The following is a 42237-nucleotide window of genomic DNA, read 5'->3' as shown; positions in this document are numbered from 1 at the left end:
CCAACCTGACACAGACTGCATCAGGCCGGGGTATCAACATATCTGGCGTTGACTTTTGGCACGCTGTTGAGTTCTCAAGGAACGGACGCTTCCTTCAGGCCCTTTTCACAGGCCCTCCGGGCGCTTCCCTTCGGTGTATCCATATTCTATCAGGCTTTTCGCTCTTCCCAACCACCGTCTCCGCAAACACACGGAAGAAGAATCAGGGATAGCAAAGGTTTTGATAGTCGCCGCCGACCCCCGACTCAGAGTCGCGTTGGGGTCAGGCAGGGGTACGACAGTACAGGCCGCCTAGAGCCGAGGCAAATCGATTCCGGCGCGCGTCCGGGTGCATCGGCGGGCAGACGGCTCACGGAACTGACACTTCTTATGACCTACCCTTCTGAGCAGCGCGTTGTCCCGGACAGACGGTGTCGACGCCGTACGAATCTCCGGCCTTGGGAGGCCCCATGACCACAGTGACGTCCCCTCTTGCCGGACGTGCCATCGCACTCGCGGAGGTGCCGGACCCGGTGTTCTCCGGCGCGATGGTCGGCCCCGGTACCGCTATTGATCCCGTGCGTGAGCCGTCGGAGGCCGTCTCCCCCGTTGACGGCATCGTGGTCTCCCTGCATCCGCACGCCTTTGTCGTCGTCGACGACGAGGGTCACGGCGTGCTGACCCACCTCGGTATCGACACCGTGCAGCTCAATGGCGAGGGCTTCGAGCTGCTCGTCAACAAGGGCGACACTGTTCAGCGCGGGCAGGCTGTGGTGCGCTGGGACCCGTCGGCCGTCGAGGCCGCCGGTAAGTCCGCCATCTGTCCGATCGTGGCACTCGAGGCCACGGCCGACTCCCTCTCCGCTCTCCGCGAGAACGGCGATGTGAAGGCCGGGGACACCCTCTTCAGCTGGCAGTGACACCGGCGCCGCGGAGACGGCGAGTTGCACATCCATCGCGGCGGCCGTGGCCGCCGCACAATCGGAGACGGTCAAATGGAGACACTGCGAGGCGTCGGCGTGAGCCACGGTGTGGCAATCGGCGAGGTTCGGCACATGGGCACGGCGGTCCTGGAGCCGCCGGCCAAGCAGATTCCGGCGGAGGACGCGGGGCGTGAACAGGGGCGCGCTCACAAAGCCGTCGAAGCTGTGGCCGCCGACCTGATCGCTCGGGGCAACCTGGCGGGTGGCGAGGCACAGGGCGTGCTTGAGGCACAGGCCATGATGGCTCAGGACCCGGAGCTCATGGCCGACGTGGAGCGGCGCATCGCCGTCGGCAGCACCGCCGAGCGTGCGGTGTACGACGCGTTCGCCGCGTACCGGGCGCTGCTGGCGAACGCCGGCGAGTACCTGGCCGGACGGGTCGCCGACCTCGACGATGTGCGGAACCGGATCGTGGCGCGCCTGCTCGGTGTGCCGATGCCCGGTGTGCCGGACAGCGACGAGCCGTATGTACTGATCGCGCGGGACCTCGCGCCGGCGGATACAGCGCTGCTCGACCCGACGCTGGTGCTCGGGTTCGTCACCGAGGAGGGCGGGCCCACAAGTCACAGCGCGATTCTGGCGCGGGCGCTCGGCGTTCCCGCGGTGGTGGCGACGCCGGGCGCCAGTGAGCTGGCCGAGGGCACGCTGATCGCCGTCGACGGCAGCACGGGCGAGATCTTCGTGGAGCCGAGCGCCGAGAAGCGCAGTCAGCTGGAGTCGGCCGCGGCGCAGCGCAAGGAGGCGCTGACCGCTTCCAGCGGGCCGGGTGCGACGTCGGACGGGCACAAGGTGCCGCTGCTCGCCAATGTCGGCGGTCCCGCCGATGTGCTGGCCGCGGTGGCTGCCGGCGCCGAGGGCGTGGGGCTGTTCCGTACGGAGTTCCTGTTCCTGGACGACAGCAAGCAGGCGCCTTCCGAGGAGAAGCAGGTCGAGGCCTATCGCAAGGTGCTCGAGGCGTTCCCCGAGGGCCGAGTGGTCGTGCGGGTGCTGGACGCCGGTGCCGACAAGCCGCTCGACTTCCTGACTCCTGCCGATGAGCCGAACCCGGCGCTCGGTGTGCGTGGGCTGCGCAGCCTGCTGGACCACCCGGACGTGCTGCGCACGCAGCTGACCGCGCTGGCCAAGGCTGCCGAGGGTATGCCGGTGTACCTGGAGGTCATGGCGCCGATGGTGGCCGACCGCACCGACGCCAGGGCGTTCGCGGACGCCTGCCGCGCGGCCGGGTTGCAGGCGAAGTTCGGGGCGATGGTGGAGATTCCCTCCGCCGCGCTGCGGGCGCGTTCGATCCTGCAGGAGGTCGAGTTCCTTTCGTTGGGGACCAATGATCTCGCGCAGTACACGTTCGCCGCCGACCGTCAGGTGGGTGCGGTGTCGCGGCTCCAGGATCCATGGCAGCCGGCGCTGCTGGATCTGGTGGCGATGTCGGCCGAGGCCGCTCGGGCCGAGGGCAAGAGCTGTGGGGTGTGTGGTGAGGCTGCCTCCGATCCGCTGCTCGCGTGTGTGCTCACCGGTCTTGGTGTGACCTCGCTGTCGATGGGTGCGGCGTCGATTCCGTATGTGCGGGCGATGCTGGCGAAGTACACGTTCGCGCAGTGCGAGCGGGCTGCCGCTGCCGCGCGGGCCTCGGACACTGCGGAAGAGGCGCGGGTGGCTGCGCAGACGGTGCTGTCTGGGGAGTAGGCGCGTGTAGCGCGTGTAGATGGGACGAGGGGGCTTCCTGCCGGGGCGGTAGGGAGCCCCCTCGTCGTGCGTGCGTGGTGACGGTTGCGTTTACGTTCCGTGGTGGAGGCCCGGGTCTTCGGGAGTGGCGATGTTGAAACCCGCGCAGTACTCCACGCCGGGCTCCGGCGAGAGTGGTTCGCCGGTGTCCGCGTCCGTGCAGTAGGCGCTGAAGACCTCGCCCGCGGTCAGCGGGAGCAGGCCGCCCTGGTGGAGCCGCCAGCCGCGTAGGTGGTCCGGGGTGCCGGGAGCGCTCGTACGCAGCACCACTCCCCCGGCGCCTTCGAGGGCGATGCCCGCCGCGAGGACGGTGACGAACTCCGCGCCCTCGGACGCGTCCAGCTGGGCGGGTACAGCCGTGACTCCCTCGGCGTGGAGGACGGCGAGGAGCTGTTCATCGGGGGCCGGGACGCTGCACACGAGGTGGTGTTCGCCCGGTCCTGCCCCTTCGAGCAGCCGCATCAGGATGCTGGAGGCCTGGTCGAAGGCTGCCCGGCCGATGTCCTGACCGCAGTCGGCGCACTCTCCGAGGCCGGCGAGCAGCATCGTCGCGTACTCCCAGGTGGCCTGGCGGACCGCCTTGCTGATGAGCTGGGGCAGCAGCCGGTCGATCGGCTGTCCGGTGTAGCGGACGCCGGTGCCGCGGGCGGCAATTTCAGCGGTGTAGCGGCTGCGGCTGGTGGGGTCGTCGGGGGCGAGGCCCTCTTCCGCGCAGAAGTCCGTGAAGTCCTCCGGGTCGAAGAGGGCGACGGTGGTGTGCAGCTGCTGGGAAGCGAGGGTTTTGAGGAGGGATTCGACCTGCCGTAGGTAACTGGCGTGGTCGTCGAAGGGGAAGGTGCGGTAGCCGCGCATCGCGGTGAAGTCGTGCTCGTCGGCGATGAGGGCGACAGTGCTGGGGGCTTCGCGGCGGAGGGTTCGGCGGAGGGTGGTGTTGCGGGTGGGTGGGTTGGGTCGCTTGGGGTGGTTGGGTCGCTTTTGCGGCCTTTGCTTTTTGGTGTAGGCCATTTCTCCCCCTGGGTGCGGTTGATTGCCGGCGTGATTACTGGTGACTTACCGTAATCGACGGCACTGACAGTGGGAGTGCGGGTGGGTGGGGTGGGCGGGTGGGTGGCGGGGGGGGGGGGCGGCGCCTGCGGCGGGCTTGTTCCCCTACCCGCCCCTTCCCTTAACTGGGGCTCCGCCCCAGACCCCGCGCCTCAAACGCCGGAGGGGCTGGGGGTGCCGGAGGGGCTGGGGGTGTGCCTCAATCGCCGGAGGGGCGGGGCAGGGACTCGTAGAAGCGCAGCAGGTCCAGGTTGTCGACCGAGCCCGGGTTGATCGCCTTTGTGAGGGGTGTGCCCTGTAGCAGGCGTTTGACCGGGACTTCAATGCGTTTGCCCGTCAGCGTGTGGGGGACGCCCGGGACCTCGATGATGTCGTCCGGGACATGGCGCGGGGAGAGCTGCTCGCGGATCGTTTGCCTGATGCGGGCGCGCAGTGCGTCGTCGAGAGTCGCGCCGGGGGCGAGGTGGACGAAGAGCGGCATCCAGTAGCCGCCGTCCGGCTCCTCCAGGCCGATGACCAAGGACTCGTGGATCTCGGGAAGGCGTTCGACCGCTTCGTAGATGTCCGCCGAGCCCATCCGGACGCCCTGGCGGTTCAGGGTGGAGTCGGAGCGGCCGTGGATGACGACCGAGCCTCGGTCGGTGATGGTGATCCAGTCGCCGTGCCGCCAGACCCCGGGGAACATCTCGAAGTAGCTCTCGCGGTAGCGGCTGCCGTCGGGGTCGTTCCAGAAGCGGATCGGCATGGACGGCATGGGGTTGGTGACGATCAGTTCGCCGACCTCGCCGATGACCGGCTTGCCCTGCGGGTCCCAGGCCTGGAGGTCCGTGCCGAGGCAGGCGGCCTGGAGTTCGCCGATGTGTACGGGCAGTGTGGGGACCCCGCCCGCGAAGCAGCTGCATACGTCGGTGCCGCCGCTGACCGAGGCGATCCACAGGTCCTGCGCCACTTCGTCGTGCAGCCAGCGGAAGCCGTCGGGCGGGAGCGGGGAGCCGGTGGTGGCGACGCATTTGATACGGGACAGGTCGTGGTCGCGCGCGGGATGGACGTCCGCCTTGCCGCAGGCCATGACGTACGCGGCAGAGGTACCGAAGAGGGTGGCTCCCGTTCGCTCGGCGATGCCCCACTGGGCGCCGGTGTCGGGGTACCCGGGGCTGCCGTCGTACAGGACGACGGTGGTGCCGGTGAGCAGGCCGGAGACGAGGAGGTTCCACATCATCCAGCCGGTCGAGGTGAACCAGAAGAACCGGTCCCCAGGGCCCAGGTCGCAGTGCAGTCCGAGCTGTTTGAAGTGTTCCAGCAGGATGCCGCCCTGCGACTGGACGATGGCCTTCGGGAGGCCCGTCGTGCCGGAGGAGTACAGCACCCACAGCGGGTGGTCGAAGGGGACCTGTTCGAAGACCGGTTCTGGGGCGTCGGCCCATGTGTCGCCCGCGGTGACTGTTGACCAGTCGAGCGCGCCTTCGGGGGGCTCGGTACCCAGCAGCGGGATGTGGATGACCGCGCGCAGGGTGGGGAGTTCGCGGCGCAGTTCGGCGACCGTCTCGGTGCGGTCGTGTTCCTTGCCGCCGTAGCGGTAGCCGTCGACGGTGAACAGGACGACCGGCTCGACCTGCTGGAAGCGGTCGAGGACGCTGCGCGCGCCGAAGTCGGGGGCGCAGGAGGTCCATACCGCGCCGACAGCGGCGGTGGCGAGCAGCGCGGTGACGGCCTGCGGGATGTTGGGGAGGTAGCCGCTGACGCGGTCTCCGGGGCGTACGCCGAGGATGCGCAGTTCGGTGGCGAGCACCGCCACCTGGCGGCGGAGTTCGGACCAGCTGACCGCGGTCGGCTCATGTGTCTCGTCCACATACAGCAGGGCCGCGTCATGGGCGCGGGCTGGGTCCTCGGCGGTGCGCAGCGCGTGTTCCGCGTAGTTGAGCGTCGCTCCGGGGAACCACTGGGCGCCGGGCATCGCGGCATCGGCGAGGACCCGTTCGTACGGTGTGGAGAAGCGCACATCGAACCAGTCGGCGACGGCCTTCCAGAAGGTCTCCAGGTCGTCGACGGACCAGCGGTGCAGGGCCGCGTAGCCGCCCTCGGCCGGGGCTCCGTGGCGCTCGGCGGCCCACGCCTGGAATCGGGTGATCCGGGCGGCGGCGATCCGGGCGGGGTCCGGCTGCCACAGGGGGGCGGTGTTCGCTCCTGCGGGGTTCGCTGCTGAGGTCATGGGGCGGCTCCCGGTGGATCTCCGTGGCTGTGCGTGGTGGCTGTGCGTGGTAGCTCTGCGTGGTGTTCGCCCGTACGGGCGGGTGCGCGCGTCACACAGCTGAGACGGACGATGCCATGTGATCGTCCTCCGCACCAGGGCCCATCACCCATGGTCAGGCAACGGAACATGTGCTCCCACCACGGGTGAACGGGAGCTGAACAGACCCCTTGCGCGCCCGGCCTGGTGGCAGGGTGAGCCGTATGGATGGTCGTGAGCTGGTGCGCTCGGTGAGGACGTTCGGCACGGCGCAAGGACTACGGGCGGCGCGCTCGGCATGGCGGCAGCGGCGGACCGACGCTCAGGGGCTGCCTCCCCGGGGCGCGGAACGGGCCAGGGTGCCGGGGCAGGTGACCGGCGCCGAGCCGCTGCCAGGGGGCGGGATCGTCCGGTTCGCCCGTTCCGAGCTGCGGATCCGGGTCGCGGTGGGGGGCGCGGTCTTCTGGGGGTGGGACGGGGCGGAGCCGGAGCCGTCGTACGCGCTCGACGGCACGCCTCCCGAGCCGGATCCGCGGGCCGGGCTGGAGCCCGACAAGGACGGCGGCTGGCGTGTGGTGTCGGAGCGGGTGACGGTCGAGGTCTCCCGGTACGGGGCCGTCGAGATCCGTACGCCCGGCGGTGTCGTACTGCGCCGGGAGCTGCCGCCGCGCTGGTGGGAGCCGGTCGGAGGGGATGGGCCCGCGCGCTGGGCGCAGTGGACCGAAGTGCCCGCTGACGCGCGTTTCTTCGGGCTCGGCGGCCGGGCCTCGGGACCGCGGCTGCGCGACGGCGCGTACCGGCTGTGGAACACCGACCCCAAGGGCGGCTTCGTTCCCGGCGACGACCCGCTCTACATCACCATGCCGGTGCAGCTCGTGGTCTCCGACGCGGGCACCCATCTCGCCTTCTACGACAACTCCTGGGAGGGAGTCGTCACGCTGCGCGAGGGTGAGGAAGGCGCGGGCTCCGGGCATGACCGGCCCGGCGCCAGTGAGGTGCGTATCGACGGCGGGCCGCTGCGCTGCTGGGTGGTGGTGGGCACGCCCGCGCGCGTACTGGCGGGCTGGACTCAGCTGACGGGCGCGCCCGCGCTGCCACCGTCGTGGGCGCTGGGCCCCCAGCACGCGCGGTGGGGCTTCGGCAGCGAGCAGGAGGTGCGCCGGATCGTCGCGGGCTACCGGGAACGGGAGCTGCCGCTGTCCGCCGTACATCTCGACATCGACCACTACGACGCGCATCAGGTCTTCACCGTCGATCTGGAGCATTTCCCCGATCTGCCGGGGATGGCCAAGGATCTGCGCGAGGACGGGGTGCGGCTGGTCTCCATCGTGGATCCGGCGGTGAAGGCGGAGCCGGGGGCGGCGGTGTACGAGAGTGGGGCGGCGGCCGGGGCGTTCGTACGGGACGCGCGCGGCAAGGAGGTGCGGGGCGTCGTCTGGCCGGGCGACTGCGTCTACCCGGACTTCACCGATCCGGGCGCGCGAGTGTGGTGGGGGGAGCTGTACGAGGAGCGGCTGGCACAGGGCTTCGCCGGGGTGTGGCACGACATGAACGAGCCGGTGTCCTTCGCTCCCTTCGGCGACATGACGCTGCCGCGCTCCGCCCGGCACGCGCTGGAGGGCCGCGGCGGCGACCACCGCGAGGCCCACAATCTGTACGGGCTCGCCATGGCGCGCGCCGGGTACGAGGCGCTGCGGCGACTGCGCCCGGAGGAGCGGCCGTTCCTCTTCTCTCGTTCCGGGTGGGCGGGGATGCAGCGGTACGGAGGCACCTGGTCCGGCGATGTGTCCACCGGCTGGCCCGGGCTGCGCGCCTCGCTCTCCCTGGTGCTGGGGCTCGGGTTGTGCGGAGTGCCGTACTCCGGTCCCGATGTGGGCGGCTTCGACGGCAGTCCGTCGCCCGAGCTGTATCTGCGCTGGTTCCAGCTGGGGGCGTATCTGCCGCTGTTCCGTACGCATGCGGCGATCGACGCGGGGCGCAGGGAGCCGTGGGAGTTCGGGCCCGAGGTGCTTGGGCACGCGCGGGCCGTCCTGCGCGAACGGGAGCGGCTGCGCCCGTACTTCGTCACGCTCGCGCATCTGGCGGGGCTGACCGGGGCGCCGTACGCCCGGCCTGTGTGGTGGGGGTCTCCGGCGGACCGGGCGCTGCGCGACTGTGAGGACGCCTATCTGCTGGGTGACGCGTTACTGGTCGCGCCGGTGCTGGAGCGCGGGGCGGTGCGGCGGGCGGTGCGGCTGCCGCGGGGCCGGTGGTACGACACGGCGACGGAGCAGGCGTACGACGGGCCCGGTCAGGTGGTGGTGGACGCGTCCCTGTCCCGTATCCCGGTACTGGCGCGGGGCGGTGCGGTGATCCCGGTACGGGGCGCGGACGGCGGTATGGAGCTGGAGGTGTGGGCGCCGGCGGCGGGGCGTACGGGTGGCGGTCTGGTGGTCCCGGATGTGGGCGACGGCTGGGAGCGGGGCGAGGTGGAGCGGTACGGGACTCGGGTGGTGGACGGGCGGGTGGTGGTGAAGCAGATGGGGGGCGGCGGCGGCTCGGGGGCGCCGAGGTGGGCGGTGCGGGTACGGGGGCTGGGGCGGGGACGGGGACGGGATGGCGGCGGGGGTTGATGGCCTGGGCCGTGACCCGGGACTGACCCGGGACTGACGGCCTTGGCCCTGAGTCGGGCCCGGGCCGGACCGGGCCTTGCTCCGGGCCTCCCGGATACCCTCACGTGTAGTGGCCCGCGAACCAGTTCCGTACGGCGATGGTGTGCAGCGGGAACGCCAGCTCCTCGGGGGCGCGCAGCAGGTGCCAGCCCACCGTCTCGTCCGTGGGTGCCGACGCCGGCAGTTGTGAGACCGCGCGTTCCGGCAGCAGGCCGAACAGCAGCAGATAGCCGTCCGGTGAGCTCAGCGCGTCCGCCAGGCGGACGTCCTCCCGTGCCGCCTCGATGCCGGTTTCCTCGGCCAGCTCCCGTACGACCGCGTGCTGCCACTCCTCGGTGTGGTCGATGTAGCCGCCGGGCAGGGCGACGCCGCCGCGCTGCGGTTCGATGGTGCGGGTGATGACGACGAGTCCGGTGCCGTACGCGTCGCGCGCGGGCAGCAGCGCGACGGCGACGGGCAGCGGGTTGCGGTACATGGGAGACACGCGCCGACTGTATTCGATCACCCTTTCGCGCAGGGGTGGGACCTGGTAAATGATGTGCCCATGACACGATTCTTTCGCATGCGCTTCCACTCCCGCTTCCGCGCTCTGGTCGCGACGGCCGCCGCGCTCTGCGCCGTCACCGTGGCCGCCACCCCGCCCGCACAGGCCGATCCCGAGCCGAAGGCCCCCAAGGAGTTCGTGGCGCTCGCCTCCGTGGATCCGACGATCATCCAGGAGATGCGGTACACGACCCCGCACAACTTCGTGGGTAAGCCGGTGGACGGCTACCTCCAGCCGCTCTGCATCCTGACGCGGCCCGCCGCGCAGGCGCTGCATCAGGCGCAGCTGAAGCTGCTGCGGCAGGGTTACTCGCTGAAGGTGTACGACTGCTACCGGCCACAGCGTGCCGTCGATCACTTCGTGCGGTGGGCGCAGGATCTGCAGGACGAGACCATGAAGAAGGAGTTCTATCCCCAAGTCGACAAGTCGCGACTGTTCGCGGACGGTTACATCGCGGAGAAGTCCGGGCACAGCCGGGGCAGCACGGTCGATCTGACCGTCGTGAAACTGCCGGCCCTGCCGACCAGGCCGTACTTCCCGGGTGAGCCCCTCGTACCGTGCTACGCGCCCCAGTCCGAGCGGTTCCCGGACAATTCCGTGGACATGGGTGCCGGTTTTGACTGCTTTGACACAATCTCACATACGGATGACCCGAGGATTCAGGGCGCGCAGCGGGCCAACCGGCAGCTACTGAAGGGCACCCTGGGCGCGCTCGGCTTCGTCAATCTTCCCGAGGAGTGGTGGCACTTCACGTACAAGCCGGAGCCGTTCCCGGACACCTTCTTCGACTTCCCGGTCGCCCGGCGCTCGGTGGCCGGTCACTGAAGGCGGGCGGCCCCGGAACGGGTGGCCGGGACCACCCCCGTGGGTTCCGGCCACCCGTTCACTGCTATCGGACGCGCGCCGGGCGCATCCGGTTCTCCTTACGGGGGGTCGAATGACGAATCCCTGAGCCGTGGCACACTCCTCCTTTCTGACGTACTGTCAGATAAGAAGATTCGGGGGGCCGGGGAGGGATCTTGACGCGCACACCCGTAGTGGCCGGTTGGTTCACACACGACAGTGGTGAGGAGGACTTCCGCCTCCTGGCCACCCGTTGTACGGCCTGCTCAGCGGTCTTCTTCCCGCGCGAGGACTCGTACTGCCGCAATCCTGGCTGCTCGGGAGGGGACCTGGCCGAGGTGCCGCTCTCCAAGCGCGGGCGGGTGTGGTCCTACACGGACGGGCGCTACCGCCCCCCTGCGCCGTACGTCTCCGATCCGGACGCGGAGTGGGAGCCGTACACGCTGCTCGCGGTCGAGCTCGAAGCCGAGCGCATGGTGATCCTGGGGCAGGGAGCGCCCGGAGTTGCTCTCGCCGATCTGGCCGTGGGCATGGAGGTCGAGGTCGTGCCGGGAGTGCTCAACGAAGACGCGCACACTCGCACCGTGTGGACGACCTGGCACTGGCGGCCCGTACACACAGCCGGGTCCGGGGCCGGGGCCGGGTTCGGGGCCGGGGCCGGGGAGAGCGGGTCATGACCGGCGACGTCGCGGTCCTCGGGGCCGGAATGCACCCCTGGGGCAAATGGGGCCGCAGCTTCGTCCTGTACGGGACGGCAGCCGCCAGGGCCGCGCTCGCCGATGCCGGGATCGAGTGGCGTCAGGTGCGGTCGGTGGTCGGCGCGGACACCGTGCGCTGCGGCTATCCCGGTTACGTGGCGGGGGCGACGTTCGCGCAGGCGCTGGGCTGGCAGGGCGCGCGCGTCACCAGTGTCTACGCGGCGTGCGCTTCGGGCGCTCAGGCCATCAACACCGCCCGCTCCCAGATCCTGGCGGGCATGGCGGACGTGGTGCTCGTGGTGGGCGCGGACTCGGCGCCGAAGGGTTTCTTCGCGCCCGCCGGGGGCGATCGGCCCGACGATCCGGACTGGCTGCGCTTCAGGGTGCTGGGGGCGACCAATCCCACCTACTTCGGGCTCTACGCCCGCCGCCGCATGGCCCTGTACGGCGACACTCCCGAGGACTTCGCCCTGGTCAAGGTGAAGAACGCGGCGGCGGGGGCGCTCAACCCGAACGCCCGTTACCGTAAGCCCGTCTCGGCCGAGGAGGTCGCCGCGTCCGCCGTGGTCGCCGATCCGCTGCGGCTCCTCGACATCTGCGCGACCTCCGACGGCGCGGCCTCGCTGGTGCTGTGCAGCATGGAATTCGCGCGTCGGCACGGGACCGCCGATCCGGTCCGTATCCGCGCGGTCTCCACCGTCACACCGACCTACCCGAAGACCGTGCTCGACCTCCCCGACTTCGCGACCGAATCGGCCGTGGCGGTGGAGGCATCCCCGTACTCCTTCCGCGCCTCGATCGCCCGCGCGGCGTACGAGGAGGCGGGCATCGGCCCCGAGGATCTCTCGCTGGCCGAGGTGTACGACCTGTCCACCGCGCTGGAGCTGCAGTGGTACGAGGACCTCGGGCTGTGCGGCGCGGGGGAGGGGGCCAAGCTGGTGCGCGAAGGGGTGACGGCGCTCGGCGGGCGTATTCCGGTGAACGTCAGCGGCGGACTCGCGTCGTTCGGGGAGGCCGTGCCCGCTCAGGCCATCGCGCAGGCCTGCGAGCTGACCTGGCAGCTGCGCGGCGCGGCCGGGGAGCGGCAGGTGGCCGGAGCCCGCGTCGGGATCACCGCGAATCAGGGGCTGTTCGGCCATGGCTCAGCGGTCGTCGCCGTGCGCTGAGTCCGGCCTCTCGCACCGTACGTTCGCCGCGGACGTGTCAATGGATCGGCACGGACCCGGCACTGACCGAAACGGACGGAGGGCCCGAATCGGCCGTGAACAGCGCTTGCTGTCAACGACCTTGACCCTCCATCACGGCCGGTGAACACTGCCTCTTCGTCGGCATCGCCGCACGTCGGCACGTACTGAAAGATGTCGCGAAGGCCGCAGGCCGCCTGGGTCCCGGTGGCCGGACCCGTCATCAGCGGGCTGCTGTCCGGCCTCATCTTCAACGCAGCCTTCTAGCGACAAGGGGACGTCATGACGGACAAATTCGTCGCCGCAATCGACCAGGGCACCACCTCCAGCCGCTGCATCATCTTCAACCAGGACGGCGCGATCGTCGCCGTCGACCAGCGCGAGCACCGTCAGATCTTCCCCAAGCCGGGGTGGGTGGAGCACGACGCGACCGAGATCTGGTCCAAGGTCCAGGCAGTGGTGGCGGGGGCTATCGCCAAAGCCGGGCTGCGCGCCAATCAGCTCAGCGCGCTCGGCATCACCAATCAGCGGGAGACGACGGTCCTGTGGGACCGGGCGACCGGCAAGCCGGTGCACAACGCGATCGTCTGGCAGGACACCCGTACGGCCGCGCTCTGCCACGAGCTGGGCGCCGCGGACGGGCAGGACCGCTTCCGGGACGCGACCGGGCTGCCGCTCGCCAGCTACTTCTCCGGTCCGAAGGCGGCCTGGCTGCTGGACAATGTGCCCGGACTGCGCGCCCGCGCCGAGCGCGGTGACATCGCTTTCGGCACCATCGACTCCTGGCTGATCTGGAACCTCACGGGCGGTACGGAGGGCGGGGTCCATGTCACCGATGTGACCAACGCTTCGCGCACCATGCTGATGAACATCCAGACGCTCCAGTGGGATCCGTCGATCCTCTCCGCGATGAATGTGCCGCAGACGATGCTGCCGGAGATCAGATCATCGGCGGAAGTGTATGGGACGGCGGTCGGCCAGCTTGCCGGGGTGCCGGTGGCCTCGGCCCTCGGTGACCAGCAGGCCGCGATCTTCGGGCAGGCCTGTTACGACACGGGCACGGCGAAGAACACGTACGGCACGGGCAGCTTCCTGCTGCTCAACACCGGCAGCAGGCCCGTGCCGTCCAAGAGCGGGCTGATCACCACGATGGGCTACAAGATCGGCGACGAGGCGCCGGTGTACTGCCTGGAGGGGTCGATCGCGATCACCGGGGCGCTGGTGCAGTGGTTCCGGGACCAGCTCGGCATCATCCGCAGCGCGGACGAGATCGAGACGCTGGCGGCGAGCGTGGAGGACAACGGCGGGGCGTATGTCGTGCCCGCCTTCTCCGGGCTCTACGCCCCGTACTGGCGCTCCGACGCGCGCGGCGTGATCACCGGCCTGACCAGGTATGTCACCAAGGCGCATCTGGCGCGGGCGGTGCTGGAGGCGACGAGCTGGCAGACGCGTGAGGTCGTCGACGCGATGTACCAGGACTCCGGGGTGCGGATCAGCACGCTGAAGGTGGACGGCGGCATGACCGCCAACAATCTGCTGATGCAGCACCAGGCGGATGTGCTCGGGGTGCCGGTCATCCGGCCGAAGGTCTCCGAGACGACGTGTCTGGGGGCGGCGTACGCGGCGGGGCTCGCGACCGGGGTGTGGTCGGGCCTGGACGAGCTGAAGGCGCACTGGCAGCGTGATGTGGAGTGGTCGCCGCGGATGGAGGCGGAGATCCGCGAGCGCGAGTACCACAACTGGCGCAAGGCGGTGGAGCGCAGCTTCGGCTGGGAGGAGAGCGGCGGCGCTTGAACCGTCGGCGTGCAGGACTCACGGCCCGTACCCCGGTCGGTGGGGGTACGGGCCGTGGCCATGGGTTATATGAGTTATATAGGTTATGTGGGTTATGTGGCAGGGCTGATTACGTGGTGGCGTGAGCGCGTTGCCGGTCGGCGCGGGCCAGGGCGTGTTCCACCACCGCCACCAGTACTTCCTTCGCGGACTCCCGCAGGCGCGCGTCGCACATCAGCACCGGCACCTCGATGTCGAGGTCGAGCGCCGCCCGTACGGTCTCGCCCGGGAACCGGCCCGCGCCCTCGAAGCAGTTGACGGCGACGGCGAACGGGATGTCGCGCCGCTCGAAGTAGTCGATCGCGGCGAACGAGTCCTCCAGGCGGCGGGTGTCGGCGAGGACCACCGCGCCCAGGGCACCCTGTGCCAGCTCGTCCCACAGGAACCAGAAGCGGTCCTGACCGGGGGTGCCGAAGAGGTAGAGCACCAGGTCCTCGCGGAGCGTGATGCGGCCGAAGTCCATGGCGACGGTGGTGGTCGTCTTGGCCTCGACGCCTTCGATGTCGTCGACGGGGCGGCCCGCCTCGCTCAGCGTCTCCTCGGTGCGCAGCGGCCTGATCTCGCTGACGGCCCCCACCAGGGTTGTCTTGCCTACGCCGAAACCACCCGCCACCAGGATCTTCAGAGCCACCGGTTCGACGAAAGGCTGATGTCGGTTAGAGCGCCCGAAGACCATTGATCACCTCTTGGAGAATGCTCGCGTCCGGCAGTTCGGCCGGCGGAACGGGACGGGTTACGTGCACCAGGGCGTCCTCGAGAAGATCTCCGACCAGGACCCGGACCACTCCAACGGGGAGGTCCAGGGTGGCCGCGAGTTCGGCAATCGATTGGGGGATGTCGCCGCAGCGCTCGACAATTTCGACGTGTTCAGGTGAGAGCGACTGGTCGCGTCCGGGGTCGTCGGCCGCGGCCTCCGGGACGACCAGCGCGATCAGATCAAGGTGCTGGCGGGTCCCGCTCGTGGTACGGCCGCGCGTCATGGCATAGGGGCGGACCACCGGACCGGCTTCGGCATCGAACCAGTGGTGCGGCGGCTGCTGGGCGTAGTGAGCTGAATCACTCATGCCGTCCACTCACCCTCCGGCAGCCAGACCGGTCCGGGGCGCGGTGGCGAGGTGGACACCGACCCGCTTGACCATGAGCGTCATCTCGTACGCGACTTGGCCGACGTCGGAATCGGAGTCGGCGAGCACGGCCAGGCAGCTGCCGTCACCCGCCGCCGTGACAAAGAGGAAGGCATCTTCCATTTCCACCACGGTCTGGCGGACGCGGCCCGCCTCGAAGTGACGGCCGACGCCCTTGGCGAGGCTGTGGAATCCGGCGGCGACGGCGGCCAGATGCTCGCTGTCCTCACGGGTCAGGTCCCGGGAAGCGCCGGTGGCCAGTCCGTCGCCGGAGAGCACCAGTGCCTTGTGGATGCTGGCGACGCGGTCGACCAGTTCGTCAAGGAGCCAGTTGAGCTCGCCGGCCCCCTTGCCGACGTGGGAGCCCTGGGTGCTGGGTGCTGCGGCGTACGGTGCGGTCATCGACCGTCCCCCTCCAATGTGGTTCTTGGTGCGGTCTCGCCGGCGCCGACGCCATTGACGCGGTCGATGACGTGGTCGGTGACGTGGTCGGTGTCAGTGGCTTCGGCGCCCTCGGCGTTCTTCCTGCGGCCTCGCTGCCAGCCTCGCTGCATGGAGGCCATGCGGTTGCGCACTCGCGCCGCGTCACGCTCGATCTCCTGCTCGGTGGCGGGAGCGGACGCGGGCTCGGGCTCGGCTGCCGGGGCGCTGGCCGCGTCCCTGAGCTGGGGGGCGAGGCTGGCCTGGCGAACGCGCCGCGGCAGGCCGTCGAGCAGGGGGGGCGCGGCGGAGCCGGGCTCGGAGCCACGGGGGCCCTGGGCTGCGGCAGGAGCCGATGCCGCTGTCGATGTCGGATCCGGCATGGGTACGGGTCTGGGGATCGACCACTTCACGGGGCGCGGACCGGAGGCGGTGCGGGGGTCATTGGCGGGCAGGGGGTTCGCGGCGCGTCCGGGCTCGGAGGGCTGGGCGGGGTGGCTGCGTCCGCGCTCGTCCACTCGGCGGCCTCCGTCCGTGACGAGAGTCGGGGGGTTACGGCGGGGCAGCGGCATCGGGCCGCCGGTCTCCTCGGGCGTCTGGTCGCGCGCCTGCTGGTGCTGCTCGTCCGCGCTTTCGCGGCGGCGGCTGTTGCTGCCGCTACTACCACTGCTACTGCGGGCACGGGAGTTGAAGATCCCGCCGCGTTCGCTCCCCGAGCCGTCGACGTCATCGACATCGGTGAGGTCGGTGAGGTGGTCGTTGAGGTCGGCGGTACCGTCCATGGCGCCTCGGCGGGCGGGCCGCCGGTCGTCGTAGCCCAGGCTGCCGACGGGCGGTTCCAGTTCGACAGGCCCGTCGAGCAGCGTGGAGCCGTTGCCGTTGAATCCCGCGGGTACCTGGGACAGCGCGAGCCTGCCGTCGCCGCCGCCGCCACCGCCACCGCCGCGGCGTCCCGCCGCGCTCTCGCTCTTGCGGTCGAGGCGGAAGCCGGTGCCCTGGGTGTCCGGGGCCTCGGTGAGCAGGGCCGCCGGGATGAAGACGACCGCGGTGGTCCCCCCGTACGGGGAAGGCTGCAGCGAGACTCGGACATGCTGGCGCTGGGCGAGTCGGCTGACAACGAACAGGCCGAGCCGGTCGGTGTCGGAGAGCTCGAATTCAGGGGTCTCGGCGAGCCGCAGATTCGCGTCGAGCAGCCCGTCGGGGGCCATACCGAGGCCGCGGTCGTGGATTTCGAGCGTGAAGCCGTTGGCGACTCGCTCGCCGTGCACCTGGACGGCGGTGTGCGGAGGCGAGAACACCGTGGCGTTCTCGAGCAGCTCGGCGATGAGGTGGGTGAGGTCGGCGACCGCCGGGCCGCCGACGCCGATGCGCGGCAGCCTGCGTACCTCGATGCGCTCGTAGTCCTCGACCTCGGCGACCGCTGCCCGTACGACGTCCATCAGCTGGACGGGCTTGCGCCACTGGCGGGAGGGGGCGGCGCCGGAGAGAATCACCAGGCCCTCGGCGTGCCGCCGCATACGGGTGGTGAGGTGGTCGAGGCGGAACAGGTCCGCGAGCTCCTCGGTGTCCTCGGTACGGCGCTCCATGGCGTCGAGGAGCGTGAGCTGACGGTGGAGCAGGACCTGGTTGCGGCGGGCGAGGTTCACGAAGACGTCGGAGACTCCGCGGCGCATGTCGGCCTGGCGGACGGCGGCCTCGACAGCGGCCCGCTGAAGGGTGTTGAGCGCCTGCCCCGCCTGGCCGATCTCGTCCTTGTCGTAGTCGAGGCGCGGGGCCTCGGTCTCGACGTCGACGTGCTCACCGGCGGCGAGCCGGCGCATCACGCTGGGCAGGCGGACACCGGAGACCTCGTGGGCCTCCTTGCGCAGCCGGGAGAGGTCGCGGATGAGGTCGCGGCCGATGCGTACGGAGACGATCACCGAGACGAGGAGGGCGAGGAAGCCCAGTACGCCCGCGATGCCCGCCCTGACGAAGACGCTGTACGCGGCGGGCTCGACGCGGTCCTGGTAGCGGTCGTTCGCTTCCACGGCCTCGCGGGCGAGGTCGTCGAGTACGGGGGTGGCCACGGCCGCCCAGCGTCCGGCCTCGGCCGCGCCGATCTTTCTGGCCGGACCGGCGTTGATGAAGCGTTCCTCGGCGTCGCGCAGGGGCGCGGTCTTGGGGCCGCGCCAGTACTCCGCGTAGATCGCACGTTCCTTGGCGGGCATGATTTCGAGATTGGTCTCGTGGTAGAGCTTGCGCTGCGCGACGTAGTCGGTGAGAGCACGGATCTCGTCGCTCGTGATCTTGTCGGTGACCAGCGCGGACGCGATCAACGCGTCCTCACGGGCGAGCATTTCGCGGGCCCGGACGATGCCGACGAGCGCGCGGCCCTGGCGCTCCATGTCGACGTCGTTGAGGGCGTGCAGCGAAAGGAGGAAGGAGTAGCAGGGGTCTACAAGGTGGTTGTAGAACTCCAGGGCCTGGCTGCGGGAGACGGTGCCGCTCTCCACGGAGCGGCGCAGGGCGTCGAGGCCGTCCAGAGCGTCGATGAGCGAGGTCAGCCGCTGTACGGTCTCGGGCTCCATGTCGGCGCGGACCCCGGACTTCGCCGCGTTGCCCTTGATCTTGGCGATGGCTTGGTCGGTGGCCGAGCGCTCCTTGCGCAGGGTGGGCAGGGCATCGGAACTCCGGCGGTCCGCGAGGTAGACGAGCGTCTGCCTGCGTTCCTTCTGGATGACATGGACGGCATCCTCGATGGGATGACCGACCTGCTCCTCAACGGAACTGGCGTCGAGTAGCTGATCCGCTTCCTGACCGGTGAGCACGGTGGCGAAGCCCCAGAGCGCGGTGAGGGAAATGAGCGGCACCAACAACAACGCCACGATCTTCCGGCGGATGGACTTCCCGCGAAAGCGCATGGCCTCCCCCTGCTCAACCCCGCTTGATGCGGCTGGTATTTCGTCAACAAACGGCGTGAGCCTACTACTGTCACACAGACAACTCGAAGGCACGTCCGGATGTTTTTCGGCCGCGAGCGGCCGTCTTGATCATGAGTTGTCCTGGTATTCGGGGAGTTGCCTTCCCCGTGATCGCGGCCCACACCGCTCTACACGTCATCTTTCGGACCGGCACAGATGGCTGGAATTCTCTGCCGCGCGGGAATCATCCGAGGTGGTCAAACGTCTTTCTGTACGGGGGCAGTTACGAGGAGTGGAATCCGGGCAGTCACCCTGAAGACGGACACAGGTGGGAGTGACAGGGGCCATGGACACGGACGAGCGTCGCAGTGCGGCGCGGGCGTCGAACTATGTATGTCAGTTGAGTTATGCCGGTCAACTTGCAGGTCAGCATGCAAGTCAGTCGAGTCGTGCCGCGAGTCACGCTTCGGATCAGGCGGGGGTGCCGCGGCAGGGGCTCTGGGTGGAGGAGCCCGCGGTCAGGTGGCGGCTGGCCGATCCGGTCCGTACGGCAGCGGTCCGCGCGGTGATCATCGTCGCGCTGACCATGATTCAGGCGATGGTCGCCTTCCTCAGCACGCTCACCGGGTCCTGGCTGGCGTTTCCAATGGTGCTCAGCAGCGTGGCCAGCACGGTGGTGGCGACGTGGGCGGCGCTGGACGTCTGGGTGACCCGCCAGGTGTGGAAGCAGCGCAATGGCGTGGTGTCCCTGCCGAGCAGCAGCGCGCGGCAGTTGCGGCGTGAGCGCCGCCGGGCGCGGCGCACGGCGCGGACGGCCGTGCGCCGCGCCGAGCAGATACGGCGGCGGGGCTCGGGGCAGCTCTCCGAGGCCTGAGACCCCGCCCCACGCCCCGAGGCTGTAGCTGTATTACTGGGCGGCGCGGGGCGGAGGCTCTGGTCAGCGACGCTGGTCGGTGGTGCGGGGCGGAGGCTCTGGTCAGCGACGCTGGTCGGTGGTGCGGGGCGGAGGCTCTGGTCAGCGGCTCCGGTCGCTGACGCTGGTTCAGTGACGCTGTTCAGGCACGCTGGTCGGTGGCGGTTTCCGCCGGGACCGGGGTCCGCTTGAACATCCGGGTCGCGGTGATCTCGCCGTGCACGGTCTCGGCCGCCGGGTCCTGCTGCGGCAGTCCGGGGCGCAAATGCTCCTCCACGCTGATGTACTTGAGTCCCGCACGCAGATCGGCGTCGTTGCGCAACCGGATGACCAGCGGGAATTCGGCGAGGGCGGTCGTGTCGAAGAGCCCTGTCGTATAGAGCAGCTGGACGCCCAGCGCATCGGAGACGGCGCGCTGGAGCTCCAGCAGATACGTCGCGTTCGCCCGGCCGATCGGGTTGTCGAGGAAGAGCGTGCCGGAGTGGCGGTGCTTGTCCCTGCCGCGGTCGTTGCTGCGCAGTGCGGCCATCGTGCAGTACAGGGCGATGGCGGCGGTGAGCAGCTGGCCGCCGGAGAAGACGTCGCCCATCTGCCCGACCGGGACCCGCTCAGCACGCAGTACGGCATCGGGCTTGAGGATCTCCACCGCGATGCCCCTGGGCTGCAGCGCGGCCTGAACTCCGCGCAGCAGCAGGGACAGGCCGTCCCGGCGGCCCTCCCCATAGGTAGCCGTGGAGTTCTTCTTCACGGCGGCGCGGGTCGCCTCGTCGATGACCTCGCCGAGCCGTTCGGCGAGGGTCGCCTGGTCCGGCTCTTCGAAGCGGATCCGCAGGAACTCCTGTCCGGACCATTCGCCGAGCCCTTCGGGCAGCCGGGAGAGCCGCTGCGCGGAACGCAGCGTCGTCAGCGCGGACTCCACCAGTCCGCGCAGCCGGTCCACGATGGTGTCGCGGTTGCGCTCCAGCTGCTCCAGCTCGTCGGTCAGTACGCGCAGCCGGGGCGCGAAGGCCTCCGCCCAGCGCGCGGCGTGCTCGGGCAGTGCGGCTGCGGGCAGCTCGCGGATCTGCTGGCGTGCGGGCGTACGGACCTGTTCGTACCGGGTGGAGTTGGCGTGCCGTACGAGGATGTCGCTCGCTTCTCGTACGGCCGCTTCGGCGGTGGAGAGGTCGGTGGAGCAGCCGCGCAGTGAGCGCCGGGCCTCGGCGGCGGAGTGCCTGGCCTCCTCCAGGCTGCCGGGGTAGGGGTCGGGGGACTGTGCCGTCTCGTCGTCCTGGCTGTGGTCGCGGAGCAGGTCGCGCAGGAGCGCGGCCGTCTCGTCGAAGCCGCCCGCCGCGTCCTCGGCGGCGCGGTGGGCCTGGAGCAGGCCGGTGTGGGCGGCGCGGGCGGTCTCCAGCGCGTCGGTGCGGGATGCCAGCTCGGCGGTGGCGGTACGCAGCAGGGCCTGGGCCTGCTCGGCGTCGGCGGGGACCAGCTCCTCGGGGAGGTCGGTGTGCGCCGCTCCGTCGGCGGGGGCCAGGCGCTCTGCTTCGCCGCGCAATCGGCCCAGCTTCTCGCTGGCCTCCGAGGCACGCGACTCCAGCGTCTGGACGAGCGACTCGGCGCGGGCGGCGGAGGCCTGGCGGGAAGGGCCGTCCGCGCCCTCGGTGCTCTCCAGGAGCTGGGCGGCGCGGGTGCGGACCTTGTTGGTGAGCCGGTCGAGTTCGGTCAGGGCGGCGCTCTCGTCGCTCTCGGCGCGGGCCTGCTCGGCACGCAGGTCGGCGCCGACGCCGACCTTCTCGTACAGCTGGGAGGCGGCGCGGTAGGCCTCGCGCAGGGTGGGCAACACGGTGCGGGGCGCCGCCCGGTCCGGGTCGGCCTCCGGCAGGTTTTCGGGGGCGCCGGCGATCTCGGCGCGCTCGGCGCGGAGCGCACGCGCGGTGCGGTGGGCGTCGTCAGCGGCGCGCTGGGCGGCACGGCGGTCCTCGTCGGCGGCCTTCGCCCGCTCCAGGCAGGCAGCGGCCCTGGCCTCGGACTCGGCGGCTTCGTCCGCCAGTTCACGCAGTTTCAGCTGCCAGCCCGCGCGTTCGCGCAGCCGGTAGGCGAGGCCCGCGAGGGCGTCGGCGCCACGGCGGGCGCGCTGGGCCGCGTCCTGGCGCTCTTCGCGGACCCGGGCGGCGTCTGCCGCGGCCTCGTCAGCCTCGACGCGTACCGTACGGGCCTCGGCGAGCGTCGCCTGAGTCTCCTCGGCCGCCTCGCGGGCGCTCTGCGCGGCCTGCGCGAGCTCGGCGAGCACGCCCGCCGGGCAGTCGGCCCGCCAGGAGCCGAGCCTGGCCGCGATCGAACGGTCCGCGGTGAGCCTGGCCGCGAGGGCTCGGATCTCCTCGTCCCGCGCGGCGGCCCGGGCCCGGAGCGCCTGGCGCTCCTCGTCGGCGGCGTGCTCGTCGTGCATGGCGGGGTTCGGCGGTACGAGAAAGACGCCCGTGTCGTCGTCGCCCGCGCTGCCTGTGCCGGGGGCCGGTACGGGGGCGAGCAGCGCGGCGGCGGTGCCGACGGCCACGGCGGAGCGCGGCAGCAGCGCGGCGCCGGCGAGGACCTGTCGAGCGCGGGCGTGCGACGCCGGGTCGGTGATCACCACACCGTCGACCAGCTCGGGCCGGGCGGCCAGCACGGCCGCGTGGTCGGCCGGGTCGACGGCCTGCGCGAGGTAGCGCCAGCCGGGGAGGGCGGGAATGCCGTGCTCGCCCAGGTACTCGACGGTGGCGAGGACATCGGGCCCTGGGGGCAGCAGCCCGCCGTCGCCGAGCGCGCCGAGGATACGGGCGTCGTCGGCGGCGGCGGTCTGCAGATCGAACAGCTGCCGCTCGGCGGAGCCGACGGACCGGTCGAGCAGCTCGCGGAGCTCGTCGGCGTACCGGTCGAGCTCCTCGGCGGTGAGGGCGCGCTCGGGCCCGTGGTGGGGACCGTCGGATGCCGGCGCCGAGCCCTCGCGGCCGTCGGGGGCCGCGCCCCTTGAGTCCGTATCACCGACACCACCGACCCGGCTGCGGCCGGAGCCCGCGGGGTCAGTGGAGGTCTGCTGCGGCAGGCTCAGCAGTTCCGCCAGGCGCTCCTCCCCCGCGATCGAGTGCGCCGCGCGGTACTCCGCCTCGTACGCGCTCTCCGCCGCTCGCGCCGCGTCCACCGCGCGGGCCGCCGCCAGTTCCGCGCGCGCCTCCGCCGCGACCGCTTCCTTCGCCCGGTCCGCCGTCGTACGCCCGGCCTCGCGGGCGGCGTCCCAGGCAGCGACCGCCGTCTTCTCCGCGTCGCTCGCCGCGAGCGCGGCCCGCGCCGGGTCGGCGTCGGGTGCGGTGTCGTCGAGCCAGCCCGCCCGTACCGCCTCGGCCGTCTCCCCTTCGACCTCGCTCAGGCGCTGGCGCAGGTGCCCGATCTCGCTGCGGGCGCGCTGTGCTTCCGTAGCGGCGACCGTCGCGTCCCGGTGAGCGGCCTCGCCCGCCTCCTGGAGCGTCGCGGAGCGCTCCTCCTCCTCGTTGGCCAGGCGTTCGCCGTCCTCCGCCGCGGAGTGCAGCGCGCGGACGAGGTCGGCGGCGGCCTTCGCGCGCGCGGCGAGCGCCGGGGCCGCGTCCCGCTCGGCCTCGCGGATCGCGGCGGCCACGCGCGCGGAGCGGTCGGCGGCCGCGCGGTGGCGCAGTACGGCCTCGGCGGCCTGCCAGGCCGCGTGCAGCGTACGCGCGTCATTGATCTCGCGGCGCTGCGCCGCGGCGGTCTTCTCCGCGACGGTCAGCGCCAGCGAGGCGTGCCGGTAGGCCAGTTCCGCCGCGATGAGGGAACTGCGGCTGCGCGCCCCCTCCGCCTCGGACACGGTGTGGGCGGCGGAGGTCACCCGCTGGGCGAGCTCGCCCGTACGCCCGCGTTCGTCCCCCGCGCGCGCGGTGAGCCGGCGGGCGAGCGTACGAGTGCGGCGCTCGGCGCCCGTGTGGATCTCGCGCGCCCGGGAGCGGGCTTCGGCGGCCGTCACGATCCGGCCGAGCAGCTCCGCGGAGCCCGCGGTGAAGTCGCGCTCCGCGGTGAGCTCCGCGCGGCGGCCCAGTTTGTTGCCGAAGCTGCTGACGAGGTCGGCGAGGCCGTCCGTATCGCGGGTGTCGGTGACGGCGCGCAGCAGCAGGTCGGTGAAGTCGGAGTCCTTCTTGACGGCGAAGAGGCCGGCGGCCTCGCCCTCGTCGGCGTTCATCTCGCGCTGGTAGCGGAACAGCTCGGGGTCGAGGCCCACGTCGCCGAGGTGTTCGTTCCAGCGGTCGTGGGTCTCCTCCCAGTACACGTCGAGGTGCGGATACACCTTGCCCGCCTCGGTGAGGGCGTCTCGGAAGCCCTTCATGGTGCGGCGGCGGCCCCGCGCGCCCGAGACGCCCTCGACGGGCGGGCGGACGGCGGTGGCCTCGGCCACCGGAAGCGAGTCGAGGCTGAGACCGGGCCCCGGCCGGAAGGAGTACCAGGCCTCCGCGAACTTCCGCGGGTCGCCCGAGACCTGACGGCCCCGCCACTCGCTGACCTTGCCGACCACCACCAGCTCGCCGGTGAGGGTGTGCTGCCACTCCAGGGCGACATGCCCGCAGTCGTCGGCGAGCAGGAACTTGCGCAGTACGCCGGAGCTGGCGCCGCCGAGGGTATTGCGGTGGCCGGGCAGCATCACCGAGAAGATCAGCTTCAGCAGTACGGACTTGCCGCCGCCGTTCTCCAGGAAGAGCACGCCGGCGGGGGCGGGGCGGCGCGGCGGGCCGACCGGCTCCTGTTCGAAGAACTCCGCCTGGGTCGGGGCGGGGTGGGGCACGGGCTCGCCGACTCCGCGCAGGTCGAGCACGGTGTCGGCGTAGCGCGCACCGGCCGGTCCGATGGAGTAGAGACGGACCCGGGACAACTCGTACATGGCGGCGGACTCTCGTAGGGGGCGGTACGGGATCAGGAGGATCAGGGGAGTGGAACAGGATCAGGAGTGGAAAGGGAGGCCCGCGTCGGCGGGCCGTGCCAGGTCGTCGTCCGCGTCGGGCGGCGGTACGAGCGTGGCGGTGCCGTCGCTGACCGGCACGACGCCCAGTTCGAGCAGCTCGGTCATGGCCGCGCTGCCCGCCATGTCGCGCACCTGCAGCTGGTAGCGGGCGGTGGTGCGGTACGCGCCTCCGGCGTCGTCGCCGGTCCGCTGGAGGAAGCCGGAGTCGGTGAGGAAGGCGACGGCCTTGCCGACGATGCCGGTGGTGGATCCGGCGAGGCGGCGCGCGTCCTTGGTGGCGCCGGTCGCGCTGCGCCGGGCGTAGATCCGCCAGGCCGCCTCCAGGCCGGGGGCCTCGGTGGCGGGGTCGGTGTTCTCGCCCTGCTCCTCGGCGCGCTCTTCGAGGCGGCGGCAGGCCTGGCGTACGAAGGCGTCGACGCCGTTGACGGTGATACGGCCGATGTAGCCGTCGTCGGCGAGGTCCTCGGGGCGGGGGAATGCCATGGCGGCGACGGCCAGATGGGCCAGGCCGTGCAGGAAGCGGTCCGCGGATTCGGCGGAGGCGCGGCGGGCGTAGTCGCCCATGCGGACGGCGAAGACCGAGTCCTCGCCCGCCGCGACGGCCATGCCCGCGCGCGGCGAGACCTCGAGGACGATGAGGCCGAGGCCGGTCGCTACGGCGTCGGCGAGCCGCGCGAAGGGGGCGTCTTCGCGGTAGCGACGGAGCAGTTCGGCGTATTCGGCGTCGCGGGCGGGGAGCAGCTTGGGCTGGAGCCCGAAGGAGACGAGACGGGCGGCGTCGGCGGCGTCGGGGGGTGTGAGGGCGGGGCGGGGGGTGGTGGGTGGGGCGGGTGTGTGGGCGGCGGCGTCGGGCTCGTGGTCGCTCCACGCGGTGGGGGTGGCGTGGTGGTCGCTCACTGCGGGGCTCCTTGGGGGTGTGTGGGGTGGGTGCGGGCGCTGTGCGGTGCGGGGTGCGGTGGTGCGGGTGCGCCTGCGGCGGGCCTGTTCCCCACCCCGCCCCTTCCCGTAACTGGGGGCTCCGCCCCCAGACCCCCGGTCCTCAAACGCCGGACGGGCTGGAATTGCCGGACGGGCTTGAATTGAGGCGGGCCATGCCCACGATCAGGTCCGCGCCGCCGAATTCCGGGTCGTCCAGGTCCGTGCCGTCGTCGACGGCGAACAGCAGGCGTTCCTCGCCCTGGCGGTATGCCGTGCCGACCGGGGGGCTCGCCGCGTGGATGGCCAGGAGGGCCACCAGGTACGGCAGTTCGGGATCGTGGCGGCGGGCCTCGGCGAGGAGGCCCGAGAGGCGGCGTGGCGCATCGGGTTCCAGGTCGAGCAGGGTCATCGCGTTCGCCAGCTGCTCCTCGCTGAACCGGCTGTCGTCAGGGGTCGCGATCAGATCGGGTTCGGGCATTTCCGCGCCCAGGTGGTCCCGCTCCACCGGTGGGGTGAGCAGCATGTCGACCAGGTCCCCGAGCCGTACGGACGAGGGGGTCCGCAACCCTGTGCCCCGGGCGAAGAACGCGTCCGTGACACGGATCGCCGACGCCAGGGGCAGCGGCAGCAGTGGCGCGACCAGTTGTCCGTACAGGTCGAGTCCGGCCCGGGCGCTGGGGCGGGCGAAGGCCTGCCGGTCCTGTTCGGCGCGGAACAGCGGGCCCGCCTCAAGGAGGCGGGACTGGAGCTGGGTGTGGCGGCGGATGCAGTCCTTGACGATGTCGACCAGTTCGGCGGCGCGCCGCTTGTGTTCGCTCGTCTTCGGGTCGAGGCCGGTTTCCGCCTCGTCGCGTGCCTTGCGGATGTTGGTGAGGATGGCGTTCTCATGGCGGTAGCGATCGGCGACATGGTCGAGTGCCTCGGCGATCAGGTCGGGGACGGCATGGAGCCAGTCGACGGCCCGCACATCGCGCCGGGTCGCCTCCAGGGTTCTGCGCAGCGTCTCGGCGTACTGCACGGTGCGGTATCTGGCCTGCTCCGCGGCGAGCTGGGCGTCGGCGAGGCGGCCCCGGTTGATCAGGACCTCCAGCTTCACCTCGGCCGCGATCTGCGCGCTGGTGACGTCCGTGTCGAGCGCGCCGACCAGGACGTTGACCGCTTCGTCGGTCGTACGGAGATAGACAGTCCCGCCGTAGCCCGGGACTTCCTCGATGAGCTTGAAGTCGTAGTCACGGCGGGTGTAGACGCCGTCGGCACCGAAGGTGCCGTACACGGCGCGGAATCCGCGGTCCACGCTGCCCACGTTGATCAGGTTCTCCAGCACCCAGCGGGCGACCCGCTCGTGCTCGGAGGCCGGTCGGCGCGGGGCCTGGGCCGCTACGCGCGGCAGGAGTCTGGCCACTATCTGGTCGTGGTCGGCGCCGGTGTCGAAGTCCATGTTCAGGGTGACCAGGTCGATGGCCGCGAGGGCGACCTCCGCCATCGCGTACACCGAGTACTCACCCGCGAGGTTCGCCTTGCGCACGTCGAGGTCGTGCAGCGGCGCGGTGCATGCGAGCGCGCGCAGCCGCCGCGCGAGCCCTTCGTCGGCGGCCGGGCCCTGTGCGGGCCGCGGCCCCGCGCTGAGCTGGGGCGGAACAGAGTCCCTCGAAGTGGTCGGGGCTGGCGAAGTCACGCTGCACAGATTAGGTCCTCGCACTGACAACGGCCGAAACAGCGTCGGCCCGTGAAACGATCCGAGACCGCGCATGACGACGGAGGCGGAGAAAACACCATGACCATGGCGTCCATCGATCTCAACGCCGACCTCGGCGAAGGCTTCGGCCGCTGGCGGCTGACCGACGACGAACAGCTGCTCTCCGTCGTCACCAGCGCCAATGTCGCCTGCGGCTTCCACGCCGGCGACGCGCCCACCATGCGCCGGGTCTGCCAACTCGCCGCCGAGCGCTCGGTGCGGATCGGCGCCCAGGTCTCGTACCGCGATCTGGCCGGCTTCGGACGGCGCTCCATGGATGTGCCGCCGGACGAACTGGCCGCCGAGATCGCCTACCAGATCGGCGCGCTGGAGATCTTCGCCCGGGCTGCCGGGTCCCGTGTCTCGTACGTCAAACCGCACGGCGCTCTCTACAACCGCGTGGTGTACGACGAGGAGCAGGCGGCTGCCGTCGTGGAGGGCGTCCTGCTCTCGGGCGAGCGGCTGCCGCTGCTGGGGCTGCCCGGCTCGATGCTGCACACCATGGCGGAGAAGGCGGGGCTCCCCGCCGTCACCGAGGCGTTCGCGGACCGTGCGTACACCGCGAAGGGAACGCTCGTGCCGCGCGGCGAGGACGGCGCGGTGCTCAGCGATCCGGCCGTGGTGGTCGAACGGTCCGTCGGCGTGGCCCGCTTCGGGGTGATCACCTCGCAGTGCGGACAGTCGGTCGGAGTGCGCGCCCGCTCGCTCTGTCTGCACGGCGACACCCCAGGGGCCGTGTCGCTCGCCCGCCGGGTGCGGCGGCGGCTGGAGAGCGTGGGCGTCCGCGTGGAGGCCTTCGTATGAGAATGCTTCCGGTCGGCGACCGGGCCCTCCTGGTCGAATTGTCCGGCGAGGAGGAGGCCGGGGCGCTCCATGCCGAACTGCTGCGCCGCCGCGGAGCCGGCACCCTCCCCGCCGTCCGGGAGATCGTGCCCGCCGCCCGTACGGTGCTCCTGGACGGCCTGGACGAGCCCGCCCGCTTCGCGCGGGAGCTGGCCGGCTGGGAGATTCCGCCCCTCCACGCGCGCGTGCGGGACGCGATCGAGATACCGGTTCGCTACGACGGGCCCGATCTGGCGGCCGTCGCCACGCTGTGGCGGGTGACGGAGGACGAGGTCGCACGGATCCACTCGGCGGCCGAGTTCCGGGTCGCCTTCTGCGGTTTCGCGCCCGGCTTCGGCTATCTGACCGGCCTCCCGCAGCGGTACGCGGTGGAGCGCAGGGCGACGCCGCGCACCGCCGTACCGGCCGGTTCGCTCGCCCTGGCCGGCCCGTACACGGGGGTATATCCGCGGTCCTCCCCCGGCGGCTGGCAGCTGATCGGGACGACGGACACCGTGCTGTGGGACCCGGCGCAGGAGCCCGCCGCGCTGCTCTCGCCGGGGACGCGGGTGCGGTTCCTGCCGCAGCGCGTCGAGGGCCGCGGATGACCGACCGGGCGTTCGCGGTCGTACGGGCCGGGGCGCTGACCACCGTGCAGGACCTCGGGCGGTCCGGGTACGCCCATCTCGGGGTGGGGCGGTCCGGCGCGCTCGACGCGTACGCCGGACGCCTCGTCAACCAGCTCGTCGGCAACCGCGACAGCGCGGCCGTCCTGGAGACCACGCTCAACGGCTGTGCGGTACGGCCCCGTTGCGCGGTGACCGTGGCGGTGGGCGGCGCTCCGTGCCGGGTCACGGTCGACGGGCGGCCCGCGCCGTGGGGCTCGCCCGTACGGATCGGTGCGGGGTCGCTCCTGGAGGTGGGGCCCGCGGTGCGCGGGGTCCGCGCCTACGTGGGGTTCGCCGGCGGGATCGCGGTGGAGCCGGTGCTGGGCAGCCGCTCCACCGATCTGCTCTCCGGGCTCGGCCCCGCCCCGCTCACGGACGGCGCTGTGCTGCCGCTGGGCAGACCTGCCGGGCCGCCCGCGCGGGTCGACGGCGGCGTGCCCTGGCCCGCGCCCCCGACGGATCTGGTGCTGCGGGTGCGGCTCGGGCCGCGCGACGACTGGTTCACCGGTGCGGCGCTCGCCACGCTCGCCTCCGGCGCGTACCGCGTCGCCTCCGCGAGCAACCGCATCGGGCTGCGTACCGAAGGGCCGTCCCTGGAGCGCGCGGTGAGCGGTGAGCTGCCCAGCGAGGGCTTGGTGCTGGGCGCGGTGCAGGTGCCGCCGGACGGGCGCCCGGTGGTCTTCCTCGCCGACCACCCCACCACCGGCGGCTATCCGGTGGTGGCGGTCGCCGACGAGCGGGATCTCGCGGCGGCGGCACAGGCGGTCCCGGGCACGCCCGTGCGGTTCGTCCCGGTTCGGTCGGTTCGGTCGGCTCGGTCGGCGATGCGGATCACAGGGGCTCACAGCGGCGGGGTGCCGTAGCCCCCACCCCCGGGCGTCCGGATGACCAGTACGTCCCCGGGGCCCACCTCCGCCGCGTCGACGCCGCTCAGTCGCGTCACGCTGCCGTCCGCCCGCTCCACCAGGTTCTCGCCGAGCGCGCCCGCCTCGCCGCCCGCCATGCCGTACGGAGCCACGCGCCGGTGCCCGGTGAGCAGCGCCACCGTCATCGGTTCCAGAAAGCGGATTCTGCGGACGGCCCCGTGGCCGCCCCGCCAGCGGCCCCGGCCGCCGCTGTGCTCCCGTACGGCGAAGGCGTCCAAGCGCACCGGACAGCGCCACTCCAGGACTTCGGGATCGGTGAGGCGGGAGTTGGTCATATGGGTCTGTACGGCATCGGCTCCGTCGAAGCCGTCCCCCGCGCCGGAGCCGCTCGCGACCGTCTCGTAGTACTGCACGCGGTCATTGCCGAAGGTGACGTTGTTCATCGTGCCCGACCCCTCCGCCTGGACGCCGAGCGCGGCGTACAGCGCGCCCGTGACCGCCTGCGAGGTCTCCACATTGCCCGCCACGGTCGCCGCGGGGTAGGTGGGCGCGAGCATCGACCCCTCCGGCACCCGCACGTCCAGCGGCTCCAGGCAGCCGCTGTTGAGCGGGATGTCCTCGGTGACCAGCGTCCGGAAGACGTACAGCACCGCCGCCATCACCACCGATGTGGGGGCGTTGAAGTTCCCCGGCTGCTGGGGTGAGGTGCCGGTGAAGTCGAGGACCGCTTCGCGCCGTTCTCGGTCCACCCGCAGGGCCACCTGGATGATCGCGCCGCCGTCGGTCTCGTACCGGTACGCGCCGTCGCACAGGGTGGCGAGGATTCGGCGTACGGACTCCTCGGCGTTGTCCCGTACGTGCCGCATATAGGCCTGGACGACGTCGAGCCCGAACTGATCGACCATGCGGCGCAGTTCCGCGATGCCCTTCTCGTTGGCGGCGATCTGGGCGCGCAGGTCGGCGAGGTTGACGTCGGGCGCGCGGGAGGGATGGCGGGCGGTGGTGAGCAGCTCCCGCGTCTCGGCCTCGCGCAGCCGCCCGTCGCGTACGAGGAGCCAGTTGTCGAAGAGCACGCCCTCCTCGTCCACGGTGCGGCTGAAGGCGGGCATGGAGCCGGGGGTGATGCCGCCGATCTCGGCGTGGTGGCCGCGCGAGGCGACCAGGAACCGCAGCGCATCCCCTTCGGGGCTGCTGTCGAACACGGGCGTCACGACCGTCACATCGGGCAGGTGGGTGCCGCCGTGGTACGGGTCGTTGATCGCGTACACATCACCCGGCCGCAGCGTGCCCTCGTTGCGGCGGAGCACCTCCTTGATCGACTCGCCCATCGAACCGAGATGTACGGGGATATGGGGCGCGTTCGCGATCAGATTGCCGTCCGCGTCGAAGAGCGCGCAGGAGAAGTCGAGCCGCTCCTTGATGTTGACGGAGTGCGCGGTGTTCTCCAGGCGTACGCCCATCTGCTCGGCGATGGCCATGAAGAGGTTGTTGAAGACCTCCAGGAGCACCGGGTCGACATCCGTGCCGACGGCGACCCGGCCGGGGCGGGGCCGTACCCGCGTCAGCAGCAGCTGCCCGCCGTCGCCCGCGGCGGCCTGCCAGCCGGGGTCCACGACGGTGGTGGCGTCGGCCTCGGCGATGATCGCGGGCCCTGCCACGGTGTCGCCGGACCGCAGGTCACCGCGGTAGTACAGCGGGGTCTTCCGCCTCTCGCCCGCCACGAACATGCGCACCGTGGCACGCGGCGCGAAGTCCCTCTCGCCCGGGAAACCCGCCGTGTCTTCGACGACATGCTCGCCGGGCTCCGAGGCCGTCCCCACCGCCTCGACGGACACCGCCTCCGCGACGAGCGGCTTGTCCATGGTGAACGCGTACCGGGCGCGGTGGACCCTCTCGAACGCCTCCTTCATGGCGGGGACGGTGTCCAGGGCCACCGGCAGGCTCGCGTCCGTTCCCGCGTAACGGAGCAGCACGCGCGCGTGCGTGCTGATCGCCTCGTCCGGGATGTCGTCGGCGCGCAGCTCGGCGCGGGTGCGTGCGGCGAGTTCGTCGCAGAGGGTGCGTACGCGTGTGAGGGCGTCCTCGTCGAGCTCCGCCTCCACGGACTGTTCGCGCATGGCGGTCGCGTCGGCGAGCCCGATGCCGTACGCGGAGAGGACCCCGGCCAGCGGCGGCACGAGCACGGTGTTGACGCCCAGCGCGTCGGCGACCGCGCAGGCGTGCTGGCCGCCCGCTCCTCCGAAGGAGGTGAGGGCGTAGCGGGTGACGTCGTGTCCGCGCTGCACGGAGATCTTCTTGACGGCGTTCGCCATATTGAGGACGGCGATCTCCAGGAAACCGGCCGCGACCTGTTCGGGGCCGATGGGGCCGATGGGGCCGGTTTTCGTGCCGGTTTTTGTGCCGGTCTCCGCGCGGACGCGCCCGGCCAGTTCGGCGAACCGCTCGCGCACCACGCCGGCGTCCAGCGGCTGGTCGCCGTCCGGTCCGAAGACCGCGGGGAAGTGGTCGGGCTGGATGCGGCCGAGCATCACATTGGCGTCGGTGACGGTCAGCGGGCCGCCGCGGCGGTAGCAGGCCGGGCCGGGCACGGCGCCCGCGGAGTCGGGTCCGACGCGGTAGCGCCGGCCGTCGAAGTGCAGGATGGAGCCGCCGCCCGCGGCGACGGTGTGGATGTTCATCATGGGCGCGCGCATCCGTACGCCCGCGACCTGGGTGGACAGCTCGCGCTCGAACTCGCCCGCGTAGTGCGACACATCGGTGGACGTGCCGCCCATGTCGAAGCCGATGACGCGCCCGAATCCGGCCTGTTCGGAGGTGCGGGCCATGCCGACGACACCGCCCGCCGGGCCGGAGAGCACGGCGTCCTTGCCACGGAAGTGCGTGGCCTCCCGCAGGCCGCCGTTGGACTGCATGAACATCAGGCGGACGCCGCCCAGCTCACCCGCGATCTCGTCGACGTACCGCCGCAGGATCGGCGAGAGGTAGGCGTCCACGACGGTCGTGTCGCCGCGCGGCACCAGCTTGATCAGCGGACTGACCTCGTGCGAGCAGCTGACCTGGGTGAAGCCGAGCGTACGGGCCAGTTCGGCGATCCGCTTCTCGTGGTCGGGGTGGCGGTAGCCGTGCATCAGCACGACCGCCGCGCTCTGGAATCCCTCGCTCCGGGCGGCCTTCAGCTGCTCGGTGACGTCCGCCAGGTCGAGCGCGCGGACGATCTCGCCGTGCGCGTCGACACGCTCGGGGACCTCGATGACGTGCCCGTACACCGCCTCCGGGAGGACGATCCGGCGGTCGAAGAGCCGGGGCCGGTTCTGGTAGGCGATGCGCAGGGCGTCCCGGAAGCCCTCGGTGATGACGAGTACGGTCGGCTCGCCGCGCCGCTCCAGCAGCGCGTTGGTGGCGACGGTCGTGCCCATCTTCACGCAGGCGATCCGGTCGGGCGGGACGGGCTCGTCGGGGCCGATGGCCAGGAGCAGCCGGATCCCGGCCACGGCCGCGTCCCGGTAGCGCTCCGGGTTGTGGGAGAGGAGCTTGCGGGTGACGAGCCGCCCGTCGGGGCGTTTGCCGACGATGTCGGTGAAGGTGCCGCCACGGTCGATCCAGAACTCCCAGCGCCCGCTCATTCCCCCATTCTGGCAAGCGGAGCGTCCGCTGACACGGTGGCGGTCACACGGCTGCCGCGTCCGGCAGGCATACGAGTAGTCATACGGCTGGTATGTCGGGGCCGATTCTGCTGCGTACGGCGGTCTGCACCTCGGCCTCCTCGGCCGGGTCCGCGGCCAGCCTGCGCAACCGGTCCGCGACCCGTACATCACCGGTCTCGGCGTGCAGCGCGGCGACCTCTCGCGTGGTCTCCTCGCAGTCCCACAGACATTCGACGGCGAGTCCGGTGGCGAAGGACGAGTCCGTGGCGGCCAGCGCGCGGGCGGCGCGCCCACGCAGCTGCGAGGACGCGGTCTCCCGGTACACATGGCGCAGTACGGGCGCGGCGCAGCCGATGCCGAGCCGTCCCGCCCCGTCGACAAGCGTCCACAGTGGCGGCGCGTCGGGCCCGTCCGCCCGTACGGTCCGGCGCAGTGCGCCCAGCACCAGCTGGGCGTCCTTGGTGCCGCCCCGGCAGGCGAGCACGCCCGCTGCGGACGCCCCGAGCGCGTCGGGCCTGTGCACCCAGCGGCGCGCCCGGTCGACGGCCTCGTCGCCGCACATCCGCTCGAAGGCGGAGACGGCGGCTTCGGCGACGGTGACGGAGCCGCTGAGCGTCGCGGTCTCGATCAGGTCGAGGACAACGGGGTCGCGTGACTCGGCGAGGTAGTGCAGGGCCGCGCTGCGGGCGCCGTCAGGACCGTGCTGCGCGGTGTGGATGATGGCGGGCCGGTCGTCGGGGCCTGCCACCGCGGACAGACAGCGGGCGGCGGGCACATGAAGGTCGCTGCCGCGCTCCAGTCCCTGCTCGGCCCAGTCGAACACGGCCTGGACGCTCCACCCGGGCCGGGGCCCGGTGGGTCGCATTTGCCGCTGCCACCGGTCGAAGGAACCCGCTTCCCGCGCTGCCCGCACCCGGGCGCCGACGGCGGGGCGGTCGTCCTCGGCCCACAGGCGCCAGGGCCGCGGTTCGAAGGCGTCCCGCACGGTGGCGGCCAGTTCGGCGTCGCCCTCCGGGGTGGCCGGAAAACGGGCGAGGACCGAGGTGGCCAGCGCGCGCAGGCCCCTGTCGTTGTCGCGCAGGGCGAGCTCGTCCAGGGCCCACGCCCAGTTGGCTCCGCGCTCGGCGTACCGGCGCAGCAGGGCGAGGGCGTCACCCCTGCCGTAGGAGGCGAGGTGGCCGAGCACCGCGAGCGTGAGGCCGGTCCTGGCCTCGTCGGTGTCGAGGTGGTCGTCGGCGTCGAAGAGGTGCCGTTCGAGCTCCTCGAGACTGCCGTGCAGGTCCAGGTAGAGGCGCGCGTAGTACAGGGAGCGGTTCTCGGCCTGCCAGTCGTGGCGGGGGTCATTCAGTACGCAGTGGTTGAGGGCGGCAAGCGCTTCCGCGCGCGGCGCGGCGAGTGCGTGCAGCGTGCCGTCACCGCGGCCCCTCTGAAGCAGGCCGAGCAGCGTGCCGCTCGGCGCTATGACTGGATCGAACATGGGGAAAGCCTCACATCAAGCTGTCGACGCGACCGGGGAGTGGGTGTGCCTAGCCCGCGCAGCAACATGAAGGAGCGTCCGTCGTCATCGGCTTGGTGTAGACCATGTTCCTCTGCCTCTCGTCTGTGGCCCCAGGGGATTCCCGGTGAAGTCCGGGACAGGGCCCGCCGTCATGATGACCCACGCATTTCGCCACCGCGACCACATTTACGGCGTCTGACCCCGTGGTTCGTCAACGGCCTCTCAACTGCGGCCGACCGGCGGCTGAACGACGGCTCAACGACTTCCGAACAATTCCAGGAGCTCCTTCTTCCCGAACATCCGTGCGGTATCCACCGCGGACGGCGTGCCTGCCTCCGGGTCGGCGCCGCCGGCCAGCAGTACGCGGATGACCGCGTCCTCGCCCTTGAAAACGGCTCCGGCGAGCGGCGTCTGGCCGCGGTCGTTGGCGCGGTCGGGCTCCGCGCCGCGGGCGATGAGCGCCTCGACGGCCTGCGCGTGCCCGTGGTAGGCGGCGAGCATCACGAGCGTGTCGCCGCGGTCATTGGTGAGGTTGGCGGGGACACCTGCGTCGATGTAGGCGGCGAGGGCCTCGGCCTCTCCCTGGCGCGCGAGATCGAAGACCTTGGTCGCGAGCTCGATCACCTCGGGATCAGGGGCTTCGCTCATCGGACGGACCGCCTTTCACTGCGTTGACCTGGTACGCACGGCAGAAGCAGCCGTACGAGTGAATCGACAGGGTACTGGCCGGGAGGCCGGGAGGCGGCGGCGAAAAGTCTCGTACGGGAGGCACTGTGCCGTGCGAACGCGAAGTGTGCCCGCCGAAGAGTGACCGACCGTCCGCCAGTGGGGTGAAATTGGCAGAATTTCACCCATTTAGGCCTTTTATCGCATAGATACTTTCTGTGAGCCTGGAAGAACTCATGGTGACTGCCCCCTCAACCAGGAGAACCCTCATGATTCTGTCTGTCTCCGGCGTCGTGCTCCTCGGGATCGTCGTCTTCCTCTTCTGCAAGAAGGACGGGCTCAAGGCGTCCCACGCGCTTGTCACCTCGCTCTTCGGCTTCTTCGTCGCGGGCACAGCGGTCGCGCCGAGCATCAAGGCGGGCAGTGCCAGCCTCGCCAGCCTCCTCGGCGGGATCAAATTCTGACCCGTCTCCCCCATCAGCCCCATCAGCCCCATCAGCGACTTCAGGAGACCGATGTGGCCCGGCGACCACTCCCCCGCATTCTGAGCGGCAGCTCCTCGCAGCTCGCCCGGAGCCGCGAGCTCGCGCGCACGGCCGCCGACAGCGCCACCGACGTCCTCCATCCGCTGATCACGATCACCCGTGGTCTGCGGCGGCTGGCCGCGACGGCCGGGCGCGCCTGGGCCGACACCCCCAGGGAGCGGCGCGGCTCCACGCTGTTCCTGGCCGCGGGCTGCGTGCTGGTGGTCGCGCTCATCCCGTACGGGCCGCTGATCGCCCTGATCTCGGTGATGGCCGCGGCCGCCTGGAAGGGGCGGGTGCGCACCCCGGCGAAGACCGGTCCGGACCGCAGGGAGACCGGGCGGCTCCAGGCGCTGTACGAGGCCCTCGTGCCGTACTTCTCGGTCCCCGAGGACCCGGATCCGCTGTTCGCCCACGGCGGGGAGTGGAGCAGGGCCTTCAGCGCGTACGAATTCGACGGCGACGGGCGGCTGACCCGGCTGCGTGTGAAGTACCCCGCGTACTTCACCGACGGCGAGGCCGAGTCCCGGGCCCGGATCGAGCAGCTTCTGCACGCCAAGTCCGGGCGCGGGCGGGAGTACCACTTCAGCTGGGACGAGGAGGGCAATCAGCTCGTGCTGAGCGTGCTCCCTGCCCTGCCCACCTCCATCGCCGCCCAGCGTTTCGTCACCGTCCCCGGCGAGACCGTGCTGGGCTTCACCGACGCCGGGGCGGTGCGGCGCACCGTGCCCGTACTGGAGGGCGAGGAGACCAGGGACGCGCACCCGGTCGTCTGGCGTACGGGTCCGCGGTCGACGGAACCCCATCTGCTGGTGGCCGGCGAGCCCGGCAGCGGGACCACGACCCTGCTGCGTTCGATCGCCCTCCAGGCACTGTTCCACGGAGACGTGCTGATCATCGAGGGCAGCTCCACCGGGGAGTACGCCTGCCTGAGCGGGCGCACCGGCGTCCTGGCCATCGAATGCGGGCTGGCCGGGGCGCACGCGACGCTGGAGTGGGCGGCGCATGAGACCGAGCGGCGGCTGATCGCCGCGAACCGCGCCCGCCAGGCCGGGCACCCCGCGCCCGAGGACACCAAGCGGCCGCTGTGGATCCTGCTGGACCGGCCGAGCATCTTCGGGCACCTGGCGGCGGCGGACGGGCACGCCGATCCGCAGCAGCTGCTCCAGGTGCCGCTGCGCCACGGGCGCGCGGCCCAGGTGACGGTGGTCGTGGCCGAGCAGTTCGACAGCCTGGACACGCTCACCGAGGCCGTACGGACGCACACGCGCGCCCGCGTGGTGCTGGGTCCGACCACGTTGGAGCAGGTCACGTCCGTACTGGGGACCCAGCCGCACACCACGCCGACCCTCGACGTACCGCCCGGCCGGGGATACGCGCGGCTGGGTACGGGGCCGGTCCTCAGGCTGCAGGTGCCCGCGACGCCCGACCCGTACGACGACGCGACGAGCGAGGCGCACCGGCGGGCGGTGCTGGATCTGCTGCCGGAGCGGCAGGAGCGGGACGAGGCGTTCGCTCCGGCTACCGCTCCGGCTGCCGCTGCTCCTGCTCCGGCCGCCGCCCCGGCTGCTGCTACGGCCGAGGGCTGACGCGCTTCGGACGGTGTCGCGTCAGGGACCGTCAGGACCCTCAGGGCTACGACTGCGTCAGGCCACGAATGTCCGGGGCATCTCCGTCCCCGTACTCACGCCCGTCTCCACCAGCTGTGCGGCCGCCGCGAGCCGCGTCGCCGCCTCCTCCGCGACCGGCCCGCCCACCGTGAAGGGCAGCCGCACATACCCCTCGAAGGCCCCGTCGACTCCGAAGCGCGGCCCCGAGGGCACCCGCACCCCCACCCGTTCGCCGGCCTCGGCGATCCGGGAGCCGGACAGCCCTCCCGTACGCACCCACAGCGTCAGCCCGCCGTTCGGCACGTCGAACTCCCAGTCCGGCAGCTCCCGGCGCACCGCCGCGACCAGCGCGTCGCGGTTCTCGCGCGCCTGGACGCGCCGGATGGCGACGGCCTCCTCCCAGCCCCCGCTCTGCATCAGCCAGTTGACGGCGAGCTGCTCCAGCACGGGGGTGCCCATGTCGGCGTACGCGCGTGCCGCGACCAGTGAGCGGATCACGTCGGGCGCCGCGCGTACCCAGCCGATGCGCATGCCCGCCCAGAATGCCTTGCTCGCCGAGCCGACAGTAAGAACGGTGGAGCCCGCCGGGTCGAAGGCGCAGACGCGCCGCGGCATGTCGATGCCGTCGTCCAGGTGCAGTTCGGACATGGTCTCGTCGACGACGAGGACCGTGCCCGCCGAGCGTGCCGCGTCGACCAGGCGGCGGCGCTGGTCCTCGTCGGCGAGCGCGCCGGTGGGGTTGTGGAAGTCGGCCACCACATAGGCGAGCCGGGGCGCGGCGTCGCGGAGTGCCTGCCGCCAGCGGGGCAGGTCCCAGCCTGTCAGCCCTTCGGCCATGGCGACCGGTACAAGCCGGGCTCCGGCCTCGCGCATCAGCTGAAGGATGTTGGCGTAGGAGGGCGATTCGACGGCGATCCGCTCGCCGCGCCCGGCGAAGAGATGGCAGATGGCGTCGATGGCGCCCATCGCGCCGGTGGTGACCATGATCTGCTCGGGCATGGTCGGGATGCCGAGCGCGGTATAGCGGTCGGCGAGCGTCTGGCGCAGGACGGGCAGCCCGGCCGGGTAGTCGCCGTGGGTGTGGGCGTACGGGGGCAGCGCCTCCAGCGCTCCCTGGACACTTCGGGTGAGCCACGGCTCGGGCGCGGGCAGCGAGGCGCAGCCGAGATCTATCACCGAGCCGAGCGACTCCGGAGGCAGCGGTTCCAGGCCGCGGGCGGGCAGCGGGTTGCCCGCGGGCACGGCGGTCCAGCTGCCCGCTCCCCTGCGGGACTCCAGGAAGCCTTCGCCGCGCAGCGTTTCGTAGGCGGCGGCGACGGTGGTGCGGCTGACGGAGAGGGAGAGCGCGAGTTCCCGTTCGGCGGGCAGGCGGGCGGCGACGGGAACACGGCCTTCGAGGACGAGCATCCGGATACCGTCGGCGAGGGCGCGGTAGGCGGGGGGCTTACGGGCGGACGGCCCGCCGGGCCGGGGATGCTGGGCGGTGAGCTGTCTGGCCAGCTGAGCCGCGCCCACCGCAGAAGTCCACTGGGTCATGGAAGTCAGTCCACCTTCCTCGAATTGGCCATGGTTGGCACCTGTTCCATGGCCACAGAGTGTCACGCGCCAGTCCACTAATGCCAGAGGGGATCCATCGTGTCGGTACTGCCCGCGCGGCTCACCCGTAGATTGCTGTGGTTGTACGTCGGTCTTGCGCTGTTCGGAGTGAGTGCGGCGCTCCTGGTGCGCGGCGGGCTCGGTCTTGAGCCGTGGGGTGTGCTGCATCAGGGTCTCGCGGAGCGCACCGGGCTGACGATGGGCGTCGTGTCGATCATCATCGGCGCGGTGGTGCTGCTGCTGTGGATACCGATGAGGCAGCGGCCGGGTCTGGGCACGGTGTCGAATGTGTTCGTGGTCGGTATCGCGATGGACGGGACTCTCGCCGTGGTGCCTGCCGCGCAGGGGCTGGGCGCTCAGATTCCGGTGCTCGTCGGGGGCATTGTGCTCAATGGCATGGCGACAGGTCTGTATATCTCGGCGCGGTTCGGCCCGGGTCCGCGGGACGGTCTGATGACAGGGCTGCACCGGCTGACGGGCCGGTCGGTCCGGCTGGTCCGGACGGGGATCGAGGTGGCCGTGGTGGCGACCGGATTCGCGCTCGGCGGCTCGGTCGGGGTGGGGACGGTCGCGTACGCCCTGGCGATCGGTCCGCTGGCGCAGTTGTTCCTGCGCGTCTTCGCCATCCCTGAGGGGGGTGGCGGCAGCTCTGTGGTCGCCGGCGCGACACCGGAGCCCGTGATACTTCGCGAGTGACTCGCCTACCCCACTCCTATCTGGACCATCCCGCCACGCTCGCCTTCGCCCACCGTGGCGGCGCGGCGGACGGGATCGAGAACACCGCGGCCGCTTTCCGGCGGGCCGCCGACAGCGGCTACCGCTACTTCGAGACGGATGTGCACACCACCGCGGACGGGAAGCTGGTCGCCTTCCATGACGCGACGCTCGACCGGGTCACCGATGCGCGCGGCCGGATCGCGGCGCTGCCGTGGAGTGTGGTGCGGCAGGCGCGGGCGGGCGGCAGGGAGCCGCTGGCGCTGTTCGAGGAGCTGCTGGAGGAGTTCCCCGAGGCGCGGTGGAATGTGGACATCAAGGCGGAAGGCGCGCTGGCTCCGCTGATCGCGCTGATCCGGAAGGCGGGCGCCTGGGACCGGGTGTGCGTCGGTTCGTTCTCCGAGGGCCGGGTGGCGCGGGCGATGCGTCTTGGGGGTTCGCGGCTGGCCAGTTCGTACGGGGTGCGTGGGGTGGTGGGGCTGCGGCTGCGCTCGTACGGGATACCGGCGGCGCTGCGGGCGGGCGCGGTGTGCGCTCAGGTGCCGGAGACGCAGGGCGGCATCAGGGTGGTGGACCGCCGCTTCGTACGGGAGGCGCACGCCCGTGGCCTGCAGGTCCACGTCTGGACGGTGAACGAGGCGGATCGGATGGCGGCACTCCTGGACCTCGGGGTGGATGGCATCATGACCGATCATCTGGAGACGTTGCGCACGGTGTTGACCGACCGGGGAGTCTGGGTCTGACCTCGCGTGTCCGGACCGAGCGAGGGGGGCGTGGGGGCATGGTGGCATGGGGGTGACGGCCGACACCGCGGAACGGACGGCAACCGGGGCGAGTGAGCGTCGGCGCGAGCAACACGGCTGGTATTTCTACGACTTCGCGTGCTCGGTCTATTCGACGAGCGTGCTGGCGGTGTTCCTCGGCCCGTATCTGACGTCGGTGGCCAAGGCCGCTGCCGACGCGGACGGTTTTGTGCATCCGCTGGGCGTGCCGGTGCGGGCGGGCTCCGTCTTCGCGTACTCGGTGTCCCTGTCGATGGTGGTCGCGGTGGTGCTGATGCCGCTGGCGGGCGCGGCGGCGGACCGTACGGGCCGGAAGAAGCCGCTGCTCGCGGTCGCGGCGTATGTCGGCGCGACGGCGACGACGGCGATGTTCTTCCTGGACGGTGACCGGTATCTGCTCGGCGCGTTCCTGCTGATCGTCGCGAACGCCTCGCTGTCGGTGTCGATGGTGCTGTACAACGCCTATCTGCCGCAGATCGCGGAGCCGGACGAGCGTGACGCGGTGTCCTCGCGCGGCTGGGCCTTCGGCTACACCTCGGGCGCGCTGGTGCTGGTCCTGAACCTGGTGGTGTATTCGGGGCACGATGCGTTCGGCCTGTCGGAGTCGGCGGCGGTACGGATCTGTCTGGCGTCGGCGGGGCTGTGGTGGGGCGCCTTCACGCTGGTGCCGCTGCGGCGCCTGCGGGACCGCCGGGTGGCGCCGAACGGACCGGGCACGGTCGGTTCGGGATGGCGGCAGTTGATGGCGACATTGCGGGACATGCGCCGCTATCCGCTGACACTGGCGTTCCTGCTGGCGTATCTGCTCTACAACGACGGCGTCCAGACGGTGATCTCGCAGGCTTCCATCTACGGCTCGGAGGAGCTGGGCCTCGACCAGACGACGTTGATCACGGCGATTCTGCTGGTGCAGGTGCTCGCGGTGGCGGGCGCTCTGGGGATGGGACGGCTGGCCAGGACGTACGGGGCCAAGCGCACGATCCTCGCCTCGCTCGCCGTATGGACGGCGATCCTCACCGCCGCATACTTCCTGCCGGCCGGGGCGCCGCTGTGGTTCTTCGCCCTGGCGGCGGCGATCGGGCTGGTGCTCGGCGGCAGTCAGGCGCTGTCGCGGTCGCTGTTCTCACATTTGGTTCCACGCGGCAAGGAGGCCGAGTATTTCTCGGCCTATGAGATGAGCGACCGCGGACTGAGCTGGCTGGGTCCGCTGGTGTTCGGTCTCGCGTACCAGCTGACCGGCAGTTACCGGGACGCGATCATCTCTCTGGTGATCTTCTTCGCGCTGGGTTTCGTACTGCTGGCACGGGTGCCGGTGAGGCGTGCCGTGGCCGCGGCGGGGAACCCGGTACCTGAGCGTATTTAGACGTGGAAGTGAAAGGCCGGTAGTGTACGCCTTTGGCCTGCCAGGCGGACCGTTACTGCGTACTGAAGAAGCCTAAACGCTGGGTGACACTTCTAGCAGATTGTGAAAAAACGGACGCTGGTGGGTACTCCCAACCTTGGGAAGCAGCTACACGACGGGCGACGCACCATCCGGAACGGGAATCTTTACCGCCGACCGGACGTTGACCGGATGACGACGACAGCGACACCTGTCCTGTGGGCGACAAGCCCGGGAGGCACGATTCATGAGTGAGCGAGCTCTCCGCGGCACGCGACTTGTGGTTACCAGCTACGAGACGGACCGCGGCATCGACTTGGCCCCGCGCCAGGCGGTGGAGTACGGATGCCCGAACGGGCATCGATTTGAGATGCCGTTCTCGGTAGAGGCGGAGATTCCGGCTGAGTGGGAGTGCAAGGCGTGCGGCGCCACGGCACTCCTGGTCGACGGGGATGGCCCCGAAGAGAAGAAGGGCAAGCCGGCGCGAACGCACTGGGACATGCTCATGGAGCGGCGCACCCGCGAGGAACTGGAGGAAGTGCTGGCCGAGAGGCTGGCGGTCCTTCGTTCCGGCGCCATGAACATCGCTGTGCATCCGCGGGACAGCCGGAAGTCGGCCTGACCGCTTAGCAAGATCTGAGCCGCGGGGGGGGGGCCCCCCCCCGGGGGGGGGGGCCCCCCCCGGGGGGGGGGGGGGTATAAAGTGGGGCCCCCGGCGCTAAGGGAGGCAGGAGGGGCTGGGGGGGGGGGAGCTAGGGAGCGCGGCGGGT

General features: G+C 71.4%; 31 protein-coding genes. 17 read left to right on the top strand and 14 right to left on the bottom strand.

Going from position 1 to position 42237, the window contains the following annotated elements:
* Positions 1-449: 449 nt before the first annotated feature.
* Positions 450-899: a PTS glucose transporter subunit IIA gene (locus tag ACIHCQ_RS42165; protein WP_399674315.1), complete on the top strand. Its 450-nt coding sequence runs from the start codon at positions 450-452 to the stop codon at positions 897-899.
* 75 nt (positions 900-974) lie between these two features.
* Positions 975-2642, top strand: a complete 1668-nt coding sequence (gene ptsP / locus ACIHCQ_RS42160) for a phosphoenolpyruvate--protein phosphotransferase (RefSeq protein ID WP_399674313.1) — start codon at positions 975-977, stop codon at positions 2640-2642.
* 90 nt (positions 2643-2732) lie between these two features.
* On the opposite strand, the gene ACIHCQ_RS42155 is transcribed toward ptsP, so the two are convergent.
* Together ACIHCQ_RS42155 and ACIHCQ_RS42150 are read right to left on the bottom strand one after the other, a co-directional pair.
* Positions 2733-3686, bottom strand: a complete 954-nt coding sequence (locus ACIHCQ_RS42155; protein WP_399674311.1) for a hypothetical protein — start codon at positions 3684-3686, stop codon at positions 2733-2735.
* Between the two features lie 238 nt (positions 3687-3924).
* On the bottom strand, positions 3925-5934 hold the full coding sequence (locus ACIHCQ_RS42150; RefSeq protein WP_399674310.1) for an acetoacetate--CoA ligase: 2010 nt from the start codon (positions 5932-5934) through the stop codon (positions 3925-3927).
* A 242-nt stretch (positions 5935-6176) separates the two neighbouring features.
* Here ACIHCQ_RS42150 and ACIHCQ_RS42145 point away from each other — a divergent pair, with 242 nt between their 5' ends.
* A complete protein-coding gene (locus ACIHCQ_RS42145) occupies positions 6177-8564 on the top strand; it encodes a glycoside hydrolase family 31 protein (RefSeq protein WP_399674308.1) in 2388 nt (795 codons plus the stop codon).
* A gap of 100 nt (positions 8565-8664) precedes the next feature.
* Here the strand turns inward: ACIHCQ_RS42145 and ACIHCQ_RS42140 are convergent, their stop codons facing one another.
* Complete coding sequence (locus ACIHCQ_RS42140) at positions 8665-9078, bottom strand: NUDIX domain-containing protein (RefSeq protein WP_399674320.1); 414 nt, start codon at positions 9076-9078, stop codon at positions 8665-8667.
* Positions 9079-9147: 69 nt separating this feature from the next.
* Between ACIHCQ_RS42140 and ACIHCQ_RS42135 the strand changes: the two genes are divergently transcribed.
* The 4 genes from ACIHCQ_RS42135 (at position 9148) to glpK (ending at position 13666) form a co-directional block, all read left to right on the top strand.
* The gene (locus ACIHCQ_RS42135; protein ID WP_399674306.1) at positions 9148-9972 is read left to right on the top strand and encodes a M15 family metallopeptidase; all 825 of its coding nucleotides are present in this window, start codon (positions 9148-9150) and stop codon (positions 9970-9972) included.
* Between the two features lie 194 nt (positions 9973-10166).
* Positions 10167-10667, top strand: a complete 501-nt coding sequence (locus tag ACIHCQ_RS42130) for a Zn-ribbon domain-containing OB-fold protein (protein ID WP_399674305.1) — start codon at positions 10167-10169, stop codon at positions 10665-10667.
* Positions 10664-11854, top strand: a complete 1191-nt coding sequence (locus ACIHCQ_RS42125) for a lipid-transfer protein (protein ID WP_399674304.1) — start codon at positions 10664-10666, stop codon at positions 11852-11854. The genes ACIHCQ_RS42130 and ACIHCQ_RS42125 overlap by 4 nt, the downstream gene beginning before the upstream one ends.
* Positions 11855-12154: 300 nt before the next feature.
* On the top strand, positions 12155-13666 hold the full coding sequence (glpK, locus tag ACIHCQ_RS42120; RefSeq protein ID WP_399674303.1) for a glycerol kinase GlpK: 1512 nt from the start codon (positions 12155-12157) through the stop codon (positions 13664-13666).
* 109 nt (positions 13667-13775) lie between these two features.
* Here the strand turns inward: glpK and ACIHCQ_RS42115 are convergent, their stop codons facing one another.
* Genes ACIHCQ_RS42115 through ACIHCQ_RS42100 form a run of 4 tightly spaced genes read right to left on the bottom strand, consistent with a single transcriptional unit; the run spans position 13776 to position 18149 of the window.
* Positions 13776-14381: a GTP-binding protein gene (locus ACIHCQ_RS42115; protein ID WP_399674302.1), complete on the bottom strand. Its 606-nt coding sequence runs from the start codon at positions 14379-14381 to the stop codon at positions 13776-13778.
* Positions 14362-14769, bottom strand: coding sequence for a DUF742 domain-containing protein (locus tag ACIHCQ_RS42110; RefSeq protein WP_399674301.1), 408 nt, complete (start codon positions 14767-14769; stop codon positions 14362-14364). Before ACIHCQ_RS42110 ends, ACIHCQ_RS42115 begins: the two co-directional genes overlap by 20 nt.
* A gap of 9 nt (positions 14770-14778) precedes the next feature.
* Entirely contained in the window at positions 14779-15231 is a 453-nt protein-coding gene (locus ACIHCQ_RS42105; protein WP_399674299.1) for a roadblock/LC7 domain-containing protein, read from the bottom strand.
* Entirely contained in the window at positions 15228-18149 is a 2922-nt protein-coding gene (locus ACIHCQ_RS42100; RefSeq protein ID WP_399674297.1) for a nitrate- and nitrite sensing domain-containing protein, read from the bottom strand. The genes ACIHCQ_RS42105 and ACIHCQ_RS42100 overlap by 4 nt, the downstream gene beginning before the upstream one ends.
* Before the next feature lie 346 nt (positions 18150-18495).
* Between ACIHCQ_RS42100 and ACIHCQ_RS42095 the strand changes: the two genes are divergently transcribed.
* The gene (locus ACIHCQ_RS42095; protein ID WP_399674296.1) at positions 18496-19023 is read left to right on the top strand and encodes a hypothetical protein; all 528 of its coding nucleotides are present in this window, start codon (positions 18496-18498) and stop codon (positions 19021-19023) included.
* Positions 19024-19204: 181 nt separating this feature from the next.
* On the opposite strand, the gene ACIHCQ_RS42090 is transcribed toward ACIHCQ_RS42095, so the two are convergent.
* The 3 genes from ACIHCQ_RS42090 to ACIHCQ_RS42080 form a co-directional block, all read right to left on the bottom strand.
* Positions 19205-23962, bottom strand: coding sequence for a hypothetical protein (locus ACIHCQ_RS42090; RefSeq protein WP_399674295.1), 4758 nt, complete (start codon positions 23960-23962; stop codon positions 19205-19207).
* 60 nt (positions 23963-24022) lie between these two features.
* Positions 24023-24940 carry a hypothetical protein gene (locus ACIHCQ_RS42085; RefSeq protein WP_399674293.1) on the bottom strand — a complete coding sequence of 306 codons (918 nt, stop codon included), beginning with the start codon at positions 24938-24940 and terminating at the stop codon, positions 24023-24025.
* Positions 24941-25082: 142 nt separating this feature from the next.
* Entirely contained in the window at positions 25083-26636 is a 1554-nt protein-coding gene (locus tag ACIHCQ_RS42080) for a hypothetical protein (RefSeq protein WP_399674292.1), read from the bottom strand.
* Positions 26637-26735: 99 nt separating this feature from the next.
* On the opposite strand from ACIHCQ_RS42080, the gene ACIHCQ_RS42075 reads away from it, so the two are divergent.
* The 3 genes from ACIHCQ_RS42075 to ACIHCQ_RS42065 are packed head-to-tail and all read left to right on the top strand — an operon-like array spanning position 26736 to position 29049.
* Positions 26736-27500 (top strand): LamB/YcsF family protein, encoded by a 765-nt coding sequence (locus ACIHCQ_RS42075; RefSeq protein ID WP_399674318.1) that lies wholly within the window; start codon positions 26736-26738, stop codon positions 27498-27500.
* The gene (locus ACIHCQ_RS42070; RefSeq protein ID WP_399674290.1) at positions 27497-28126 is read left to right on the top strand and encodes an allophanate hydrolase subunit 1; all 630 of its coding nucleotides are present in this window, start codon (positions 27497-27499) and stop codon (positions 28124-28126) included. The genes ACIHCQ_RS42075 and ACIHCQ_RS42070 overlap by 4 nt, the downstream gene beginning before the upstream one ends.
* Positions 28123-29049 (top strand): biotin-dependent carboxyltransferase family protein, encoded by a 927-nt coding sequence (locus tag ACIHCQ_RS42065; RefSeq protein WP_399674289.1) that lies wholly within the window; start codon positions 28123-28125, stop codon positions 29047-29049. The genes ACIHCQ_RS42070 and ACIHCQ_RS42065 overlap by 4 nt, the downstream gene beginning before the upstream one ends.
* Here ACIHCQ_RS42065 and ACIHCQ_RS42060 read toward each other — a convergent pair.
* The 3 genes from ACIHCQ_RS42060 to ACIHCQ_RS42050 all read right to left on the bottom strand — a co-directional run bounded on the left by ACIHCQ_RS42060 (position 29028) and on the right by ACIHCQ_RS42050 (position 34842).
* Positions 29028-32675, bottom strand: a complete 3648-nt coding sequence (locus ACIHCQ_RS42060; protein WP_399674287.1) for a hydantoinase B/oxoprolinase family protein — start codon at positions 32673-32675, stop codon at positions 29028-29030. The genes ACIHCQ_RS42065 and ACIHCQ_RS42060 overlap by 22 nt on opposite strands.
* A gap of 79 nt (positions 32676-32754) precedes the next feature.
* Positions 32755-34173: a HEAT repeat domain-containing protein gene (locus ACIHCQ_RS42055; protein WP_399674286.1), complete on the bottom strand. Its 1419-nt coding sequence runs from the start codon at positions 34171-34173 to the stop codon at positions 32755-32757.
* 276 nt (positions 34174-34449) lie between these two features.
* Positions 34450-34842: an ankyrin repeat domain-containing protein gene (locus ACIHCQ_RS42050; protein ID WP_399674285.1), complete on the bottom strand. Its 393-nt coding sequence runs from the start codon at positions 34840-34842 to the stop codon at positions 34450-34452.
* Between the two features lie 287 nt (positions 34843-35129).
* On the opposite strand from ACIHCQ_RS42050, the gene ACIHCQ_RS42045 reads away from it, so the two are divergent.
* Both ACIHCQ_RS42045 and ACIHCQ_RS42040 read left to right on the top strand, forming a co-directional pair.
* Positions 35130-35324, top strand: a complete 195-nt coding sequence (locus tag ACIHCQ_RS42045; RefSeq protein WP_399674284.1) for a hypothetical protein — start codon at positions 35130-35132, stop codon at positions 35322-35324.
* A 53-nt stretch (positions 35325-35377) separates the two neighbouring features.
* Positions 35378-36973, top strand: coding sequence for a hypothetical protein (locus ACIHCQ_RS42040; protein WP_399674283.1), 1596 nt, complete (start codon positions 35378-35380; stop codon positions 36971-36973).
* 57 nt (positions 36974-37030) lie between these two features.
* On the opposite strand, the gene ACIHCQ_RS42035 is transcribed toward ACIHCQ_RS42040, so the two are convergent.
* Positions 37031-38530 (bottom strand): PLP-dependent aminotransferase family protein, encoded by a 1500-nt coding sequence (locus ACIHCQ_RS42035; RefSeq protein ID WP_399674282.1) that lies wholly within the window; start codon positions 38528-38530, stop codon positions 37031-37033.
* Positions 38531-38638: 108 nt separating this feature from the next.
* Between ACIHCQ_RS42035 and ACIHCQ_RS42030 the strand changes: the two genes are divergently transcribed.
* The 4 genes from ACIHCQ_RS42030 to ACIHCQ_RS42015 all read left to right on the top strand — a co-directional run bounded on the left by ACIHCQ_RS42030 (position 38639) and on the right by ACIHCQ_RS42015 (position 42089).
* The gene (locus tag ACIHCQ_RS42030; RefSeq protein WP_399674317.1) at positions 38639-39286 is read left to right on the top strand and encodes a YitT family protein; all 648 of its coding nucleotides are present in this window, start codon (positions 38639-38641) and stop codon (positions 39284-39286) included.
* A complete protein-coding gene (locus ACIHCQ_RS42025) occupies positions 39283-40047 on the top strand; it encodes a glycerophosphodiester phosphodiesterase family protein (protein WP_399674281.1) in 765 nt (254 codons plus the stop codon). The genes ACIHCQ_RS42030 and ACIHCQ_RS42025 overlap by 4 nt, the downstream gene beginning before the upstream one ends.
* Before the next feature lie 46 nt (positions 40048-40093).
* A complete protein-coding gene (locus ACIHCQ_RS42020) occupies positions 40094-41449 on the top strand; it encodes an MFS transporter (protein ID WP_399674280.1) in 1356 nt (451 codons plus the stop codon).
* A gap of 265 nt (positions 41450-41714) precedes the next feature.
* Complete coding sequence (locus ACIHCQ_RS42015; RefSeq protein WP_399674279.1) at positions 41715-42089, top strand: RNA polymerase-binding protein RbpA; 375 nt, start codon at positions 41715-41717, stop codon at positions 42087-42089.
* The last annotated feature ends 148 nt before the right edge of the window (positions 42090-42237 follow it).

Origin of the sequence: Streptomyces sp. NPDC052236 (assembly GCF_044548015.1) — a bacterium.
In the GTDB taxonomy this organism is placed as follows: Bacteria; Actinomycetota; Actinomycetes; order Streptomycetales; family Streptomycetaceae; genus Streptomyces.
This window is presented reverse-complemented; position numbering and strand designations above follow the sequence as displayed.

What these genes read in the sequence shown, in the direction of transcription:
- ACIHCQ_RS42065 (WP_399674289.1), top strand. Translation starts at nt 28,123, where the DNA reads ATGACCGACCGGGCGTTCGCGGTCGTACGGGCCGGGGCGCTGACCACC.
- ACIHCQ_RS42105 (WP_399674299.1), bottom strand. Translation starts at nt 15,231, where the DNA reads ATGACCGCACCGTACGCCGCAGCACCCAGCACCCAGGGCTCCCACGTC.
- ACIHCQ_RS42145 (WP_399674308.1), top strand. Translation starts at nt 6,177, where the DNA reads ATGGATGGTCGTGAGCTGGTGCGCTCGGTGAGGACGTTCGGCACGGCG.
- ACIHCQ_RS42045 (WP_399674284.1), top strand. Translation starts at nt 35,130, where the DNA reads ATGATTCTGTCTGTCTCCGGCGTCGTGCTCCTCGGGATCGTCGTCTTC.
- ACIHCQ_RS42035 (WP_399674282.1), bottom strand. Translation starts at nt 38,530, where the DNA reads ATGACCCAGTGGACTTCTGCGGTGGGCGCGGCTCAGCTGGCCAGACAG.
- ACIHCQ_RS42155 (WP_399674311.1), bottom strand. Translation starts at nt 3,686, where the DNA reads ATGGCCTACACCAAAAAGCAAAGGCCGCAAAAGCGACCCAACCACCCC.
- ACIHCQ_RS42100 (WP_399674297.1), bottom strand. Translation starts at nt 18,149, where the DNA reads ATGCGCTTTCGCGGGAAGTCCATCCGCCGGAAGATCGTGGCGTTGTTG.
- ACIHCQ_RS42090 (WP_399674295.1), bottom strand. Translation starts at nt 23,962, where the DNA reads ATGTACGAGTTGTCCCGGGTCCGTCTCTACTCCATCGGACCGGCCGGT.
- ACIHCQ_RS42135 (WP_399674306.1), top strand. Translation starts at nt 9,148, where the DNA reads ATGACACGATTCTTTCGCATGCGCTTCCACTCCCGCTTCCGCGCTCTG.
- ACIHCQ_RS42070 (WP_399674290.1), top strand. Translation starts at nt 27,497, where the DNA reads ATGAGAATGCTTCCGGTCGGCGACCGGGCCCTCCTGGTCGAATTGTCC.
- ACIHCQ_RS42125 (WP_399674304.1), top strand. Translation starts at nt 10,664, where the DNA reads ATGACCGGCGACGTCGCGGTCCTCGGGGCCGGAATGCACCCCTGGGGC.
- ACIHCQ_RS42095 (WP_399674296.1), top strand. Translation starts at nt 18,496, where the DNA reads ATGGACACGGACGAGCGTCGCAGTGCGGCGCGGGCGTCGAACTATGTA.
- ACIHCQ_RS42020 (WP_399674280.1), top strand. Translation starts at nt 40,094, where the DNA reads ATGGGGGTGACGGCCGACACCGCGGAACGGACGGCAACCGGGGCGAGT.
- ACIHCQ_RS42050 (WP_399674285.1), bottom strand. Translation starts at nt 34,842, where the DNA reads ATGAGCGAAGCCCCTGATCCCGAGGTGATCGAGCTCGCGACCAAGGTC.
- ptsP (WP_399674313.1), top strand. Translation starts at nt 975, where the DNA reads ATGGAGACACTGCGAGGCGTCGGCGTGAGCCACGGTGTGGCAATCGGC.
- ACIHCQ_RS42110 (WP_399674301.1), bottom strand. Translation starts at nt 14,769, where the DNA reads ATGAGTGATTCAGCTCACTACGCCCAGCAGCCGCCGCACCACTGGTTC.
- ACIHCQ_RS42140 (WP_399674320.1), bottom strand. Translation starts at nt 9,078, where the DNA reads ATGTACCGCAACCCGCTGCCCGTCGCCGTCGCGCTGCTGCCCGCGCGC.
- ACIHCQ_RS42115 (WP_399674302.1), bottom strand. Translation starts at nt 14,381, where the DNA reads ATGGTCTTCGGGCGCTCTAACCGACATCAGCCTTTCGTCGAACCGGTG.
- ACIHCQ_RS42075 (WP_399674318.1), top strand. Translation starts at nt 26,736, where the DNA reads ATGACCATGGCGTCCATCGATCTCAACGCCGACCTCGGCGAAGGCTTC.
- ACIHCQ_RS42015 (WP_399674279.1), top strand. Translation starts at nt 41,715, where the DNA reads ATGAGTGAGCGAGCTCTCCGCGGCACGCGACTTGTGGTTACCAGCTAC.
- ACIHCQ_RS42150 (WP_399674310.1), bottom strand. Translation starts at nt 5,934, where the DNA reads ATGACCTCAGCAGCGAACCCCGCAGGAGCGAACACCGCCCCCCTGTGG.
- glpK (WP_399674303.1), top strand. Translation starts at nt 12,155, where the DNA reads ATGACGGACAAATTCGTCGCCGCAATCGACCAGGGCACCACCTCCAGC.
- ACIHCQ_RS42165 (WP_399674315.1), top strand. Translation starts at nt 450, where the DNA reads ATGACCACAGTGACGTCCCCTCTTGCCGGACGTGCCATCGCACTCGCG.
- ACIHCQ_RS42060 (WP_399674287.1), bottom strand. Translation starts at nt 32,675, where the DNA reads ATGAGCGGGCGCTGGGAGTTCTGGATCGACCGTGGCGGCACCTTCACC.
- ACIHCQ_RS42055 (WP_399674286.1), bottom strand. Translation starts at nt 34,173, where the DNA reads ATGTTCGATCCAGTCATAGCGCCGAGCGGCACGCTGCTCGGCCTGCTT.